The 57,671-nt window shown below is 52.3% G+C and carries 43 protein-coding genes and 1 riboswitch (1 of these 44 running past the window's edge); of the genes, 29 read left to right on the top strand and 14 right to left on the bottom strand.

Features of this window, described 5'->3' with window-relative positions; genetic code table 11:
• From IK012_RS02565 to IK012_RS02550, 4 genes are all read left to right on the top strand, one after another.
• On the top strand, positions 1-131 hold the end of the coding sequence (locus tag IK012_RS02565) for a glutamine synthetase III (protein ID WP_290950025.1). It extends 1,990 nt beyond the left edge of the window; 131 of the gene's 2,121 nt are visible here — the last part of the coding sequence; the start codon falls outside the window, past its left edge; the stop codon is at positions 129-131.
• 111 nt (positions 132-242) lie between these two features.
• On the top strand, positions 243-764 hold the full coding sequence (locus IK012_RS02560; protein ID WP_173384016.1) for a phospholipase D-like domain-containing protein: 522 nt from the start codon (positions 243-245) through the stop codon (positions 762-764).
• 26 nt (positions 765-790) lie between these two features.
• Positions 791-1,144, top strand: a complete 354-nt coding sequence (locus tag IK012_RS02555) for a DUF1232 domain-containing protein (protein WP_290950020.1) — start codon at positions 791-793, stop codon at positions 1,142-1,144.
• Between the two features lie 6 nt (positions 1,145-1,150).
• Positions 1,151-1,774 (top strand): hypothetical protein, encoded by a 624-nt coding sequence (locus IK012_RS02550; RefSeq protein WP_290950017.1) that lies wholly within the window; start codon positions 1,151-1,153, stop codon positions 1,772-1,774.
• Here the strand turns inward: IK012_RS02550 and IK012_RS02545 are convergent.
• Both IK012_RS02545 and IK012_RS02540 read right to left on the bottom strand, forming a co-directional pair.
• Positions 1,771-2,610 carry a tRNA threonylcarbamoyladenosine dehydratase gene (locus IK012_RS02545; RefSeq protein WP_290950014.1) on the bottom strand — a complete coding sequence of 280 codons (840 nt, stop codon included), beginning with the start codon at positions 2,608-2,610 and terminating at the stop codon, positions 1,771-1,773. The two genes, IK012_RS02550 and IK012_RS02545, sit on opposite strands and share 4 nt — an antisense overlap.
• A 26-nt stretch (positions 2,611-2,636) precedes the next feature.
• Complete coding sequence (locus tag IK012_RS02540; protein WP_290950011.1) at positions 2,637-3,878, bottom strand: SufS family cysteine desulfurase; 1,242 nt, start codon at positions 3,876-3,878, stop codon at positions 2,637-2,639.
• A gap of 85 nt (positions 3,879-3,963) precedes the next feature.
• On the opposite strand from IK012_RS02540, the gene IK012_RS02535 reads away from it, so the two are divergent.
• A complete protein-coding gene (locus IK012_RS02535) occupies positions 3,964-5,352 on the top strand; it encodes an FISUMP domain-containing protein (protein WP_290950008.1) in 1,389 nt (462 codons plus the stop codon).
• Positions 5,353-6,324 carry an EF-P lysine aminoacylase EpmA gene (gene epmA, locus IK012_RS02530; protein ID WP_290950005.1) on the top strand — a complete coding sequence of 324 codons (972 nt, stop codon included), beginning with the start codon at positions 5,353-5,355 and terminating at the stop codon, positions 6,322-6,324.
• A 71-nt stretch (positions 6,325-6,395) separates the two neighbouring features.
• On the opposite strand, the gene IK012_RS02525 is transcribed toward epmA, so the two are convergent.
• The gene (locus tag IK012_RS02525) at positions 6,396-6,911 is read right to left on the bottom strand and encodes a TlpA disulfide reductase family protein (protein WP_290950002.1); all 516 of its coding nucleotides are present in this window, start codon (positions 6,909-6,911) and stop codon (positions 6,396-6,398) included.
• 53 nt (positions 6,912-6,964) lie between these two features.
• On the opposite strand from IK012_RS02525, the gene IK012_RS02520 reads away from it, so the two are divergent.
• From IK012_RS02520 to IK012_RS02475, 10 genes are all read left to right on the top strand, one after another.
• On the top strand, positions 6,965-8,032 hold the full coding sequence (locus tag IK012_RS02520) for a type IV pilus twitching motility protein PilT (RefSeq protein ID WP_173379844.1): 1,068 nt from the start codon (positions 6,965-6,967) through the stop codon (positions 8,030-8,032).
• Positions 8,033-8,035: 3 nt separating this feature from the next.
• On the top strand, positions 8,036-9,238 hold the full coding sequence (locus IK012_RS02515; protein ID WP_290949997.1) for a type II secretion system F family protein: 1,203 nt from the start codon (positions 8,036-8,038) through the stop codon (positions 9,236-9,238).
• 894 nt (positions 9,239-10,132) lie between these two features.
• Entirely contained in the window at positions 10,133-12,601 is a 2,469-nt protein-coding gene (locus IK012_RS02510; protein WP_290949993.1) for a TonB-dependent siderophore receptor, read from the top strand.
• Positions 12,585-14,225, top strand: coding sequence for a hypothetical protein (locus IK012_RS02505; protein ID WP_290949991.1), 1,641 nt, complete (start codon positions 12,585-12,587; stop codon positions 14,223-14,225). The genes IK012_RS02510 and IK012_RS02505 overlap by 17 nt, the downstream gene beginning before the upstream one ends.
• 125 nt (positions 14,226-14,350) lie before the next feature.
• Positions 14,351-15,160, top strand: a complete 810-nt coding sequence (locus IK012_RS02500; protein ID WP_290949988.1) for a DUF3450 family protein — start codon at positions 14,351-14,353, stop codon at positions 15,158-15,160.
• Positions 15,157-16,782: a MotA/TolQ/ExbB proton channel family protein gene (locus tag IK012_RS02495; RefSeq protein ID WP_290949985.1), complete on the top strand. Its 1,626-nt coding sequence runs from the start codon at positions 15,157-15,159 to the stop codon at positions 16,780-16,782. Before IK012_RS02500 ends, IK012_RS02495 begins: the two co-directional genes overlap by 4 nt.
• 7 nt (positions 16,783-16,789) lie before the next feature.
• Entirely contained in the window at positions 16,790-17,470 is a 681-nt protein-coding gene (locus tag IK012_RS02490; protein WP_290949981.1) for a MotA/TolQ/ExbB proton channel family protein, read from the top strand.
• 3 nt (positions 17,471-17,473) lie between these two features.
• Complete coding sequence (locus tag IK012_RS02485) at positions 17,474-17,878, top strand: biopolymer transporter ExbD (RefSeq protein WP_173345026.1); 405 nt, start codon at positions 17,474-17,476, stop codon at positions 17,876-17,878.
• A gap of 67 nt (positions 17,879-17,945) precedes the next feature.
• Positions 17,946-18,596: an energy transducer TonB gene (locus IK012_RS02480; RefSeq protein WP_290949975.1), complete on the top strand. Its 651-nt coding sequence runs from the start codon at positions 17,946-17,948 to the stop codon at positions 18,594-18,596.
• 114 nt (positions 18,597-18,710) lie between these two features.
• The gene (locus IK012_RS02475) at positions 18,711-19,790 is read left to right on the top strand and encodes a tetratricopeptide repeat protein (RefSeq protein WP_290949972.1); all 1,080 of its coding nucleotides are present in this window, start codon (positions 18,711-18,713) and stop codon (positions 19,788-19,790) included.
• A gap of 48 nt (positions 19,791-19,838) precedes the next feature.
• Here IK012_RS02475 and IK012_RS02470 read toward each other — a convergent pair whose 3' ends face one another.
• The 5 genes from IK012_RS02470 to IK012_RS02450 all read right to left on the bottom strand — a co-directional run bounded on the left by IK012_RS02470 (position 19,839) and on the right by IK012_RS02450 (position 29,255).
• Positions 19,839-21,593 (bottom strand): FISUMP domain-containing protein, encoded by a 1,755-nt coding sequence (locus IK012_RS02470; RefSeq protein ID WP_290949969.1) that lies wholly within the window; start codon positions 21,591-21,593, stop codon positions 19,839-19,841.
• A 3-nt stretch (positions 21,594-21,596) separates the two neighbouring features.
• Positions 21,597-23,390 (bottom strand): FISUMP domain-containing protein, encoded by a 1,794-nt coding sequence (locus IK012_RS02465; RefSeq protein WP_290949965.1) that lies wholly within the window; start codon positions 23,388-23,390, stop codon positions 21,597-21,599.
• Between the two features lie 3 nt (positions 23,391-23,393).
• Complete coding sequence (locus tag IK012_RS02460) at positions 23,394-25,049, bottom strand: FISUMP domain-containing protein (protein ID WP_290949962.1); 1,656 nt, start codon at positions 25,047-25,049, stop codon at positions 23,394-23,396.
• Between the two features lie 117 nt (positions 25,050-25,166).
• Positions 25,167-26,093 carry a hypothetical protein gene (locus IK012_RS02455; RefSeq protein ID WP_290949959.1) on the bottom strand — a complete coding sequence of 309 codons (927 nt, stop codon included), beginning with the start codon at positions 26,091-26,093 and terminating at the stop codon, positions 25,167-25,169.
• An 18-nt stretch (positions 26,094-26,111) separates the two neighbouring features.
• Entirely contained in the window at positions 26,112-29,255 is a 3,144-nt protein-coding gene (locus IK012_RS02450) for a hypothetical protein (RefSeq protein ID WP_290949956.1), read from the bottom strand.
• Positions 29,256-29,682: 427 nt separating this feature from the next.
• On the opposite strand from IK012_RS02450, the gene IK012_RS02445 reads away from it, so the two are divergent.
• On the top strand, positions 29,683-30,750 hold the full coding sequence (locus tag IK012_RS02445; RefSeq protein WP_290949953.1) for a glucokinase: 1,068 nt from the start codon (positions 29,683-29,685) through the stop codon (positions 30,748-30,750).
• A gap of 100 nt (positions 30,751-30,850) precedes the next feature.
• Here IK012_RS02445 and IK012_RS02440 read toward each other — a convergent pair whose 3' ends face one another.
• Complete coding sequence (locus IK012_RS02440; protein ID WP_290949949.1) at positions 30,851-31,528, bottom strand: hypothetical protein; 678 nt, start codon at positions 31,526-31,528, stop codon at positions 30,851-30,853.
• A gap of 133 nt (positions 31,529-31,661) precedes the next feature.
• Between IK012_RS02440 and IK012_RS02435 the strand changes: the two genes are divergently transcribed.
• The gene (locus IK012_RS02435) at positions 31,662-33,164 is read left to right on the top strand and encodes a DEAD/DEAH box helicase (protein WP_290949946.1); all 1,503 of its coding nucleotides are present in this window, start codon (positions 31,662-31,664) and stop codon (positions 33,162-33,164) included.
• Positions 33,165-33,331: 167 nt separating this feature from the next.
• On the opposite strand, the gene IK012_RS02430 is transcribed toward IK012_RS02435, so the two are convergent.
• Complete coding sequence (locus tag IK012_RS02430) at positions 33,332-34,348, bottom strand: Fic family protein (protein ID WP_290949943.1); 1,017 nt, start codon at positions 34,346-34,348, stop codon at positions 33,332-33,334.
• A gap of 107 nt (positions 34,349-34,455) precedes the next feature.
• Positions 34,456-34,705: riboswitch (cobalamin riboswitch) on the top strand.
• Between the two features lie 111 nt (positions 34,706-34,816).
• On the opposite strand from IK012_RS02430, the gene IK012_RS02425 reads away from it, so the two are divergent.
• The 6 genes from IK012_RS02425 to IK012_RS02400 all read left to right on the top strand — a co-directional run bounded on the left by IK012_RS02425 (position 34,817) and on the right by IK012_RS02400 (position 46,079).
• Positions 34,817-36,748: a TonB-dependent receptor gene (locus IK012_RS02425; protein WP_290949940.1), complete on the top strand. Its 1,932-nt coding sequence runs from the start codon at positions 34,817-34,819 to the stop codon at positions 36,746-36,748.
• A 42-nt stretch (positions 36,749-36,790) separates the two neighbouring features.
• Positions 36,791-38,275 carry a hypothetical protein gene (locus IK012_RS02420; RefSeq protein WP_290949938.1) on the top strand — a complete coding sequence of 495 codons (1,485 nt, stop codon included), beginning with the start codon at positions 36,791-36,793 and terminating at the stop codon, positions 38,273-38,275.
• A gap of 243 nt (positions 38,276-38,518) precedes the next feature.
• On the top strand, positions 38,519-39,313 hold the full coding sequence (locus IK012_RS02415; RefSeq protein ID WP_290949936.1) for an Rpn family recombination-promoting nuclease/putative transposase: 795 nt from the start codon (positions 38,519-38,521) through the stop codon (positions 39,311-39,313).
• Positions 39,314-39,996: 683 nt separating this feature from the next.
• Positions 39,997-41,613 (top strand): N-6 DNA methylase, encoded by a 1,617-nt coding sequence (locus tag IK012_RS02410; protein ID WP_290949934.1) that lies wholly within the window; start codon positions 39,997-39,999, stop codon positions 41,611-41,613.
• A 12-nt stretch (positions 41,614-41,625) separates the two neighbouring features.
• A complete protein-coding gene (locus IK012_RS02405; protein ID WP_290949931.1) occupies positions 41,626-42,744 on the top strand; it encodes a restriction endonuclease subunit S in 1,119 nt (372 codons plus the stop codon).
• A 2-nt stretch (positions 42,745-42,746) separates the two neighbouring features.
• Positions 42,747-46,079 carry a type I restriction endonuclease subunit R gene (locus IK012_RS02400; RefSeq protein WP_290949928.1) on the top strand — a complete coding sequence of 1,111 codons (3,333 nt, stop codon included), beginning with the start codon at positions 42,747-42,749 and terminating at the stop codon, positions 46,077-46,079.
• Positions 46,080-46,100: 21 nt separating this feature from the next.
• Here the strand turns inward: IK012_RS02400 and IK012_RS02395 are convergent, their stop codons facing one another.
• Positions 46,101-47,570, bottom strand: coding sequence for a P-loop NTPase fold protein (locus tag IK012_RS02395; protein ID WP_290949925.1), 1,470 nt, complete (start codon positions 47,568-47,570; stop codon positions 46,101-46,103).
• Positions 47,571-47,890: 320 nt separating this feature from the next.
• Between IK012_RS02395 and IK012_RS02390 the strand changes: the two genes are divergently transcribed.
• The 4 genes from IK012_RS02390 to IK012_RS02380 are packed head-to-tail and all read left to right on the top strand — an operon-like array spanning position 47,891 to position 49,522.
• A complete protein-coding gene (locus IK012_RS02390; RefSeq protein ID WP_290949922.1) occupies positions 47,891-48,253 on the top strand; it encodes a hypothetical protein in 363 nt (120 codons plus the stop codon).
• Entirely contained in the window at positions 48,237-48,515 is a 279-nt protein-coding gene (locus IK012_RS13565) for a DUF4160 domain-containing protein (protein WP_367273760.1), read from the top strand. The genes IK012_RS02390 and IK012_RS13565 overlap by 17 nt, the downstream gene beginning before the upstream one ends.
• A complete protein-coding gene (locus tag IK012_RS02385) occupies positions 48,493-48,639 on the top strand; it encodes a hypothetical protein (protein WP_290949919.1) in 147 nt (48 codons plus the stop codon). The genes IK012_RS13565 and IK012_RS02385 overlap by 23 nt, the downstream gene beginning before the upstream one ends.
• A gap of 37 nt (positions 48,640-48,676) precedes the next feature.
• Positions 48,677-49,522: a 50S ribosomal protein L11 methyltransferase gene (locus tag IK012_RS02380; protein ID WP_290949916.1), complete on the top strand. Its 846-nt coding sequence runs from the start codon at positions 48,677-48,679 to the stop codon at positions 49,520-49,522.
• A 110-nt stretch (positions 49,523-49,632) separates the two neighbouring features.
• Here IK012_RS02380 and IK012_RS02375 read toward each other — a convergent pair whose 3' ends face one another.
• From IK012_RS02375 to IK012_RS02365, 3 genes are all read right to left on the bottom strand, one after another.
• Complete coding sequence (locus tag IK012_RS02375; RefSeq protein WP_290949913.1) at positions 49,633-50,916, bottom strand: replication-associated recombination protein A; 1,284 nt, start codon at positions 50,914-50,916, stop codon at positions 49,633-49,635.
• A gap of 3 nt (positions 50,917-50,919) precedes the next feature.
• Entirely contained in the window at positions 50,920-51,732 is an 813-nt protein-coding gene (locus tag IK012_RS02370; RefSeq protein ID WP_290949911.1) for a hypothetical protein, read from the bottom strand.
• Between the two features lie 68 nt (positions 51,733-51,800).
• Entirely contained in the window at positions 51,801-52,208 is a 408-nt protein-coding gene (locus IK012_RS02365; protein ID WP_173379906.1) for a thioesterase family protein, read from the bottom strand.
• 220 nt (positions 52,209-52,428) lie between these two features.
• Between IK012_RS02365 and IK012_RS02360 the strand changes: the two genes are divergently transcribed.
• Positions 52,429-57,480, top strand: a complete 5,052-nt coding sequence (locus IK012_RS02360; protein WP_290949907.1) for an InlB B-repeat-containing protein — start codon at positions 52,429-52,431, stop codon at positions 57,478-57,480.
• The last annotated feature ends 191 nt before the right edge of the window (positions 57,481-57,671 follow it).

Raw genomic sequence — 57,671 nt, 5'->3', positions numbered from 1 at the left:
TGAACGGTCTCCACGAAGGCATTCTCGATGCGATGGCCGGCCTCCGCAAGGTTGTCGACGGTCTCGAAAAGGTGGTGCCGGACGAGTTGTGGCCGCTGCCGAAGTATCGTGAGATGTTGTTTATTTATTAATAAACAACATCGGCTGCGTTTTTTCAACGAAGTGCCGTTTTTGAAAAAACGGCATTTTGTGTTTTATACGGGAAACGTTCGCTTTCCCGCTTTTATTGTATATTTCCTTATATGCCCACATTCACCAAGTACATCCAGAACGAGGAACATTACTCCGAGGTGATTTCCCGCATCGCGAAGGTGCGCGAGACGTTGTGGATTGGCACGGCCGATATCAAGGACGTGTACGTGAAGCAGGACGGCGATTCTATCCCGCTGCTCGGGCAACTTGCGACGCTTCTCAAGCGCGGGGTGGGTGTGCGGCTCATTCACGCGAAGGAGCCGGGCCCGAACTTCCGCGAGGATTTCGACCGGTACAAGATTCTCGCGACGGACCTGGAGCGCGTGATGTGCCCGCGGGTGCATTTCAAGATGATGATTTTTGACCTGGAGACGGCTTACATAGGGTCGGCGAACCTCACGGGTGCGGGTATCGGTATGAAGAGTTCCCTGCGCCGCAACTTCGAGGCGGGCATCCTCACCAACGACCCGGCGATTGTGGAACCCGCAATCGAGCAGTTCGATACGCTTTGGATGGGTTCTCACTGCAAAAAATGCGGTCGTCAGGAATTCTGCGGGGACAGGATTAAGTAGTTTTTATAAAAAACAAAGGTGGTAATATGGACAAGGAACCAGAAATTGTCGAAGCGGAAGTTGTCGAAACCAATGGCGCTTCTGATTTCAAGAAAGGCCTCGCGGTTTTCTTCGTCATCATGTCGATGCTCTATGCGGTTTCGCCGATTGACCTGGCTCCGGATACGATTCCCGTGGTGGGCTGGCTTGATGATGTCGGGTTCCTTGCTGCCGCGACGATGAATATTGTCCAGCAGTTTGCGAAAGACCAGAATTCCTCGATGGTGAAAATCCTTAAATACACAAAGTGGCTCTTGATTATTGCGACGGTTATTGCGGCGTTGCTACTGGGTGGTTTGCTGGTTGCTATTGGGTTGTTAATCGCCTACGCAGTGGGGTGATTTAAAATGAGTTGCACGTTGGATTCGAATCTGGTTTTTCTTGGCGAGGTCGAGCCGGATAATCTCGCTTACTTGGCGGGTATTTTGTTTGGCGGCGCGGCTAGTGGCAAGGCGAATGATTGGCAGGCGCTTGCTAGCGGGGTAACGCGGCTTGGCGCAAGCTACCAGGAGCTCGTTGACGGCGTCGTTGAAAAGGTGGGCCTGACCGCTGCCGTGAAGGGAAAAGATATTGCCGAAAAAGAGCAGGCGGTTGTGGAATTGTTGCGAAGGCCGATTTTGAGGCAGATGGCTATTTTCGATCTGGACAAAATGACGGCCGATATTCCCGAAGACATGAGCGACAAGGACGCCAATGAGCTTTGCAGCTACCGGATGTCTTCTAAGATGGAAAAAGATTCCAAGACGTTTTCGATGGAAGAATTCCAGCTTGTTCTAAAAGATGCGTTCGGCGACGACACTCGGATGGAAATGTTGCTGCAGATGGCCGAATCGGAGCAGAAGCAGTTGGGCAAAAAGAAGGGCGAACTTCCGGAACCGTTTATTCCGGCGCTTCGGATGCCCGACCCCAACATAGGGAAAATTGTCCAGGCGGTTGTGGAAATCGCTCGGTTGCGCAAGTTTGTTGCCTAGGCTTGCTCTTTACGGGCTAAAGCCTTCTGGTAAATATCCTGCATCACGAGGCCCGCGATCGTGAAACCGAAAATGGCGGTGGCATGCGCCATGGTGCCGTTGATTTGCGCTTTGCTGCTGCACCATTCGTGGCCGATGAGTTCGGCGTTCTTGAGTTCCGCTTCGCTGTGCTCGCTGCGGACCTTGGGGCACATGCAGGCTTCTGTTCCGCAGGAGGAATTCTTGCCGCGGTTTTTCAGGAGCTCGTCGCTGTAGACGCACAGGACCTTTTTCTTGAGGTTCTTCTTCTTACGTTTGAATTTGTCGCGGAGGGCGCGGGCGAGGGGGCAACCGGCTACTTTCCAGAATTCGGCGACCTTGATGCGCGTGGGGTCCATCTTGAGGGCGGCGCCCATCGAAGAGAATACGGTCGCCTTGGTGCGCGTGGCGTGCCAGAGCAACTGCATCTTGTTTTCGAGGCTGTCGATGGCATCGATGATGTAGTCGAAAGTGTCCAGCTGGAATTTGTCGGTATTCGCTTCCTCGTAGATGTCCTGCAGGGCGACAATATTGGCGTGCGGGTTGATTTCCAGGAGGCGGTTCTTGAGGACTTCGACCTTGACTTGCCCCACGGTCTTGGTGGTGGCCATCAGTTGCCTGTTCACGTTGGTGACGCACACGCGGTCCGAATCGACGAGGACGAGTTCCTTGATGCCGGAACGCACCAGGCTTTCGGCGCACCAGCTGCCGACTCCGCCGAGCCCGAAGATGATGACGCGCTTCTGGTAGATGCTGTCCATGACATCGTCACCGAGAAGGAGCGATGTGCGGTTGAAAATCCCTTTTTCGATACCCATGATGAACTCTGCGGCGAATCCGCGAATTAAGCGAACAGTCGGACGACTCTCTGAAGGCCCGCAACAAGGCGGTCGATGTCGCGCTTGAGCGTGTAGGCGCCAAAGCTCAGGCGGAGCGTGGCGTCGACGCCAAAGCGGTCCATCACGGGCTGGGCGCAGTGATGCCCGCTGCGGACGGCGATGTTCTCTTCGTCGAGAATCATCGCGGCGTCGCTCACGGCGATTCCATCCAGGGTGATGCTCACGAGGGCGCCGCGTTCCTTCGGGTTCCCGAGCACTTTCACCTGCGGGATTTTTGCGAGCTGTTCCAGCGCGTACTGCGTGATTTCAGCTTCGTGCCTGCGGATGTTCTCGATGCCTTTTTCGCTAATCCATTCGATGGCCTTGCCGAGCCCGATGACTTCGGCGATCATGGGCGTGCCTGCCTCGAAGCGGGCGGGAACGTCGGCGTAAGTCGTCTTCTCGAAGGTCACGTTCTTGATCATCTCGCCGCCGCCATGCCAGGGGGGCATGGAATCCAGAACGTCGTATTTGCCGTAGAGCACGCCGACCCCAGTGGGGCCGTACATTTTGTGCCCGCTGAAAGCGAGGAAATCGCAGTCGAGCGCCTGCACGTCAATCTTGATGTGGCTCGAACTCTGTGCACCGTCAATCAGGATTTTTGCCTGCGGGGCGGCGGCGCGGACCGTCTTGATGATTTCTGCAATCGGGTTCACTGTCCCGACGGCGTTGCTCACGTGCGTTACGGCCACCATCTTGGTGCGTGCATTCAAAAGCCCGGGTAGTTTGTCCAAATCCAGGTCGCCATCGTCCTTGACGGGAATGACCTTGATCTTGGCGCCCTTCATTTCGGCGACGAGCTGCCAGCTCACGATGTTCGCGTGGTGTTCGAGCCCGCTAATCAAAATTTCGTCGCCGGCTTCGAAGAACTTGCGGCCGTAGCTCCATGCCACCAGATTGATGCTCTCGGTGGTGCCGCGAGTGAATACGATTTCGTCTTCGCTCTTCGCGTTAATGAACTTCGCAACGTTCTTGCGTGTGGCTTCGAATGCTTCGGTGGTGCGGGCGCTCAGGCGGTACACTCCGCGTTTTACGGAGCTGTAGTGCTCGCGGTAAAAGTCGTCCATCGCGTCGATGACGCATGCGGGTTTTTGCGTGGTGGCGGTGCTGTCCAGGAAGGCGAGCGGTTTTGTATCGTTGTCGCCTGCGACGAGCATCGGAAACTCGCTACGGATGGCCTCTGTATCAAAAGAATTCACGTTATCCATGACCAAAATGTAGAAAAGTTGTATGTCTTGGCGGTTTTTTGCAAAATCACTTTGCTATATTGAAAATACAGAATGAGAGGATAGTATGAAATTATTCACTAAGTGTATGACTGCCGTCGCAGCTTCGATTCTTGCGACTGCTGCTTTTGCCCAAGAAGAACTCCGCGATGCCGTGGACGCCGGCGATATCATCGCCGCCCAGAAGATGGTCAAGAAGGGCAAGATTGAGGAAGTTTACTGCGGCAAGCTCACTCCGGACGATGCTGTTCGCGTGTACGAGAAGATTTTCAAGTCCAATCCCGAAGAATCCTTTGCGAACTGCCCGACGCAGTTTGCCTATGGTTACGGCGTGAAGGCTTGTTCGAATCCCAAGGCGGTCGACGCCTGTAACGAAGTCATTTCTCTCTTGCTCCTGGATGCGGAAACCGGCAATACGAAGGCGCTCGATGCCCTGGAAAATGTCGCGAAGGTCGCGGTCAAGACCAAGGGTTACGCCAAGCCGGTCAAGATGTATGCGGACACTTCCGTATGGATGCCGTGTCCGAAGAAGGGCAAGGCCCGCAATTCCTGCATGGAGGATTGCTTTATCCAGGCTCAGAGCATGAACGACACCCTGCGCCAGACGACTTGCGAAACCAAGCCTGAACGTTTCGTGGAAGATACGACCATTGCCGTGATGCGTCCGTCTCCCTTGTACGAGAACCTTCGCAAGGGCCTCGTCGAAGGCTACTGGAAGGCTCCGAAGCCCGCTGCCGTGAGGTACGCGGACATGCTCCAGGCGAACGCACGTGCGCTTTCTCTCCCGGATTCCGTCGTCATTAACCTGGATTACGTGAACCGTTGGGCCGACAAGCACATGGCCGATTCTACTCCGCTGCCGGGCAGCGAACTCTTCCGCTTCTGCGCGAGCTGGCAGCCGCAGGTGGACTCCATCCTCGCTTCCAAGGAACTGACGACGCGTTGCCCCGTGTTCGAGGAATTCGTCGACCCGCGCGACAACCAGAAGTACAAGGTCAGGGAAATCGGCGGTGTCAAGTGGTTCGTGCAGAACCTGAACTTCGTGGTGGAAGGCGGCTCCAACTGCTATGACCGCGACGAAGAAAACTGCGCGACGTACGGCCGCCTCTATACGCAGGTTGCAGCCCAGACCGCATGCCCCGAAGGCACGCACCTTTCTACCGACGAGGACTGGAAGGCGCTCGAAACGTTTGCCGGCGGTGTGGATGTGGCTGCTGAAAAGCTGCGCAGCAACGGTGGTGACGACTATGCGTTCACGGCTCTGTTCGGCGGCTATGCCAACAAGACCATGAACTCCGTTATTCAGGGCGAAGGCGCTTATTTCTGGACGGAAAGGCAGTTGAAGGATGGCCGTGGTCTGGCCCGCTCGATGTTCAACACGGACAACAACGTGACATCGATGCCTGTCGAAAAGGAATTCTGGCTTTCTGTCCGTTGTGTGGTGAACGGCAAGTAAATGCAATTCGAGGGTTTGGAGTTTTCGCCGACGTGTGACCGCGAGACATGGATCTTGCGGCAATCACTGATGAACAAGGTGCGCAAGTTCTTTGAACTGCGTGGCGTGCTCGAAGTGGAAACGCCCGTGCTTTCTAACGCAGGCGGTACGGATCCGCAGCTCGATTACTTCGAGGTGGACGGCGTTCCTAGGCACTTCCTCATGACGAGTCCCGAGTTCCACATGAAGCGCCTGCTTTCGGCGGGATTCGGCGACATATTCCAGATTACCAAGTCCTTCCGCAAGGATGAATTCGGTTCGCATCACAACAACGAGTTCAGCATGGTGGAATGGTACCGCGTGGGCATGCCGCAAGATAAGCTCATGGACGAGGTGGAAGCGCTCGTGAGCGAAATTGTCGGGAAGCCCTTGAAGGCGCGTCGCACCCGCTGGATGGACGCTTTCAAGAACTATGCCGGCGTGAATCCGTTCTGCAAGGACTTGAACAACTTTGTCGAGACTTGCGAGTACTACAACATTCCGATACCCGAGGGCAAGGAACGCATGAGCCGCGAGGACTGGTGGGACTACCTGATGGTATTCGTGGTCGAACCCGCTCTGGCGGCGAACGGCGCGGAATTCATTATGGATTACCCGCCCTCGCAGGCGGCCCTCGCGCAGACCTATACCGACAAGGAAGGCTTCGTGTGGGCGCGCAGGTTCGAACTGTTCGTGGACAAGGTGGAACTTTGCAACGGCTATACGGAACTGACCGACGCGGACGAACAGCGCCGCCGGTTTAATGCGGATCTGGAAATCCGCCGCCGCATGGGCAAGCCCCTTCCTCCGATAGACGAGAACTTCCTTTCGGCGCTCGAATCGGGTATGCCCGCCTGCTCGGGCGTGGCGCTCGGGCTGGACCGCCTGTTCATGCTCGCCCTGCACAAGGACGAGATCAAGGACGTCGTCCTTTTCCCGAGTCCGATTGCTTAACCATCGTTATCCCGCGCGTTACACCGTAGCCTTGCTCAACAAGGCAAGTGTGTCCATTAGCAGTATTTCGGTTATCTTACCAGCGATTTTATCGCGCGGCGCATCCTTTTTTCGTCGATGAGGCCAGCCTTTACGAAGTCGATTTTCCCGTCTTTGTCGATGAGGTAGCTTACGGGGATTACGCGCGGGTTGCCTAGCATGTTTATCAGGTCGTAGTTCCAGTGAAGCATGGTCCACGGCATCGAGTATTTTTTCTTGAACCGGGATGCGATTCTCACGTTGTCGTCTTCGCTAATCATGAGCACCTTGAAACCGTCGCCGGCGAATTCGCGGTAGAGCTTTTCGAGGGTCGGCAGTTCCGCGATGCACGCCGGGCACCAGCTTGCGCTCAGCACGATAAGCGTCACCTTCCCCTTATGTGTTTTAAAGTCCGTTTTTCCGCCGTCCACGTCTAGGGCTTCGAAGTTCTCGATCCTTTCGGGCAGGGCCTGGAACGGCCGAGACTTCTCGCGGTACACCTGGTACGCGATGAACAAAACGGCAATTAAAATTGTGATACCGATGACTTTGAACGATTTAAAGCGCATTTCTATAGAGAATTTATGTTTTTTTCGGGCGGTTTTAAGTTATATTCTTGAATATGGCATACAATATTCAAGACCTTCTCTCCGAAATGGTGAAACGTGGCGCGTCTGACCTGCACATTACTGCAGGTGCGCCCCCGCTGGTGCGTCTTTCCGGCAAGCTTACCCCCCTCGGCGACGACAAGCTCAAGCCCGACGAAACCATGCGCATGACGTACAGCCTTATGAACGAACTCCAGAAGAAGTCGTTCGAACAGAATAAGGAGTGCGACTTTTCTTTCGGTATCGCGAATCTTGCGCGTTTCCGTGCCAACGCCTACCTGCAGCGCGGCTGCGTGGCCCTGGCCCTGCGTATCATCCCGCTCGAAATCAAGACCTTCAAGGAACTCGGCCTTCCGAAAATTCTCGCCGAGTTCACGACCCGCCCCTCCGGCCTCGTGCTGGTGACGGGTGCTACCGGTTCGGGTAAGTCCACGACGCTTGCCGCCATGATCGACAAGATCAACAAGGAACGTCATGACCACATCTTGACGGTGGAAGACCCGATTGAATTCCTGCACAAGCACCAGGGATGCATGATCAACCAGCGCGAAGTCGGTAGCGATACCAACAGCTTCTCGCAGGCGCTCAAGATGGCGCTCCGTCAGGACCCGGACGTGGTGCTTATCGGCGAAATGCGTGACCTCGAGACCATCCGTGCGGCGCTTACGATTGCGGAAACCGGTCACTTGGCCTTCGCAACCTTGCATACCAACTCCTGCGTGCAGACCATCAACCGCGTGGTGGACGCGTTCCCGAAGGGCGAACAGCAGACGGTGCGTACCCAGCTTTCGTTCGTGCTCCAGGGCGTGATATGCCAGACGCTTATCCCGAAGATCGGTGGCGGCCGCGTGATGGCGTACGAAATCATGAACGTGACTCCGGGTATCCGCGCGCTTATCCGCGACGACAAGGTGCACCAGATTGAATCCATGATTGAAATTGGCCAGAAGTTCGGTATGAACACGATGAACATGTGCCTTTGCGAACTGGTCAAGAACCACAAGGTCGACCGCTTCGAGGCGCTCGCCCGTTCTCCGAGCCCGGACCAGTTGGAACAGCTGTTTGTGAAGGAAGGAGTTTAATCGATGGCAGAATTCCTATACAAGGCGCAAAATTCCCAGGGAAACAGTTTCGAGGGCACGCTTGATGCCAAGGACAAGGCCGAGGCGGAATCGCTCCTCCTGCGTCGCCGTCTCACTATCGTGAGCTTGAAGAAGAAGCCGAAGGAAATCAAGATTCCTATCGGTAACGGCATCAAGCACGAGGACCTGACCCGCTTTACGCGTATGTTCTCGTCCATGTGTTCTGCGGGCCTCCCGATGCTCCAGTGCTTGAACATTCTCGAGGAACAGTGCGAGAATCCGGCATTGAAAGACGTGGTGCACAAGGTGACGCAGTCCATCAATGGCGGTTCTTCGCTGGCCGATGCGCTCTCGCAGCACCCGAAGGTATTTGACGCCCTGTATTGCAACATGGTGGCGGCCGGTGAAGCGGGCGGTATTCTTGAAGGAATCCTCGCGCGTTTGGCCGAGACGATGGAAAACAGCATGCGCCTCAAGCGCAAGGTGAAGAAGGCCCTGACCTACCCGGTGATGGTTATCATTGTGGGTATCGTGGTGGTGATCGCCCTTATGACGTTCGTGGTGCCGACCTTCGCCGAACAGTTCGCTGCCTTGGATGCGGAACTCCCCGCTCCGACGCAGGTCGTGATGAACATCTCCGATTTCTTGGTAAACAACGGCGGTTTCCTTTTCCTTGCCCTGGTAGCGATTATTATCGCATGGAAGATGGTGATGAAGGTTCCCGCGGCCCAATTTGCTTTCGACAAGTTCCTCTTGAAGGTTCCGAAAATCGGTGACCTGCAGATAAAGTCGTCTACGGCTAGTTTTGCGCGTACGCTTGGAACCTTGTTGAACGCCGGTGTCAGCGTGATGGATGCCTTGAAGGTGGTGGCCTCGACCGCCGGCAACAAGGTGGTGGAAAAGGCGATTGGTAGAATTGCGGTAGGCATTGCGGGTGGTAAGTCCATTGCCGACCCCATGACGGAAGTAGGCATTTTCCCGCCCATGGTTATCCAGATGACCGGTGTGGGTGAGAAAACCGGTAACTTGGGCGGCATGCTTTTGAAGCTGGCAGATTTCTACGATGAAGAAGTGGACGCCGCAGTGGATAGCGTCGTGAGCATGATCGAACCGTTGATTATCGTGTTCTTGGGCGGTGCTGTCGGTGCGCTGTTGATCGCTATGTATATGCCTATGTTCTCCATGGGCGACGCAATCAAAGGGTGATCTTTCGTCCAAAACGCATCGCGATACTTCGTTGCAGGGCTCCTCGCGTACTTCTGTACGCCACGTCGCCCTGCGCCTCGTCTCGCTCGGTTTTGAACGAAAGCTCGTTTTAGGTTAAAATTCCGCAGTTGCGGAATTTTTTTTAGTTAGAAGAAACTTCCGTACGCCTTTAATCATCTGTGCGCTTTGCCTTGCTCGGTTCCGAGCGATTTTTTTATTTTGCTAGCAGAAGTTTTAAGGTAATGTGATATGGAATTCTATCTCTGGTTTCCGCTATACTTTTTCCTTGCGATTATTGTGATTCGATCAAAAAAGATTGAGATTGGTGAGTTTATTGTAATTCGCTGGAATGAGCAGCCAGTATTGTGTGCGGGCGTTTTTGTTGCGTTTCTTTTAAGTGGATTTGATGGACTCTTCAATATTTTGTCTTTTTTTAATAAGTCTTTATTTTCAGAAGAAGGCTTGAAAATTTTAGATAATGTTACATGTGTTTTTTGGGAATTTGAAGTTCTTCTTCTATCTGTATTGATAAAGAAATTCACGATAAAGAAAAAGAGTTATACGTGGAAAGAAACGCCCATAATTAGGTCTTGTGTCGTAGTTTTTCACATTTTTTGTTCGGCTATTCTCCTCAAGCAACTAATTTAATCCCCTAAGCGGGCCTTTCTCGCTCGGTTTTGACGCCTTCAGCGTCCGCGGCTGCAACTCGAAAATGCAGGTAAATAAATTTACCTGCGCTTTTGATTATTCTTGGATTTTTTGAGGGGAATTCAAAAAAAAAGTGACACTTTTGCGGTGCTCGGGTGTTTTAGTGGCAGATAGGGATTCCTATTTGTTATTTTTGTCGAAATACGGGATTTTTTGTTGAAACTATATACTGGCATTGTTGTTCTTTTGGCGGCTGCGTCCGCCTTGGCGCAGGAACCGGCTGCGGGGTCGGATGCTGTTGCCGGAGATTCCGCGCAGGTCGCGGGAATAGTCTTCAACGGCGTCGTGCAGGATCCGTCCTTTGCCGAGGGCGAAAAGCTGAATGTGGAAATCCTCGAGTCGGGGGAGGCCCTGCAGACGACGGTCGGCGAACCTTTTAGCATCGTGCTTCCGGAAGATACGCTCTGGAACGTTTGCGTCACCAATTCCGATACGGCGGGCGCCGAGAAGGAAAAGTGTTACGAACTCAAGTACGTGGGACCGGACCGCGCCTTTTCGCAGGCGCTGGGCGACAGTTTCGCGGAAGACTCCGCGGCGGTCGTGGCTGCGGATACGGCGGCACCCGCAGAGCCCAAGAATGACAGTGCTGGTGTTGCCGCGGCTCCGGCCGACAGTCCGGAAAAGGATGTCGATGTCGAAGCCCTCCTTGCCGGCGGCAACAACGAGAAGGTGACCGAGCTGAAGAAGGTCGTGGTGCAGTTGCGCAAGCGCCCCAAGCGCAAGCCGGGCGAATCGGTGGTTTCGGCGAAGTCCATCAAGCGCATGCCTGGCCTTGCCGAGGCCGACGTCATCAAGAGCATCCAGGCGCTTCCGGGCGTGGTGGCGAGCTCCGATTTTAGTTCCAAGATTTATGTGCGCGGCGGTGCCGCCGACCAGAATCTGTTCCTGTTTGATAACGCGGTGGTTTATTCCCCGGTGCATTTCTTCGGGTTGTTCAGCACGTTCCTTGTGGAAGGCATTGACGAGGTGCAGTTCTACAAGAGCGGGTTCCCTGCGCAGTACGGCAACCGCCTGAGTTCCGTCTTGAAGATGGACGGACGTGCGGGTGGCCAGGATACTGTCGAAGAATGGTTCAGCAAGACGAGCGTCAAGATAAGCACGTTTGCGGCACAGCTCCATACGGAGGGCCACAAGGGCCCGGCCCGCTGGGTTGTCGCCGGCCGTACCACCTACATCGGGTTCATGCTCGGCCTGATGAACGCGGTAGGCATGCTGGACCTGGATCTGGACTACGAGTTCACGGACTTGCAGGGTACCTTCATGTACAATTTCACCGAAGATACGCGCCTCAAGTTCAGTTTCTATGTGGGCAAGGACCGCCTGAGCTTTGACCCGCTCTACATGGACTGGGGCAACGTCGCGATTCCCGTGAATTTCATGCACCGCATCAATGGCAACTGGGATTACAACGCCACGTTCGCGTTTAGCGAGTTCTACCAGACGATGAAGGTCGGCGACCTCATGTCTATCGAGATGTACCTCTACACGTTCGCGGGCAAGCAGTGGCTCAACTACCGCGGTATCGACAACCACACGTTCACGATTGGCTACGAACTGGAATACGACTACGAGCGTTACCAGGAACAGATGTCTTCCATGATGATTGCCGATATCCAGAAGCCGTTCCACCACGTGGGCTACGTGCAGGATGCCTGGAAGCTTTCTCCCGATTGGTTGCTGCAATACGGTATGCGATTCAACTACCAGACTGCCGCGAAGCATTTCGGCGTGGAACCGCGCGCCTCCCTCACGGTGAATATCGACGACACGAAGACGCTTGAGTTGTACGGCGGTTATTACTTGCAGTACATGAACTCGATTGTCTATACCGACCAGGAGACTTTGAACGAGTTCTATTACCCGGCGACGACGACTACCAAGGGCAAGCATATCAAGCCGGCTTCTTCGTGGCTCATTGCCGCAGAATACAGCCAACGCGATATATTCGACGGCTACGATGCGACTGTTGGTCTGTATTACAAGACGCAGAGCGGCCTGAACACGTTCCAGACGGTCTTGGACAGCAACGAGGAAACGGCGTCGGATGAATTCGTGATTGCTGACGGGTTCGGCACGGCGGATGGCTATTCCTTCGGTTACGAACTTTCGCTCCGCAAGAATAACGGCTGGTGGTTTGGCGGTATCAACTGGAGCCAGAGCGTGAGCGTCGTGCGCACGGACGATGGAACCAATGCCTATTACCCGAGCTGGCATCAGCCTTATGCGCTCAAGCTGGATGCTGGTATCAACTGGAAGGGCGGTGATGAAGCCCTCGGGAAATACAAGGGAAAAGCGAAGGGTCGTTACCTGAGATCGTCCATCGCGCTCAAGTATTCCGCAGGTATGCCCATCAGCGAATACAAGGGTTATTACTACCCGCAGGAAATGGCCAACCAGCAGTATTCGGACAAGATTACGGTGCTGCCGGGAAGCCGCAATGCGGGCCGTCAGTCGGACTACTTCCGCATCGACGTGAAGGCTATCGACATGGGTCGCGAAGGCAAGTGGAATTTCAGCTGGACCATCATCAACCTGACCGACCACGAAAACATGTTCTATACATTCTACGATACGAGCAAGAACCCGCCCAAGAAGACAGAAATTACTCAGTTCCCCTTTATGCCTATCATGCTGAACTATGAATACTATTTCTAGAATCCTCTGCGCATTTGCGTTCGCGCTCCTTGTTGCTTGCGATTTCCACGGGCCATGGAGTTTCTATCCCGAGGACCGCGAAGTCTATACGGGTATCTATACCTACGGTTACGTCCTTAACGGTGGGGAAGCGAGCATCTGTTTTTCGAAGGTCTACGAACTGGACGAGACTTCGGCCGAGAATTTCGCGTTCTACGATAGCGCCTACGTGACGGTTTCGGGAAAATTCACCGACAGTCATGGCGCCGAAGTCGATACGACGGCGGTCCTCACGGTCACGGGCAGCAAGCCGAACTGTTTTTCCGAAGGCGAGTTCTCCGGAATAGCCGGCGAGACTTACTCGATGGAAGCCTTCTTCAAGTGGGACAGTGCGGGCAATACGGCGAAAACCACGTTCCGCGCGCAGGCGACCATCCCGAATCCCGTGAGTATCAAGGGACTGAGCGTGCCGCAGCAGGACGGCAGTTTCGAGTGGATCGAGTACGACGAGAACGAAGAAGTCCGCATCAAGTTCCTGGAATTCCCGCTGGACATGGAAACTGTGAAGTGCGCGCTCAACTACGACAAGTCCATCAAGGGCGTGATATCCATACTGCAATACGGGATGGAAAGCGAGGAAGCGCAGAACACGACCATCAACATGATGCTCTCGGGCCTTATCGAGCCTGATTCTATGGGTTATAGCGGGGTCTCCATGCACGACCCGCTGGAGCACGAGGCGAATCTCGGATACACGACGAAGCAGAGTATCGGTGGTATCCAGGCGCTCGACACGCTTTTCTTGCCGAACATGATGATGCCTCTCGGGCGTGTCACCGTCGTATTTTACACGACGGACGAGGCCTACATCGATTATGAAAGTAAGGTGAAGGGCTCTGTTTCCGATTCGCGCATCGTTCCGGAATCGAATATCGAGAACGGCATGGGCGTGTTTAGCGGAATGGCGAGATCTACGTTCACGTTCTATGTCGACGGCGAGAATGGCGTACCGATGAAACACATCGCCTTTGCCAACTGCGACGCAACCTCCGATGGCGATAACAAGAGTTGGGCCTCGCGCGGTTGCAGGCTTTACCAGGATGTGTTCTGTTCGGGAATGCCTGTCGACAGCATCGAACAATACGACTTGATGACGGCCAATGAAAAGGCTCCCGATTATTATACCAAGGGAGAATACCGGAGCGAAAAGACATGCTTTCCGTCGCTCGTGAAGGCGGCGATGATGAACAAGGAAGAAAAGTGGTCGGCATACCTGCCCGACTCTATCAGCGACAAGAACAAGTCGGACGCCTATGCCGACGGCCTCAAGCGTTACTGCGTGGCTAGCGGTTTCGAGAGCAATTCGATTGCGGATTGCAAAGAACTCGAGAATCAGTGCATGGAAAGTCCCGAGCAGAATAGCTGCAAGGAATACCTGTGGAACTGGTGTGCCGATAGGGGCCTGCCGAACAGGTCGTCCATGGATAACTTGACATGCGATGCAGCGCTTGTCAGCCGTTACTACCTCGAAGAACAGAAATCGAGCATTATCCATGATCAGGTGGAAAGCCTGTGCGATGCTTACCGTTTCCCGATTTGCAACAACTGGTGCAAGGAACGCAAAGGTCGTATGGAATGCGAATAAGTTACGAATCTCTTCTTTTTGCGTCGGGACGGTGACATTTTTTGTGGGTTCGGGTGTTTTAATAATGTAGTTTTGAAATCAAACCATTGCGGATATTTATGAAAAGATTGAATTTATTACCCATCATGCTTCTGGTCTTTGTGATGTCGGGATTGGCCTTTGCCGACCGCACTTCCGAAATTCAGGATCTCAAGCTCGAAAAGGAAAAACTGAATTCCGAGATTCAGAAACTGAACCGGCAGATTGTCGCTACGGATTCGATGCTCAAGGCGGACGATTCCCGCTACAAGACGCTCCAGCAGCGCTACAAGGCCGATAAGGACCGCCGTCGTGCCGAAATCGACAGCCTGAATATGAAAATCCATGCGGTTGCGGGCCAGTTGCAGGAAGAACGCAGCAAGCAGGCGCGTGCGAAGAACCGTACCGAGAATGTCGCCGCGAAGCGCAAGGCCCTCCGCTCGGCGCTTGCCGCCATCAGCAAGCAGCTTGAATCTCAGGTGTCGCAGACGGTTCCTTGGGAACGCGAAACGCGCCTCGATCGCGTAAAGTCCCTTACCCGCGATATCGAGAGCGGGAACGCCAGCGAAGAAGAAGCCTTTTCCCGTCTCAAGTCGCTTATTGCCGAAGAGACGAAGTTCGGCGACGAGGTCGCTATAATAAATAGTCCGCTTACGCGCAAGAACGGCGAACTCATCAATGCCTCGATTTTGCGTATCGGCAACCAGTGGATGGTCTATTCCGATGACAATGGTTCCGTGTACGGGTACCTGGTGCGCCGTATCGAGAACGGGAATGTGGTTTATGAATGGAACGAGGATTTGAATTTGGAAGAACGTAGTGCAGTCAAGCTCGCGATAGACGTGAAGCAGGCTAAAAAGCCGCCCCAGGTCGTGAAATTGCCGGTGAGCATTTCCGTGGTGGGAGGCGAAAAATGAATAAGAATGTCATTCTGAAAAATCGAAGCGCTGTGAGAATTTCTGGACGTTTTGTTGCCGTTGTTTGCCTGCTTGCGTCTTCCGCATTTGCGTGGCCGTGGTCGTCGGGCGAAAAGAAGCAGTCTGCCGAAGACCAGGAACGCATCAAGGATTCCCTGCAGCTCGAAGAAGTGCGCACGTTGCAGCGCGAGGTGGAAACGCTTACCCGCATTCGCCTGCAGAAGGCGGACTCGCTCGAAAAGCTGGAAGCGGAACACTGGAAGAAGCGCTATGCAGAATCGCAGTTGACCGAGGAACACCAGACGGAAACGCGCGAACTGGACGGACGCTATTCCAAGCTTTCGACGGATTTGGGCCGCGTTAACGAAGAAGTCATGGCAAGCCGCAACGTGACTAGCGAAGCCGAAGAAAACGCGAAGAGCGAGGAGAGCGCTTACGATGCGCTGAACACGCAGGTGAAGCTTTCCATCGACAAGACGCTCGGCGAAGTTACGGGCGACTATCCCGTAGGCATGAACGGTCGCCTTCTGCGCTTGAAGGAAGCCTCCGATGAGACCGAAAAGAAGGTCCCGAATACGCTGGGCGCTGCCCGCGGTTACTTGGCTGACTTGCTGCTGCGCCACGAACTGACCTACACGCAGTCGGTCGGCCGCGAAATTTCTCAGGTGGGCAACCGCCCCGACGTGACCGTAGAACGCTTGCGTCTCGGTACGGTGTTCCTGGGCGAAGTCGCAACGGACAACGGCGAAGTGCAGGCCCTCCTGCGCTCCGGCGCCTTGCAGGGAAAGGTTTTCGAATGGAACTCTACGCTCCCTCCCGAAATGGCTGCGGGCGTGAAGCAGGCGGTGAAACAGGCTTCCGCAAGCGTTGTCGCTCCGGCTGATTCCACGCAGGATTCCACCCGCGTATCTGCGGCGGCATCCGCGATGGTCGACATCCCGCTGGATGTTTTGCAGAACAAGGCCATCAAGAACGCGATTACGGACACGAAGGAACTGACCTGGACCGAGGAATTCCAGGCGTTCTTCAAGAAGGGTGGCATCGTGATGTACCCGCTGGCCCTTGTCGCGATATTTGCATTGCTGCTTTGCTTGGAACGCTTCCTCGTGCTCTCTTACCGCGGGCACCTGAGCCGCCGCTTTATCAAGAAGCTCGGCAAGCTTGTGAATGAAACCAAGTATGAGGATGCCGCGAATCTTTGCCTCAAGAAGGAAACGAGCCTCTCGATGGTGCTGTTTGCGGTGCTGAACCGCGCCCGCGAAACGCGCGAAGATGCGGAACGCTCCCTGCAGGAAGCCCTCCTCCGCGAGCAGCCTAAACTGGATCGCCGCATGGGGCTTTTGGCTGCCATGGGTACCATCGCCCCGCTTCTCGGCCTTCTGGGTACGGTGACGGGTATCATCACGCTCTTTACCGTGATTACCGAAGTGGGCACGAACGACGCCCGCGTGCTGGCCGGCGGTATTTCCGAAGCTCTCGTCACGACGGAGACTGGCCTTGTCATCGCTATTCCCGTGATGATTTTGCATGGGCTTCTGAGCGAAAAGATTGAAAAGGTCACCAGCGAAATGTATGTGCAGAGCATGGCGCTCATGAACAAAATTTTCGGGAAGGAGTCGTAGTTCGGGCATGTCCAACTCGTTCTACATATTTGTCGAATCCCTGAGGAACACGTACGAGGCGGGCGGCGTGGTTATGCTCCCGATCCTCCTTGCGGGTGTCATCGGATTCTACTTCCTGTTCTCCAGCTGGTTCCGCATCGGCCGCGATTTCTTCCGCAAGGATGTCCACAGGGTCATCAAGCGCATGCGCCTGGACCTGAACGGCGGAAACGAGGAATACGAGAAGAACGGCGAAGAGCCGAGCGTGGCGAAGGCTTTGAGGCGTTTGCGCAAGCGTGGCGGGCTCCTGTCCAGGGAACTCAGCTATGCGATTAGCGTTGCGCAGGAAAATCCCGAGGGTTTCCGCGACTATATGCAGGTGCGCCTCGCGAAGACGGTGCGCTACATGGAGCAGGGCAACCACGTGATTTCGGTGATGGCTTCTGCCGCCCCGCTGCTCGGGCTCCTCGGCACGGTGACGGGCATGGTCTCTACCTTCGAGGTGATTACCCTGTACGGCAACCAGAACCCGGTGCTCATGGCCGACGGCATTTCGGAAGCGTTGATTTCGACGCAGAGCGGACTCCTGGTGGCATTCCCGCTTACGCTTTTGAAACAGCGCCTGGATGAACGCGTAGAAGTTTTGCGCCAGAAGATGGAACTGGGCGCTACCGTAATCGAAAACTATTTTGTCGAGAAGAAGGCATAGTATATGGAATTCAACTTGCCGAAGAGAAAACAGAAGGATATGGGCATCGAAATGGGCCCGCTGATGGACATCGTGTTCATCCTGCTCATCTTTTTCGTGGTGACGTCTTCGTTTACCCGCGAGACGGGCGTCGACGTGACTAAGCCGCAGGCGCAGTCCGCAAGCCAGCTCGAAAAGGAAAACCTGCTCATCGCCATCACGCGCGAGGGGACGGTGCATATCAACGAACGCCAGGTGGACATGGCCAGCCTGCAGGATATCTTGAAGCAGTCGCTTGCCAAGGCGCCCGACAGGGAAGCCGTGGTGATTGCGGACAAGGGCGCCGAAACGGGCGTACTCGTCCAGGTGATAGATATGTGCAATTTGGCGGGCGTGAAGAAGGTCTCGATTGCGGCGCAGGCGGAATGACGCGGAGTGTCATCCTGAGCGAAACGAAGTGAAGTCGAAGGATTTCTATAAGAACTAGTTTGAATCTATGATTTTCAAGTATTTAAAAAAACTTGTGAAGCGTTTCACCATCCTCTTCGCGGCTATCCTTGCGAGCGCTGTCCTCGTGTTCTCCGTGACGATGGCGAACCTGTTCTTGACGGGAAAGGTTTTCCACGAAAAGAAGTACACGAAAACCGAAATCGCCGTCAAGAAGGTCGAAGAGGTCGAGAAAAAGATAGAGAAGAAGAAACCGGCGCGCAAGCCGAATCGCCAGAAGTCCAATTCGCGTTCGCCCAAGGCGGGCCCGAGGCTCGCGATGAACCTGGGGACGGCTTCGGGAACCGCGGGGGCAGCCATCAACGAGGAACTGGTGGCCGATTTCCGCGGCGGTGCGCTCTCTACTGAAAAGGGCGATGTCGACAAGAAGCCCGAAAGCCGCACGATGCCCAATTTCCAGGTGCCGGCAAAAATCAGGGATAGCGAAATGGACGCGATGCTTCGGCTTTCGTTCTGCGTGGACGTGAATGGCAAGGCGTACGATATCAAGGTGATCGAGGAATCTCCGGCTGGTTCCGGACTTGCCGCCGCCGGCCGCGAGGCCCTTGGCCGCATGACGTTCGCTCCGGCAGAAAAGGCGGGCAAGGCGGTTCCCTTCTGCGGAATGGAACAACCGTTCGAAGTGAAGTTCAGGGACTAGTGTAATGTGTAAGGCTGGCGCTACGGTTATTGGTCTATAGTTACTGGTTATTAGAATTGCAGGTTGATATTAAAAGTTATGGATTCTAGATATTTTATAAATATTTGTTATGGATTGCGGCGGAACGTCCGCGGGCGTGTTGCAGCCTGTTGTTCCCGTAGTCTCGTTTCCCGCTGTTCCCTGCTAGTCGCTTTTGTATTCATAGCATGCTCTTTTGCGGCGCAGTCCGCGTACGACCTGATGGAACGCGCGAACGTCCTCTACCGCGACGGCAAATTCAAGCAGGCCATCACGCTTTACCGCAAGGCGGAATCCCGCGGGGCGGACCCCGTCGCCACCAGTTTCAACATCGCGAACAGCTATTACCAGAGCGGCATGTTCCCCGAGGCGGCCGCCACGTACCGCAAGGCGGTCGACTATTCTGCGGGCAAGTTCTCCCCGGCGCTCTTCAACATGGCAAGCGTGTACTTCCGCCTGCGCCAATACCCGGAATGCGTGGCGGCGTACCACCGCGCGTTGAAACTGGAGCCGGAAAATGTTTCCGGCTGGCTTTACTTGGGCGAAGCCTACAGTAAAACCGGCGACGGGGTCGGCGCCCTCCGCGCCATCGAAAAGGCCTACCAGCTCGACAAGGAAGACATAAGCATTGTCTACCAGCTTTCGGAAGCGAACATCGCTCTGAACGATTTCGAGCGCGCCGTGGCCGTAGTCCGCGAGGGCTATGCCGCGCACCCTGACGAAGTGGACTTCTTGGTGTATCTCGGCGATGTCTACCGCCTGAACAAGCAGTTCGAAGAAAGCGCAGCCGCTTACCGCGAGGCGCTGGGCGTGCGCCCTGACGACACGGCGACCATGTATAAGCTGGCGGATGTCCTTGCCGAAGACAACAAGCCGTTCATCGCGATGGATGTGCTCAACAACCTGGTGCAAATCAAGCCCGACTTTAGCGATGCGGCCATATTCCTCGGGAACCTTGCCTACGATGCGAAGTTTTACGACCGTGCCGAGGCCGCCTACGAGCTCGCTGCCAAGCAGGGCAATGCCGAATCCGTTTTCGGTTTCAAGAACATGGCCTACGACGCTCACGCCGAAAAGCGCGATGACGAGGCGCTGCGCCTGTTGAAAGTCGCACAGAAGTATTTCCCCGACGACATCACCGTTCAGGCCGATATTTTGGAATTCGAGAAAAATTAAAAAGTCCGGCGTTATACCCGCCGGACCCATACTCTTAATTGATGTAAATTAGTCCTTCACGCAACGTACGCTGATGTGCATTTGTGTGCTGGTATACTGAAAGACCGCTGCATGGTTATCGGAGACTCGGATTAAAAAATAAGTCTGGCCGCCATCGCTATAAACCCATACGAAGGCATCTTCGCCGAGGTGCTCGAAATGCTTACTAGAGTCGTAGTCTCCGGCCCCGATCAGGGATAGCCCAAGATTGTTGCTTCCCGATGCTATAGACGATTTCCAGCTCTCCGCCGATATCAGTGGCAGGGCCTTATTGCCCGCGAGGCTTAACAGGTTTAACATTTCGGATTCTGACGGAATGTGCCAGCCGCTGGGGCATATGCCCTGTATAGGAGCATCGCCCAGGTCGCAACTGGTTTTGTCGCATTTGCTGTCGTTCATTGCCGCGTCGCGGCTGTACAGGCGCCCGTAAAGTTCGCAGTAGCGGTCTTCGTCGTTGAAGCAGAAGGATTCTCCTATTTCGTTGCCTGCGTAGTTCAGGTTTTCGGCCATCCAGGTCGCGCCCTCGACTTCTACGGTCTTGTAAGTCTTGCCGTCACGGGTATCGGTCAGGGTGCCGTATTCGATAGACGGATTGAACTGAGTGCCGGCCTCTTCTAGGAAGGGTTCGACGTCTTGTTTTTTTCTCGAAGAACTGCTGCGCAGTGATGAACTGGAATAGCTGCTCGATGAGTAACTACTCGATGAGTAACTGCTCGATGACAGGCTGGAAGAACTGGCTGGAACAACCCCGTCGCCCTTTATGCAGCGGACGGTGCTGTAGTATTTGTTCGAAGAGTGATCCCAGATTTCCGCATTGTCAGAAGAACCAGAAATCAAGAGGAAATACTGGAGGCTGCTAGGTATGTATATCCACATGACTTCGTATTTGTGGAGGTCCTCGAAATAGCTGTCGCTCCCGTTGCCTGCGCCCAGGAAGGAAAGTCCGTAGTCGTCTGTTCCCGGGTAGTTCCAGCTCGATCCGGCCGACCTCAATGCCGATGGGGAACTGATGTAATCCAGCAGGCTTTGCACTTCTGTTTTTGTCGGGATATGCCAACCGCTCGGGCAGACGCCCTGTATGGGACCTTCGCCTAAATCGCAATTCTTTTGGTATTCGCACGAGGCGCTGTTCATTGCCGCGTCGCGGCTGTACAGGCGACCGTATAGTTCGCAATTGCTGTCACTGTTGCTGTAACAACTGGATTCCCCTATTTCATGGTCGGCGTAGTTCAGGTTTTCAGCCATCCAGGTTACGCCGTCGACTACCACGGTCTTATAAGTCTTGCCGTCGCGCGAATCCTTCATTGTCCCGTAACTGATGATGGAACTCGAGGATAGGCTGCTCGAAGAACTATAGCTCGAGGAACTACTGCTCGACGATGAACTTGAATAACTACTCGAAGATCTAGAGCTGGAAGACTGCGAACTGCTGGACGCATCTTCGTCGTCGGAGCTGCTGGAACTTTCTGCTCGTTTGAAGTCCCTGCCCTCCGCGGTGAGCGTGTCTGTGTCGCCAATCCAGATATACGCGGAATCGCGGTAGTCGAACTTGCAGACGTAGCTGTCCTTGTCGCGACCGACTACAGCCTCGCGGCCTTCGCGCCTTTCGTTGCAGGGGATGTCCGCGAAATCCGATTTGGACTTGATCGAGTATTCGTACCCGCGGTCCTTTGAAATCGGGGCGAAACTGTCATCATCGCCGCAAGCATTAAAAATGATTGCGCTAAAAACAAGGGGGACTACGCCCAGTGCATTTTTATACATAGATTAATCCTTTATGCAGCGGACTGAGGTATAGAGTTCAGAGTCGCTGTAATTAAAGGTGATTGCGTTGTTTTCGTGTCCTCTTAACAAGAGGTAAGATTGCTTTGTGTTCGTGTAATACCAGAAGTATGAATAATCACCCAAGCTACTGAAACTATTGCCTCTGGAGGCATAACAACCGGCAGCCACAAAGGAAAGTCCGTATCTATCTGTCCCGGGCGTAATGTCTGATCTCCAGCCCTCTGCCGATATCAATGGGCTCAATACTCCTCCTGTAAGTTCTGTAATGGAATTCGCCTCGCTCTCTGACGGAATATGCCACCCGTCGGGGCAGATTCCTTGAATTGGAGCGTAACCTAAATTGCATGTTTCTCCAAAAGCGCATTTGCTGGAATTTAACGCTGCATCGCGGCTGTACAGGCGCCCATAAATTTCGCAGAAACGGTCTTCGTTGTTGAAACAGGTGGATACTCCAATTTCGTTGTCTGCGTAGTTCAGGTTTTCGGCCATCCAGGTTACGCCGTCGACTACCACGGTCTTGTAAGTCTTGCCGTCACGGGTATCGGTCAGGGTGCCGTAATCGATAGTCGGATTGAACTGGTCGCCTGCTTCCAGGAGGGGTTCGGTGATTTCCTGGTGTAGCGAGGAACTGGAATAGCTGCTCGATGACAGGCTGGAAGAACTGGCCGGAACAACTCCGTCACCCTTTATGCAACGGACGGTGCTGTAGTATTTGCTTGAAGAGTAATCCCAGATTTCCGCATCTCCGGAAGAACCAGAAATCAAGAGGAAATACTGGGCGATGCCAGGTGCGTACATCCACATGACTTCGTATTTGTGGATGTCCTCGAAAGTGCCGTTGTCCCAGTTACCGGCACCCACGAAGGAAAGTCCGTACGCGTCTGTTCCCGGATAGTTCCAATTCGATCCGGCCGACTTCAATGCCGATTCGGGGCTGATGTAATCCAGCAGGCTTTGCACTTCGGGTTTTGTCGGAATGTGCCAACCGTCCGGGCAGATTCCCTGGATGGGATCGGAGCCCAAATTGCATGAAACGCCATAGACGCAACTGGTGGAATTCATTACCGCATCGCGGCTGTACAGGCGACCGTATAGTTCGCAATACTCGTCATCTTTGGCGTAACAACTGGATTCCCCTATTTCGTGTCCGGCGTAGTTCAGGTTTTCGGCCATCCAGGTTACACCGTCAACTACCACGGTCCTGTAAGTCTTGCCGTCGCGCGGATCCTTCATTGTCCCGTAATCGATGTCCGGGTTGAAGTGCGATTCCTTGGTGTACGGGGTTAGGCTGCTTGAAGAGCTGTTGCTCGAAGAACTGTAACTCGAGGAACTGTAACTTGAGGAACTATAGCTCGAGGAACTACTGCTCGACGATGAACTTGAATAACTACTCGAAGATCTAGAGCTGGAAGACTGCGAACTGCTTGAATTGCGTGAGCTGCTGGATTCATCTTCGTCGTCGGAGCTGCTGGAACTTTCTGCTCGTTTGAACTCCCTGCCCTCAGCGGTGAGCGTGTCTGTGTCGCCAATCCAGATGTACGCGGAATCGCTGTAGTCGAACTTGCAGATGTAGCTGTCCTTGTCGCGACCGACGACCGCCTCGCGGCCTTCGCGCTTTTCGTTGCAGGGGATGTCTGCGAAATCCGATTTGGACTTGATTGAGTAATCGTACCCGCGGTCCTTTGAAATCGGGGCGAAACTGTCATCATCTCCGCACGCAGTAAATGCGATTGCGCTAAAAACAAAAGGGGCAATACTCAGTGCATTTTTATACATAGACTAATCCTTTATGCAGCGGACTGTGTTGTAAAGTTCGGTGCCGCTGTTGTCCCAAACTTCCGTATCGCCTCTTGATCCCCTTATTATAATGTAGTATTGGTCCGAAGATGCATAATAGGCCCATACAAAATCATATTCACCCAAATAAGTGAATTCTTCATTGACTCGATAAGCTCCGGCGCCCAGGAAGGAAAGTCCGTAGGTATCTAATCCGGATGTAAGGCTTGCTTTCCAGCCCTTGGCTGACCTCAGCGGGCGCGACTGACCACTTACAAAGTCCACGAGGTCCTGCGCCTCGCTTTTTGTCGGGATGTGCCAGCCGTCTGGGCAGACACCCTGAATTGGATCGGAGCCTAAATTGCATGATCCTTTAAAAGCGCAATCGCTGGAATTCATCGCTGCGTCACGGCTGTACAGGCGTCCATAAATTTTGCAGAAGTTGTCATCGTCGTTGAAGCAGACTGATTCTCCGACTTCGTTGCCTGCGTAGTTCAGATTTTCGGCCATCCAGGTTACGCCGTCGACTTCCACCGTCTTGTAAGTCTTGCCGTCACGGGTATCGGTCAGGGTGCCATATTCGATGTCCGGGTTGAACTGAGTGCCGGCTTCTTCCAGGAGGGGTTCGGTGATTTCCTGGTATTGCGAGGAACTGCTGCGCTGTGACGAACTGGAATAGCTGCTTGATGACAGGCTGGAAGAACTGGCCGGAGCAACTCCGTCGCCCTTTATGCAGCGGACGGTGCCGTAGTATTTGTTCGAAGAGTGATCCCAGATTTCCGCATTGTCAGAAGAACCAGAAATCAAGAGGAAATACTGGAGGCTGCTGGGTATGTATATCCACATGACTTCGTATTTGCGGATGTCCTCGAAAGTACCGTCGCTCCAGTTGCCGGCGCCCAGGAAGGAAAGTCCGTACTCGTCTGTTCCCGGGTAGCTCCAGCTCGATCCGGTCGACCTCAATGCCGATGGGGAACTGATGTAATCCAGCAGGCTTTGCACTTCTGCTTTTGTCGGGATATGCCAACCGCTCGGGCAGACTCCCTGTATGGGACCTTCGCCCAAATCGCAAGACATTTGGTATTCGCACGAGGTGCTGTTCATTGCCGCGTCGCGGCTGTACAGACGACCGTATGTTTCGCAATACTGGTCAATGTTGCTGTAACAACTGGATGCCCCTGTTTCGTGTTCGGCGTAGTTCAGGTTTTCGGCCATCCAGGTTACGCCGTCGACTACCACCGTCTTGTATGTCTGGCCGTCGCGTGAATCCTTCATTGTCCCATAACTGATGGTGGAACCCGAGGATTGGCTGCTTGAAGAACTGTAGCTTGAGGAGTAGCTGCTGGAACTTTCTGCTCGTTTGAAGTCCCTGCCCTCCGCGGTGAGCGTGTCTGTGTCACCAATCCAGATGTACGCGGAATCGCGGTAGTCGAATTTGCAGATATAGCTGTCCTTGTCGCGACCGACAACAGCCTCGCGGCCTTCGCGCTTTTCGTTGCAGGGGATGTCCGCGAAATCCGATTTGGACTTGATCGAGTATTCGTACCCGCGGTCCTTTGAAATCGGGGTGAACTCGTCATCTCCGCATGCAGTAAATGCGACTGCGCCCAAAGATAGACATGCGAAGTATTGAATTGTTCTGAAATCGCGGATTCTCATATTTCTCCTAAGTTTTTCTCACTAAAATATACCATTATTCACGGTTCGTATCATGCAGATAAAAGAAAACGCCTGCGCACAGGCAGGCGTTTGTTGAATACTGGTGTGTTCGGACCGCTATTTCAAGAACAGCGTCTCTTTCCCGTTGACTTGCAAGATGACGGGAATGGCCGGGGCCACGAATACGTTGCCTGTAAAGATTCCCTGTTCCAGCAACTGCCCGTTGGTACTGAACACCTTGTAGGACGTTCCCTTCAGAACGTTGCCGACATGGTAGTGCCTGGGCTTGATCTTCAGAAAGGACAGGCCCGGTGCGGCTTTGCCCATTCCCTGGAGAGACTCTGTTTTGGTCGTGTCGGGGACTTTAGTCGTATCGGGGGGCGTGACTTGGGTCGTGTCGGGCGCACCTGGATACTTGAGTTCCGTACAGACATTTATCGTGTCGAGAAGCGGCCTGAAATCTGCAGCGACTGCTAAGAATGCCAGCGGAACAGTAGCGTAGTCCATATCCTTTCCTCCATTTCTTCTTTCTCGGAGTTCAGGAGGATTGAATTCGCAACCGGTGTTGCCCATTTCCTTGAAATAATAGACTTTACACAAATTGAACACATGTTCGACGAGGGAATCAGCTTGTTCCGCCGTTCCTTTGAAAACGCCGGCCTTCTGAAGGCGAGAGAACTCGTCTTTGTATACATCGTAGTGATGTATGGAGAAGAGCGAGTCCACAGCGTCGTCCAAGTTGGAGGAGTAAGGAACACGCGCCACCTTTACCACTTTTTCAGTAACGATAACGATCATGGTGGAATCCAGTTCGGATCTGTACACCCATGCGGTATCATTGCCTGAAACGTTCACGACGGCAGGTTCCCTCTTATCCATCTTGGAAAGATCGAGGTAATCGCCTTCAAAAAGGTAGAGTGCAGTCGCCGGATAACCGGAATTGGCATCGGCACTGGAATTTCCGCCTTCGTAATTGATGGTGCAATCTGCCGCATATAAGTTCGCGGCAAGGATGCCTATCATTAAAGCTGGTGCGTAGTTCATAGTCACTCCTATTTTGAACTAGTTATTGCTTGCGTAAGGTATAACCTTAATGTTAGCAAAATTGCGGGCTTCTATGTTGAAAGCGGTGATGCTTCCATAGAAAGTAGCCCCCTGATTTGTCTCGATGTACACATTGGAGTACGGGGCAACAATGCGGCCAGCGAAGGTCTTATTGATAAAGTAGTCCCTGTTCTGGGTGCTGATAAGAACTTCGAAGCTGCTTGCGATGGTCTTGAGTTCCTGCTCGCTGTGATCCATCGGTGCGCGCCAGAAGAATTCGCCATCGATATGCAGGATGGTCTGCTGGCCGGGCTGAGAGAACTTGACCTTGCCGTAGTCCTGCAACTGGAGATTCTTGACGTAGAATTCGCCAGCCGGGATGATAAGCGTTCCGTTGTAACCGACGATGATGGTTCCGTACTTGACACCTGCTTCCAGCGTCAACGTTTGTCCGTTGCCGACGTAAATCGGCTGGCGTTCTTCCTGGAATCCGAACACGTCAATGACGGTCGGGAAGGTTTCGTTGAATTCGGCTACAGTACGGTTGACCACTTCACCGCCAACGAGGTACCAGAACATGGAGGAATTTTCAGCAACCTTCGCATCGGAGCCGTAGAGGTTGATGTCCCCGTGAACCTGGATGCCATGCTGGAAGTAAATGGTTCCAAGAGTATGGAGCGCACCGACATGGTTTTCATCACCGATAATCATATTGTTGTAGTAGTTGGACTGGATGCCGGCGGCGGCCAAATCGCAGTAGCCCCCGTTATCCTTGGTGCAGTTGGTCTGCTGCCTGAAGATGAGGGTCGAGATGGCGTAGATTTCCGGAAGATCAGACGGTTCCGGGGTACTGATGCCCGGATCGTCGCTTGCTTTGTACGGATCGGTTTCGCCTTCGTCGAAAATACCGTCGTGGTTCAGGTCTTCATCACCGTCCTTTGCGCCTCCGTTGTCGGAGTCGTAGTCCAGTTCGGCGCGGAATTCGTCGCCATCGACATTGGCGAGCGGATCGCTGGTGAGGAATGTCGATTCATATTCTTTCTTGTTGCGAAGCGTGTAAGAAAGGATTTCTTCGCGGTCATTGACCTCGTCGCCATCGGAGTCTTCCTTGTCGACCTTGGTATGGAAGCGGTTGATTTCGTCGTAGTCGTAGAGTCCGTCGCCATCCGAGTCGTTTTCGATTGCCGGGTCGGAATTCTGAGCGTTGGTGACGTCGGACGGAATCCAAGTGAAGCGGATGGAGGATTCTTTTTCAAAGACACGCCATTCATATCTACCATTGTTGTCAACGTTGATAAAGCGGAATTCGTAAACGCCCAATTCGGGATCCAGACGCACTGCGTCAATGGTCATGATATGGCTGTATTGCCAAATATAGATGGGACGGCCTTGGCTAAGGGCGTCAATCAAGTAGGTCTCATCCGGACGTCCCGGCAGGTAATGCAGTTTTTCCTGGGGAACATTCAACGCAATTTGCAGGGCTTCGTTTACGTCGGAAACATATCCGCCGCCTCTTGATCCGTGCGGGAAGGCGTCGAGGTACATATCGTTCGGATTGCCCTTGACGCGAACCTTGATTTCATCCTGGGTGATGGTGCCGCCGTAGTAGTGGTTCAGCATGACGGCGCTGACAATCCAGCATCTCCAGCTTTCTTCATAGTCGTACCCTTTTTCGTTCGGATCGGAGAACTGAAGCTGGTGATAATTGTCGTAGTACGCGGAAAGATTGTGCGGCATTCCGCCTCTCTTTTCGTTGAACATCTCACCCCACTGGAGGTCGAGAAGGTAGGAGTCCCTTCTGGCGGCGAGCGGGTCCACGTGGAGGTTGTAGACGATGTGATCGTCGGAGAACACGCGGGTTCTGATAGTGAGCTCGGTGAGATCGTCCTTGTGAGCGATGAGAGATTCGAGGGAGGTTTCGAAGTCGCCGGTCTGCGAGGCTTCGACAGTCCACCTATAGGTACCCGGCTGCAGGAACACGGAAACACTGGTGTATGCCGTGGTGACCTGGGCTGCAACTTCGTTTGTGACGTCGTTGATTACGGTGAGGATGTACTTCTTGGCGCCCTTGACGGCAATCCAGGAGAAGACCATCTCTTCGCCTTCAAACAGGGTGACGATAGAGCCGTCGGAGAGGGAAAGCGGCTTGGGGTCGGGAGTGGATTCAGCGTTCTTCTCGATTTCCTTGGCCGAGAAGAGCTTCCATTCCTTGACGGTGTTCTGGGTTTCGGAAACGATGGCGCGGTAGAAGTCGCCGGTTCCGTAGTAGTTGCTGCCCAGTTCGAATTCGTCGTAGTGGGTTTTCAGGTATTCGTTGGTGTTCAGGGCGCTGTTTGCAGAAGCGACTGCCGCAGCGTTCGGGCCAACCGTACCCCAGGCCACATAATCGACCGGTTCGTTGTTTGCGTTGTAGAGGGTAAGTTCACCATCCAGGCCGAAAGCGAGTTCGGTCGAGATGATTTGAATGTCTGCGGTGGGGCAGTACTTGCTGTCCGTGTTGCAGATGATCAACTTCTGGCCCTTGGGGAGTTCCTTGCCGTCAAGGGAGAGCGTGCTGCCGCTCGCATCCTTGATGTAGAACCCGTTCAGGGAGTTCTTGTTGTCGTTGTCGAAGTTGGAAATTTCGACCCATGCTGCACGGTAGGAGGAAATTTCAGGCTGCACACCGACGAAGCGGGGCTGGGCCGGATCCGTGAGCACGGGGCCTACCACTTGGTAGGGCTGGCCATCGATGAAGATGGCGATGTTGTTGTCGACGACAAAGCTGCTGGAGTTGGGGTAGCTCACGCTGGCGGTCTTGTCAAAGGCTTGCCAGTCGGTGTAATTGATACCGATGTTCATGCCGGAGGAGTTGGGGAACACACCCGGAGCGAGGGTCGGAATATCAATATTGATTTCAACCTGGTCGCCGTTTGTTTCGTGGTGAACAGTTGCCGAAGGCGTGTAGTAGGGATGAATTTCAATACCGCGGTTGGCCTCTTTATACAGATAGTATGTCAACCGGACGTTATTAAACGTCTGTTCGGTGCTGTTGACGACACGCAATCTGATTGTTGCCTGACGTGCGTTGGTTTGCTGCTCGTCGTACGCTTCGACGTGGATTCCCGCCTGAGCGAATACGAAGGAGCAGAGGAATAATAAGGATAGGATTATCTTTTTCATCTTTTTCCTAGGTAGGGGTTGAACGAAAGTATTCTCTGAATACAAACTTGCGAAAATATAACAAAAGAAAATTTTTAGAATAAATGTTTAAATTTATCATAATTTTACTAATAACGTAACAATGTTGTATAATATAGAACTGATATGTAATGCGGAATGAAGAACAAAGTAATACAATGTTTTGCTACCGTGAGGGGATTAGACTCTTTTGTCAATTTGAGATTTTTTCCCTAAACACCCGAAAATCGGCCGAAAAATTTTTCGAGAGTAATAAAAAAAACATTTTTCTGTATGTTTTGGAAGCGGGGGTGTTCGGGGGGCGTGGCGAACCATCTATCGGCTGTCATACGGGGTCGTAAAAAATGCTGTTTTGCCGCGCAGTGTCCAGAAATTTCCTATATTCGCAAGTCGAAAACCCGGAGTTTTTATGGAAATCAAATGGCTTAATCCCGATGCAAAGTTTGATCGCCTCGTTCTGGCGGGCGATATTGGCGGTACCAACACGAACCTTGGCCTTGTTGGCTACAAGGATGGCAAGTTCACGCTGATTCTCGAAACGGTTTGCCCCAGCAAGGATATCGACGGTCTCGAAGCCCCGATCTGCGAGACGCTGAAGCTCGCTACGGAATCCCGTGCCGACCTCAAGCCCAGCCACGTGTGCATCAGCGCCGCTGGCCCTGTGGCGAACAACAAGTGCGTGATGACGAACCTCCCGTGGAGCGTGGACGGTGAAGCGCTTACCGCGGCCATCGGCATCCCGACGCTTGTCATCAACGACTTCATGGCGATAAGCTACGGCATCCCGACGCTCGACGTGGACGATCCCAAGCAGATTTTCAAGCTCACGCATACCGACGGCAGCCAGCCCGCCCCGCAGAAGGCGACCAAGGCGGTTATTGGCCCGGGTACCGGCATGGGCGTGGGCTTCCTTGCCTTCGACGGCGAGAAGTACATCCCGGCCTGCTCCGAAGGTGGCCACTCCACGTTCGCCCCGTTCGACAAGGACTCGCAGGAATTCCATGACTACATGGAAAAGAAGATTGGTTGCGTCCCCGGCGTGGAACCGCTCGTGTCGGGCATGGGGCTGCGCAACATGTACGAATGGTGGAAGGAAACCCGCGGCGTTCCCGATAACGAGGCCTTCAAGAAGATCGAGGAGACCGAACCGAACGACCGTCCGAAGTACATCAGCCGCGCGAGCGATACCGACCCGGTCGCGGCCGAGATGATGCGCCTGTTCGTGAAGATGCTTGCCCGCTTTGCGAGCGACGCCTCTACGCTGTTCCTCCCGCTGGGCGGCCTTTACCTGGCCGGCGGTACCGTGCAGAAGGACTTGCGCTGGCTCGAACGCGATAGTTTGTTCATGAAGTATTTCGAAAAGAACTACAACCCGAACATCCGTCCGCTCCTGAACAAGATCCCGGTGTATATCATCAAGGATTACAGCATTAGTTTGTACGGAGCCGCGAATGCGAGCTTGAACCTGCAGAAATGACACGCAAGTGTCATCCTGAGCGGAACGTAGTGAAGTCGAAGGATCCAGACCTGAGCTATTATCGTTTGTCCGAATCTTTTTGATTATGAGAACTCGGTGTCTAGAACATCGAGTTCTTTATTTTTTTCATCTGCTCGTTGATTTTGTCCCACTCGTCATTCCAGAGCTTGCGGTAATAGTTGCAGTTCGAAATGATGGGCTGGATTTGCTTCTGCTGCCCGGGCATCATGGCGAACATGGTGCAGCGCATGGCGCAGTCCCTGTAGAGGAACATGAGGCGGAAGATTTTCTGGATGCCGTTCGCGAAAGTCGCGTCGAGCAAAAAGCCGTTTTGCTGCCACAGGAATTCGATTTTTTCGACGAGGGCGCCGAATTCGGTAACTTCCTTCTGCTTGTTCGGCTGGGTCATCTGCATTGCGATGAACACGGAGTTCTTGTCGGCTTCTAAAATCCTGTCGGAGAACTTTGAAAGCACCTGAAGCAGTTCTTTTGCGTTCTGGCGCTTGTCGCGCTTTTCTTCGAGTTGCTGCTGCAAATCTGCGCGCTGCCTTTCGAGTTCCATGGCGAGCCTGTTTCTGCGCTCGTCGTTTTCGAGCAGCATCCTTTCGTACCGTTTTCCCAGGAAATACGCCATGAGGGCCGATGCCAAACCCCCGCCCAGGGCCCCGAACAGGGCGATGAGGCATTGGGCTAACGCAGAGGTGCCCGAGTTGCCGCCCGCCGATACATGAAAGGCGACGACACTGTCTATGACAGATACTAGCAGCGAATCTTCCATGTTTTAGAGGGGGTTAAAGGAGATTTGCTTATGAAAATTAACACAAAAAATGTTATTTTTCAACTCCCCTATTCGCAAAAAATGGTTATTTAATTGTTGCGACCCCCCTTTTTTTCTACATTTGGCGCCAATTATGCTATTTTCCGACCTTCCCCTCGCAAATCCTCTGCAGCGTGCGGTGCGCGCTGTCGGCTACGAACAGCCCACTCCGATCCAGGAAAAATCGATTCCTAGCCTCCTGGAAGGGCGGGATTTGCTGGGAATTGCCCAAACGGGCACCGGCAAGACGGCGGCCTTCGCGCTCCCGATTCTGCAGCGCCTGCTCGATTCCGGGAAATTCCGCGCGCCGAAGACCTGCCGTGCGCTCATTTTGCTGCCGACACGCGAGCTCGCCATCCAGGTGGAAGACTGTTTCAAGCAGTATGCGCAGTTCACCGCGATTTCGACCGCCTGCATATTTGGCGGCGTGAACGATGCCCCGCAGAAGAGGAACCTCGTGCGCGGCGTGGACGTGCTGGTGGCGACTCCGGGCCGCCTGCTCGACCTTATCAACCAGAAGGCGGTCTCCCTGAAGGCCCTGGAATTCTTCGTGCTCGATGAAGCCGACCGCATGCTCGACATGGGGTTCATTCACGATATCCGCAAGGTGGTGGCGCTGCTCCCGCAGGTGCGCCAGAACCTGTTCTTTAGCGCGACGATGCCCGACGACATCACGAAACTCGCATCGACCATCCTCCGCCCGGACCCGGTGCACGTGGAAGTGGCCCCGCAGAGCACGCCGATAGAACGCATCCGCCAGGAACTCTACCGCATCGACAAGCGCCGCAAGGGAGCGCTTTTGAAGGAACTCCTGCTCGCTCACCCCGAAATGAAGAAGGTGCTCGTGTTCAGCCGCACCAAGCATGGTGCAGACAAAATAACGCGCGTGCTCGAAAAGGCGGGAATCAAGTGCGCGGCGATTCACGGGAACAAGAGCCAGAACAGGAGGCAGGAAGCCCTCGGGAACTTCAAGTGCGAACAAATTCGCGTGCTGGTTGCGACGGATATCGCCGCCCGCGGGATAGACGTGGACGACGTTTCGCACGTGTTCAACTACGATCTGCCCGACGTGCCCGAGACGTTCGTGCATCGCATCGGCCGTACCGCCCGCGCTGGCAAGGACGGCATAGCGATTTCGTTCTGCTCGCCCGACGAGGAACAGGACCTGCGCGCTATCGAGAAGCTGACCCGCATCCGCATCCCGGAAGGCGACCAGGCGATATACGAGAAGCTGCCGCCCCCGCAGAAGGAAACCGCGGAAAGCGAGATGCGCAATGCCCGCGGTCGCATGTCGCGCCGCGATGCGGAAAACCGCGCTGAAAAATCCCGCGAGAAGAAGCGTTTTGAAAAGCCGGCGAGCGGCAAGCCGGCCCGCGAAAAGCACCCGGGAGACGGCCGCGAGAAGCGTTTCGGCGGTCAGCCCGGCAACGCGCAACCCGGTAACGCGCAGGCTAATAATGCGCGGCCCGGCAACGTGGTTCCTGACGGTGCATCGTCCAATGGCGGTCAGCCCGAAAACGGCCACAGGCACCGTCGCCGCAACCGCCCGGGTTCCCGTGCCCGCAAACGCATGCGCGAGAACGGCGGCGCCGTTTAAGACCCGCGAAATACAATACGTCTCGCCGTTTAAAGCCTGCGAAATACGTCCCGCCGTTTAACAACTTCAATAAACGCGTCTTTGAGAAATGCTGCGCTGTTTAAGTTCGGCAAAAATTGCCCCGCCGTTTAAGGCCAGCAATACACATATATACAATATAGGCGGGATTACTCCACGACGCTGTAGGTCTGGCTGCGCCCGCCCTTCTTGTTGGCGGCAACGAGCCCTTTCCCTATAAGGCTTTGTATTTCGCGGAGCGCGGTATCGTGGCTTGTCCCGAACAGGGCCGCCACGTCCTTCGCCGTGAAGTCCCTCGGGAGTTCCCCCGTGAGGGCCGCGTTCAGGAGCCGCTGTTCCCTTTCGGTTGTCTGCACTCCCGAATGCCTCGCGAGGTAGCGGAAACGCCGCGTCTCGAATTCAATCGCCGATTCGCTCGTCTGTACCGCTTCCACGATTTGCGCGAGGAACCAGAGGATCCATTCCGTGAGGTCGCCGTTGCCGCATTGCGCCCTGTTCAGCGTGCGGAGGTATTCCTCGCGGTTCTTTAAAATCTGGCGGTTCAGGGCGTAGTGCATGCGTGCGGATTTCTGCGCGCGGCTCAGTTGCAGCGCGGTGATGGCCCTCGCGATTCGCCCGTTCGCCTTGTCGAAAGGCCGCAGCGTCAAGAACCAGAAATGCGCGATGGCCGCCTTGATGGTGCCGTCCATGGGGTAGTTCTCGAACCATCGCAAAAAGTGTTCCGTTTCGGCGGGCAGGCGTTCCGGCCCCGGTCCCGAGAAATTCAGGCCTTCGCCCTTGGCGTCGATACCGCTTGAACCGCCCCGCCACGAAGTCGTCCTGCCGCCGGTCATGGAACCGTGCCAGTTGAATAGGCGTTCCTGGGACAGGGGAGTCGTGTAGTTCTCTATGGCGCCGATGTAGTTCTGGATGTGGGCGCTGCTTCCCTGGGCGCGGAGCGCGACGTCCGCCCGGACGGAGTCGCTGTCGAGTTGGATTCCGTCGATGGCGAAGTTCGCGACGATGTCCTCGACGACGAGGTCCGTCTCGAAATCTTTTGTGCCCGCGAAGGTGAGGAGTCCCGAGAGCCTGCCTTCGCTGAAACGCGCCTTGCCGAGCGCGTCGAGCACGCGTGCGGAGTCGAACCTGAAATTCGTCCAGTCTGGAAATTGGTAAATAAAGAGCATGTAAGTAATATAATCTATTTTACGCAAAACGTGCGTTAAAAATGGCCGCGGCAGGCAAATTCCTTGCGGAATGTATTTTATTGAAAACATGGGCGCCTTTTTTTATATTTCTAGACAAATGGCCCTATGCCGTGAAAAGCTGCAGGTGGCGCGAAAGCGAAACCTGTAAGAGAATCCCGTGCTGCAAAACCGGCGGATGCCGGCGGCGCAAATCCGGGAACGGTCCCGCCGCTGTAAGGGAGGACGAAACCAGCAAGAACCAATGCGTGGAAACCGTGAAAGGGAGTACGCGTGTGAAGGTGCTGGAAGTAGAGCGATCCCCGAGTCAGAAGAACTGTAGGGTCCAATCGGCGCTTTGCGCCACTGGTTTGACCGATGCGAGTGACATCGTCCGAATTGCCCGCGCTGCTGTGCGGTGTTGTTTTTGCGTGTGCTTCGGCACATGGCGTGCATGCCCAGGAAGGGCCTGTGCAGGATTTGGGCGTTTCCCAGGTCGAATCTTACGCTATAGCCGAGACGGAAAATCCGGGAACGGATTACATGGAAATTTCGCCTTCCGCTTGGGAGGGCCTCGGACTTTCGGCTTCCGAAGTCATTTCGTCGCTTTCGGGCATCCAGGGTTACAAGCAGGGCGGCATGGGCAGTTTCCAGACGGTATCCATCCGCGGGATTGCCGCGCGTAACGTGCTGATTTGCATCGACGGCATTCCCCTGAACGATGCCGGCGGCGGCGCTGCCGACCTGGGGTCGATCGACCTCAACAACATCGAGAGGATAGAGGTTTACAAGGACAGGGTCCCGGCGAAGTTCGGCGGCTCGGGCATTGGCGGCGCGATAAACTTCGTGACCAAGGATGCGCTGCATAGCGGTTCGACCCCGAGGGGGCGCGTCATCGCGAGTTACGGTTCTCACAACACGTTCGAAGGTTCCGTACAGGTTTCCGCGGGTATCAAGGACAGCGTGCAGTTCTCCGCGACGGCATCCATGCGCCACAGCGATAACGACTACGAGTTCGATAACCGCAACGGCACCCTCTATAACGACGAGGATGATTTTAAGGACAGGCGCAGGAACGCGGAATTCACGGAATATTCCGGCAGCTTCCAGTACCGCATGCTCCACGGGAACGGATTCTTCTCTATTCTGTCTGCAAGCGCGATGCACACGCAGGCGGGGAACCCGGGCCTGGAAGACCTGCAGACGTATGTGGCGGAATTTACGGGCGACATGGCGCAGGTCGCGTACCGGCTGGAATTCCCGACTATTGCCGACGTGCTGCTCCTGACGGCGGGCGTTACCGGCAAGTTCGAGAAGAATTCGTCTTCGTCGTATTACCCGCTCGATAAAATCGGCTACCTCTCGAAGGATTTCAGGGAATACGGGCTTGCGGGCTACAGGGCGGTTCCCGAGGTTTCGGCGAACCTCTTGCTGGACAAGTTCGAGGCGTATTTGCGCCTTGCGGGTAGCGCGGAACTCTGGGAATCGCGCGGCACGCTGGAGAGCTTTGGCCTGGAACGCCTCGCGGGTTCCATTGCGGGCAATGCGGAATACAACTTTACGGATTGGTTCTCGTTGTTCGCCGAAGGCAACATCCTGAAGACGTACGACGATATCGGAGGCGGCCAGGTCCTGATGACTACGGGCGCTGCCGCTGTAAGCGAGGCTACGGATCGTGACCTGAGCCTTGCGGGAATGGTGCAGGCGAAGTTCGGGAAGAAAAATTCCTGGATTGGCGGCAACGTTTCGTTCGGGCGATTTTACAGGCAGCCGCAGTTGATGGAACTCTACGGCGTGTATCCGGGGATGCTTTCGAGCCCCACGCTCAAGGATGAATCGGCCTTGCGTTTTGCCGCTGGCCTCTCGCTTGCGACCCCGAAGAACCGCTCGGTATTGCGCGCCACCTATTTCGAAAATCATGTAAAAAATGGAATATACTGGGTTATAAGTACCAACCTGATGAAGGCCTTCAATATAGACAAGTCGCTTATTCGCGGGGTGGAACTCGAACTGGAAAGCCGTCCGGTGAAATTCTTCCAGGCGGTGTTGCGCGGGACTATCCAGAATCCGCGTGACGACGGCGTGAACAAGGCCTATAACGGGAACCTGCTGCCGGGCGAACCCGTGCACAGCTATTTTGCCGAGGGCACGTTCTTTTTGCCCTACAACTTGAGCGCCATGTTCCAGGCTACATACAGGACGCGGATTTTCAGCGACCGCATGAATTTTACGCGGCAGCCCCCCGTTGCCCGTTATAACGCCTCGCTCGCTTGGCAGCCGTGGAAAAAGACTAGGATCATGTTCGCCGTGGACAATATTTCGGATGAGACCTACCGCAATATCTACACGCCGTATCCGGCGCCCGGTCGGGAATACAGGTTTACACTCATACAGGGGTTCTAGCCCCCGCGCATAATATGCGTAAAGCCAGAAAAGGAAGCAACCATGAATAAAAAACTACTCACATTACTCGCTTCTATGTCGCTTGCGTTCTTCATGAGCGCTTGCGGTGACGACAACGGTTCGGGCGCCAGCGTGACCTGTCTTGAAGATGGGAAATGTCTGGAAGATGACATCGTCAGCAGCGATTCCGACGATGACGAAAGTTCCAGCTCTGTGAAGGCCAAGTCCTCCAGTTCTTCCAAGGCAAAGTCCAGCAGCTCGGGCAAGGCGACGTCCAGCTCCAGCGCGAAAGACGACAAGTCCAGCAGCTCGGAAAAGAAGGACTCCAGCAGCTCCGCCAAGTCGAGCTCTTCTGAAAAGGCTAACTCTAGCAGCTCCGCAAACTCCAGCTCCAGCGAAGCGAAGTCTTCTTCCAGCGAAGTGGTGAGCAGCTCTTCCGAAGAAGTGCAGTCCAGCAGCTCCGTCGAACTGAAAATTACTTACCTCTCTGAAACGCCGAACGCCGCCGACCTCGAAGTCTCTGGCGACACGCTGTTCGCCGTGTTCCAGCGCTCTTATTCGGATGGTTCGTCCTTGCTGAAGTACGAGAATGGTCTCGTGGCCCTGTTCAAACTGAGCGATGGCACTCTTCTTGATACGATTCCGCTTGTGACCAAGAACCCGCAGGCCATCAAGATGGTGAAGGGCTCGCTTTATGTGGGTACTCAGGGCGAATACAATCCTGTCACATGGGGTATTGATGCCGATGAAAACCGCGGTATCGAAAAGATTGACCTGAAGAACAAGAAGTCTGAACTTTGGGTGAGCGGTACGCTGCTTGGCGGTGGCGCGTATATGATGGATGTTGACAAGGTTTCTGGCACGGCATATGTTGCTGTTTACAGGGCCTACCAAGATGTCCCTGCTGTCGAAGTTGATTTGACCAGCAAGTCGGTGAAGAAAATTGATGGCATTGTCGATGCCAGCGGTTCTATTTACTATGACAGTAAAATGAAACTTGCCTATATCGGTGACCGCGGATCCCTCTTTGATTTGACCCCCATGGTGGCGTACGCGTATAATGGAAAGAAGCTCACCGCCCTTTATGATGATGAGATGGGCTATCAGCCCGCTGGTATTGTCGTTGCAGGCGGCGAGATATTTGTCTATATCAGCGATTTTGCTAACGCAGGCAAACTTTACTGGATTGAAGAAGATGAAGAAGAAGGTTCTTGCCTCAGTGACAATAACATTCCCTTCTCGACCGATACAAAAATCGTAGGGGTCAATGGTGGATTGTACGTGCTTGACCGCAAGGGTAAGGGTAGCATCTCGAAGGTAAATACAACCGCCAAGACTGTTGCTTGGCAGCAGGCCTTTGAAGACAAGGTCAATCCCTGGGACATCGTTGCCATTGACAACAACACTGCTTGGGTCGTTATGTATGACGTTGCCGAAATCCGCAAGATTTCCCTCACGGACGGTTCTACGATTTCTTCCATCGATACGAAGGAACTCAGCGCCAAGAAAGTCGAAATCGTGGAATAATTAGTCAAACGAAATTACACCTCTAGAAACAAGGCGCATCGGTTTTCCGGTGCGCCTTTCCTTTACCGATTTGGTTTTTCTTTCGATTCATTTGCTATATTAACATTGGCTAGCGAACAACTGGCCATTCGCTCACAAAAAGAGCCGTTTTCTATATCGTATTATTATATCGGTATAGGAACGGCTCTTTTTTTTGTTTAACGACTAAAGGTACGGACAGCCATGTACGTACAAAGGAGCATAATGGAACCGAACCACATTCCGTTCGAAGAACTGCCCATCACGAACCGCTTCATGTTCGCGCTGGTGTTCAGCCATAAGCACATCGCGAAGCCGTTCCTTGAAGCCCTCCTTGGCATCAAGATTTTTGACCTTCAGGAACCCGAACCGGAGAAATCCACCGAAAGTAGTCCTTTTAACAAGGGTGTTCGATACGATGTCTTCGTAAAGGAACAGGGACCCAAGGGCGAAACCGTCCGCACATTTGATATTGAAATGCAGATAGAGGACACACATGAACTGCCGAAACGCGCCCGCTACTACCAGGCCTTGTGCGACTCAGAGGCCTTGAACAAGGGTGAATCCTACCGCAACCTCAAGGAGCAGTACATAATCTTTATTTGCCCGGACGACATTTTCAGGCAGGGACGGCCCGTCTACAAGTTCAAGAATCTGGAAATCGGACGCTCGGAACACGAATTGGGCGATCAATGTTGGAAAAATTTTTATATATTCAGTAAGTACAGGGATGTTGCCGAGAAGTCGATCAAGGAGTATCTTGAATACTTCGCGACAAACAAGGCGACATCCGCGGGGACGCTGGCTGTTGAACGCCAGCGGCAATGGTATCTGTCTGACAACGAAACAAGGAAGCGCTATATGACTTGGCAACAGGAAATTGACGAGGCTGTGTATAACGAGCGCGAACGTGCTAATGCTGCCGAGAAACGAGCCGACGAGGCCGAGGCCCGTGCAGATGAGGCGAAATCACGTGCCGACAAGTACGAAAAGATTCTTAAGGAGCATGGACTTCTTTAAGGAGGTCCGAATATTCCTCTTTTTTGCCCCAGACTTGTTCTGGGGTTATTTTTTGTCAGCGGAATAATCTATATTATGGTTAAAATAGAGTTTTCTCTTGTCCTCTATCTGAAACTTCGACAATTTCTGCAACGAGGATAAGACGGACGCTCACGTCTGCGACGGGCTTAGGCCTGCCGCATCGTTTTGCTGCATGGTTTATTGTTTTTATTTGGCAATTGGCCTAGTTGCAAGCGGCCTTTTGGGGCGTGAGTTGTTTGCGTTTATTCGTTGCGGGCAGTCGAAGGCCTCAGATAGGTAGACGCATTCAACTCCACGCCTTTTTTATTTCCTAAAAAAGCTGGGTAGATGCCGAACAGGAGTGGACTCGCTGAGTTTTGCTCTTGTTCCTCTATCTGAAACTTCGACACTTTCTGCAACGAGAATAAGACAATTACTCGCAACCGCCCGTGAAGGCCACGGGTGTATTGTGTCCTGGGCGTACTGTATCCGCTCGGGATGGTGGCGCGTGGAGCGCCATCGCGGGTCGTTGTATTCTTTTTTGAAAATGTCGCGCTTTCGGGCGAGGAGTAGCAATGCTCCCCGCCTTTTCTTATGCCCGCTGAACGGCTCCTGAAACCAGGCCCGGCGCATGGCTCCTGCGAGAGTGAACTCGTTCACTTTCAACATGGAGTGCATCTGATATGGCAAAGAAGGCTGCGAAGAAGGCGACCGAGAAGGCTCTTAACATCGACAATATCCTTTTTAATTGTCGAGACATTCTGCGGGCAGCCCGCAATTCAGGTTCGTTTTTCGAAAAGCGCGACATGATGCTTACGCTTGTATTCTTGCGCTTCATTGGTGAAAAATACGATGATGGTGTTGCAAAATTGCGCGGGGCTTTACTTGAACAGGGACTTGATCCCGATGATGAAAATATCAGAACAGCCTTCTTTGAAGATGTTTCTTTTGCCGATGGAACTTACAATCTGCCCCCCGAAGCTCGTTGGTCGAATATCATCAATACTCCGGCTCCAAAACTGAACTCTGCGCTTGATGCTGCCCTGCATAGCATTGCGACCGACTCAAAAGACCTAAAAGGCTGCTTTGTTGAAGGAACGTTCTTGACTCGCAACCTTGCGGCTAACGACATTAAGAAACTAGTGGACGAGGTGAACAAGATTAGCCATAAGACCTTTGGCGAAGAAAAAGACCTCATCGGTCGTGTCTATGAATATTTCCTGAAAGAATTTGCGGTGAACGCCACCAAGGAAGAAGGCGAATTCTACACGCCGCACGATGTTGTTCAACTGATTGCATCGATGATTGAACCTTACGACGGTACACTTTACGACCCGTGCTGCGGTTCGGGCGGCATGTTTATCCAGAGTGCGGAACTGGTCAAGTCCAAGCAGGGGGATATCAACCGTATCAATATCTATGGTCAAGAAAAGGATGCTGCTACTTACCGCCTTGCAAAGATGAACCTTGCTTTGCGCGGTTTGAGCCACCATCTGGGTGACACGAATGACTCTACTTTTATAAATGATTTGCATAGGGGTGTTTATTTTGATTATATCATGGCGAATCCGCCGTTTAACCTTAAAGGTTGGTATAATGACAACTTGAAAGATGATGCTCGTTGGGCGGATTATGATACGCCGCCGGAGAGCAACGCCAACTATGCCTGGATTTTGCATATGCTATCGCACTTGAAGCCGTCTGATGGTGTGGCGGGGTTCTTGCTTGCAAACGGCGCCTTGAATGACGAAGATACGGTGGAAATCCGAAAAAAACTCATTCAGAATGATAAAGTTGAAGCGATTGTTGTTCTGCCGCGAGAATTATTCATTACCACGGATATCAGTGTGACGCTTTGGATCTTGAACCAGAACAAGAATGGTGGAAAATATAAAGGTCGAAAACTCCGTAACCGTAAACACGAAATTCTCTTTATGGATTTGCGGCAATGGACAGAAAATCCAGTCAAGAACGAAAACAAGAAGAAGGTAATCCTTGTTACAGAACAAATTGAAAAAGCAGCGAGTATTTACCATACCTGGCAAAATGAAGGAACCGATGACGCGAACTATGCTGTACCGGAACTTTATCGTAGTGTAGGGATTAAGGAAATTGAAGAAAAAGGCTGGGCGCTTACGCCAAGCAAGTATATCGAATTTATAGACCACGACTTGGATATTGACTACAAGAAAGAAATGAAGCGGATTCAAGGTGAGATGAAAACCTTGCTCGCTACGGAAAAACAGAGCCAGGAAATGCTAGTAAAGGCGTTTAAGAACATTGGTTTTGGCATTGAATAGTGGGGATGGGTTATGGCTCTGAAGAAGTATAAGCTAGGTGAATTGATTGAACGATCGACGATAAATAACAGAGATCAGAAATACGGAATGGATTTGATAGAAGGTGTAAATACTCAGGGCGTGTTTGCATCACCAAAGGGCAATCCAATTGAGGTCGATTTAAAGCCTTATAAAATTGTGAAAAATGGAGCTTTTGTTTATAATCCAACGCGATTAGAATTAGGTTCCATAGCGTATCGTACTAGTGGATTGTGCATAGTATCTCACTTATATCAAATATTTTATCTGAATGAAAAAGGAAAAAAACTTATTGATCCGACATATTTGTTCATTTATTTTCGTCGTAAAGAATTTTGCAGAGAAGTCACGTTTAGAAATTTTGGAAGTCAAAGGCCTGAATTTAGTATAAAAGACATGTGTGATATATCCATCACGCTTCCTGATATAACAGTACAGCAAAAGTATGTAGACATCTATGAGTCGATGGTTGCCAACCAGAAATCCTACGAACAAGGTCTTGATGATTTAAAACTTACCTGCGATGCCTTTTTAGATAAATTGAAAAAAGAATGTGACAAACAGGAAATTGGAAAATATCTTGAACCTAGTGATTTGCGGAATGATGATGAAAAACTGAATATTGAAAATTTACGAGGAATATCAACCGAAAAAAGTTTTATAGATACTAAAGCTGATATGCTAGGTGTTAGCTTGAAAAATTATAAAGTAGTAAAACAAAATGAATTTGTTTATGTTGCAGACACTTCTCGTCGAGGTGATAAAGTAGCTTTGGGTTTTAATGATTCAAATGAAAGTTGTTTAGTCTCGTCTATTTACACCGTTTTTAGAATTAAAGATGTGGATTTGCTTAATCCGCAATATCTAATGATGTTTTTTACTCGAAATGAATTTGATCGTTACGCTCGTTTTAATTCATGGGGTAGTGCTCGTGAAACATTTGATTGGTCGGAAATGTGTTCTGTTAAAATTCCCATTCCAGATATCAATGTTCAAAAATCAATCGCCAACATTTACAAAGTCTATAACGAACGCAAACGCATTAACGAACAGTTAAAACAACAGATAAAGGATATCTGCCCAATCCTTATCAAAGGTTCGCTGGAGGAATAGTCATGGCAAAATTGATTAACTTCAATGGGCATTTCTGCGAGTCCGACTATGAATACGCTTTTATCGCTTTCCTTGAAACGGAAGGCTGGCTGTATTTGCCAGGGAATAAACTTGCCAGAAAAGAAATCAAGGAAGTTCTCCATACCGATGATGTCAAGGAATACTTGAAAACGACAAATCCTGACTTGTCCAGTGAGGATGTCGAAAAACTATTCGATACGATTCGCCTTGTGGGTGCCGAAAGTGATTTTGCAACGCTTCATAAATTTTATGGTTGGCTCATTGATGGCGTTCAGTTTACCCCGCAAAATGGTGAACCAAGAGCTATTCCGCTAATTGATTTTGAACACCCTGAAAACAATATCTTCCGGGTGGTCAACCAACTTACGATTGAATACGTCAATAATGGCAAAAAGGAAAATCGTCGCCCCGATGTATTACTCTATGTAAATGGAATGCCCCTTTGCGTTATTGAACTCAAAAATCCTGCCGATGCAAACGCGACAATCGATGACGCATGGAAACAAATCAATATCCGCTACTGGCGCGACATCCCGCACCTTCTGCATTATTGCCCGTTGGCATGTATTTCTGACGGCGTAAAGACACGCCTTGGGACCGTCCGTACACCATACGAACACTTTTACGCTTGGCGACGCGTAAACGATGGCGACAAAGTTTCAACAATGCCCTTTGCCGAAACCGAAGCGATGATAAAAGGCGTTTATAGCCCAGTCCGTTTCCTTGAAATCTTCCGCGATTACATCTATTTCCAAGATAGCGAATACGACCACGATGAAAAAGAAATCGTTTGCCGTTATCCGCAGTTCTTTGCTTCGCGCTTGCTAAAACAGAGCATCGTCAAGTCTGTCGTTGAAAAAAGTGGCAGGGGCGGCACCTATTTCGGTGCTACAGGATGCGGCAAAACCTATACGATGGCGTTTTTGGCGCGTCAATTGGCTCTCCGTTGTTCCGATATCCCGGAAATCGGCTCTCCGACAATCGTAATGATTGTAGATCGCGAAGAATTGCAAAAACAGGGTGCAAAACTCTTTACCAAGAGTACAGAATTCTTGAATCTCGGTGCTGTTGAGGTGGTTAAGAACCGAGCAATGCTGCGTGAAGAATTGGGTGCACGTGAAAGCGGTGGTTTTTACATCTGCACTATCCAGAAATTTTGTGACCGCGAAGATGATAAAATCGGTTTGATTAATGACCGCGCAAATATCATCTGTTTTTCGGATGAGGCACACCGCACGCAACTGGAACATTCCAAGAAAATTCAGTTCAGCAAAGATGTTGACGAAAACATGAGGGCTATGCTTTCGAAGCCTTATGCAAAGGTTTTGCGCGAAGCGTTCCCGCATGCAACTTTCGTTGGCTTTACCGGTACGCCGATTGCAGAAACATATCAGACCTTTGGTGATGAAATTGACCGCTACACGATGGACCAAGCTGTTGCAGATGGGTTGACGGTTCCTATTAAGTATCATCCGCGAATAGCAAAGGTCCTGCTAGATGAGGCGAAAGCCAAGGAAATCGAAGATTACTACAAAAAATGCGCCGAAGATGGCGCTACAGCCGAAGATATTCAGGCAAGCAAAAAGGCGATGAGTTCCATGGAAGTGATTCTTGGTGATCCCGCCCGTTTGGAACGCCTTGCCGTTGATATTCACGACCATTATGTATCTAGTTGTGCTGGGGACCCCGAAAGGGTTCAGAAAGCGATGGTGGTTTGTTCTTCTCGCCCGATTGCCTATGCTTTGCTGACTCAATTCAAGGCGAAGTATCCGGAATGGTTTGTGGAAAAGAAAACGCCTGATGGCGTCGTGGCGACGGAAGAAGAACTGAAAAAATTGAAGCCTATGCCGTTTATGGCAATGGTTTCTAGTGTCGGGAGCAACGACCCCAAAGAAATGTATGATTATCTTGGGGGTGTCAAGAACGATTCCCGTTCCGAAGATATGGATGCCGCTTTTAAAGAGGAAAAGTCGAATTTCCATATTGTTATTGTTGTGGATATGTGGATTACAGGGTTTGATGTTCCCTGCCTTACATACATGTACAATGACAAGCCGCTGAAAAAGCATATGCTTATCCAGACCATAAGTCGCGTGAACCGTAAGAATCCGGGGAAAGACTTCGGGTTGATTGTGGATTATATCGGCATTCGCGACAATATGCGTGAAGCGATGAAAATCTATGGCGGTGATTCCTCTGTTGCCCCGACAGTTGACGATGTGGAGCAGGCGACGGTTGTTTTCAGGGAAGAACTTGAAATCTTGAAGAGATTGTTTGTCGATTACGACGTTTCACCGTTCTTAGATCCGAATTGTGACCCTGCAAAACGGTACATGTTGTTAGCAAAAGCGGCGGAATATGTATTTACCTCTACGCAGGAACTCAATTCTGAAAGCCAAAATGGGGCGCACAAGCCGCAAAAGGTTTCTTTCAAGAATTATTTCTTGCAGGTGGTAAAGCGTATGCGCATGGCGTTTGATGTCTGCTCTCCGTCAGGAAACTTGAGCGAAGAAGAATCTGCGCTGGCTCAATGCTTTATGGCTATTGCAGGCTTTGTTCGTAAAATGAGTGGAACGAGTGATATTGACACTGATACCATGAACCGAAATGTCGCCAAAATGGTGGAAGAGGCGCTTAAGTACAACAAGGTGGAAAGCATTCTTGATAATGGCGAAGAAGAGAATATCTTCGGTCCTGAATTCTATGAGAAACTGTCCGATGTCAAGATGCCTGCGACAAAGCTTGAACTTTTGGTGAAAATGCTTCGCAAGCAAATCAAGGAATTTGGAAAAATAAACCAAATTGCGGCACAGTCGTTCCAGGAAATGCTTGAACGGACTATCGCTGAATATCACGAACGGCGCAAAACTCTTTCTGCCGAAGAAGCTGGCGAAACGCAGGAACATGCATCTGATGAAATTATCAAGAACGCCACTGCGCAGGCTCTTGAAATTTTACGCCAGATGAATGAGAATCGCGAAAGTTTCCGCAAGATTGGGCTTACCTTTGAAGAAAAAGCTTTCTATGATATTTTGCTTGCCCTTCGTGACCAATACAATTTTGAATATGGCGAAGACAAGGAAATTGATGGCGTTGTTATAAATGAAAAATGCAAGGCTTTGGCAAAGAAGGTAAAAGAAATCATTGATACCAAGTCATCGTTTGCCGACTGGCTTAACAATCAGAATGTCCGCAATCAGTTAAAGCTTGACATCAAGATTTGCCTAGTGAAAAACGGCTACCCGCCACAATACAGCCCCGAAGTTTTCAGCAAAGTCATGGAACAAGTTGAAAACTTCGAGGAGAACAAGTAAATAGTATAAGCCTATTGCGGTTTATACTAGGGCATCAAGCGTTTTTCGGAAAGCTTTGATGAAAGTAACTTCGGATTCAAGAACATTTTTGCCGATAATTTTTGTTTCTAATCCACGTTGTGCGTGGTAAAATGGCTTTATATACGATTCTGGCATCAATAATTCGAATTCATAAACTTTTGTGAAATTTGTATTTCTTGCAGATCTATATAGTCTTTCATCGCAGTTGGATGTACTCCATTTAGCGAAAGATTGTTCAAATGCAAATGTATTGGTAATTCCTTCAATATGGGATAAATCAGGAATTTGCAAATACAATTTATGCGATTGATCTTGATTTCCGTGGTGTTTTATTAGAGGTAGTCCTTTCTTTAAAATCGATTTGCAAAGACAGTCTATTAACTCTATGCACAACGTGTTGTATTTTAGGTGCTTATCTAGAGAACTATCTAAGGCTGTTATCTCATGAGCGGTCTTTACCAGATGTATTAACTCTAATTTCGTTCTCATGGGGAAGAACGAAAGAACCTCTGTAAAAAAACTTTCGACATATTCTCTTCCATTGGTGTCACTTTGATCAAATTTTTCATCAAAACCTTCAAGAAGTGACAAGGGATTGTCTATTTGTTCTCCGTTAGAAACAGGGATGATCATTTGGAAGAATTTCTTGAAATAATAATTTCCAAACTGAATTTGAGTTTCCTCAAAATTGTCAAAAACAATTTTCCCGGGCTTGTATTGGTCTGGACTTGTATATTTTTGAATTAGGTTGAATTCGCGCCCAAAGGTTTTTGCAATGGAACCGAGTAATTCACTTTTATTAATTGCTGCTAACTGAATAAAGGTGTATTTATCCGATACGGTGTCAAAACATATATGATGCAGTCGCTGCATGACTTTTATTGCATATTCAGGTAGGCAACGGTCAAGTTCGTCAACTACAATAATAATATTGGCATACGTAGTTTCATTCTCTGATAAAACGTTTTTTAATTGTAGAAGATGTTCACGAACATTGTTTAAAGCTTCTTTTAAACTTTGATTGTTATCAAAAGTGGTAGATATGCTAGAATCTGAATCTTTTTTAATCGCTTTTTTCCCAGATTCTAGGATGTTGTCAAAACCTATACCAAATTTATTCGTCAGGATGGTCGAAATGACTTCTGCAAAAAAAGTTAATGCAATTTTTAGTCGATCTTTTTGATTTCTATCAGTTAGTGAACTCTGTAATTGTCTCAATTTTTCAATAATGACAGATAATAATGCGGCGAGAGGTTCTTCGTAGTATTCGTTTTCCCAGCAATTGTAATGAATCACTAAATAGTTCTGTGATTCTAGTTTCTGCTCAAGTTCCTTTAAAATCCAGGATTTCCCACAGCCCCATTTGCCGTCTATGGCGAAAGAAAAGCCTTCGTGAGCGTCTGTTTTCTGAGTGATGATATTGCTTAATAATTCAATGAATGGTCCGCGTCCAAGTCTATCCTGTTGCATATTAAATGTCCTTTTTCTTACAATATAGTTTGTTTTGAAAGAAATGCGTTAGGGATCGTCGCGCGGTGCGGCGAGACTCGCGCAGCGAGGCTCGATGAGCCGTAGGCGAGCAGAGCCCGACCCGGCGAGGTGATGTGAAACGGTGATGCCGGAACTGGGTCCGGCATGACAATCGGGTTGGCGAGCCGGGGAACGCCCTGCTCAAACTCAATAAATCAGTGATTTAAGCGATTAATCACCGGATGATATTTTTTGAAGTGCCGTTTTTCGTTTGGAAACGGCACTTTTTCTTTGGCACGGTTCTTGCAAATATATAGGGCATGAAACAAATGATAAACCAGGCCCGCAGGGAGCAACCGAAGAATACTAGCCAAACAGTACAAGAAAATATTATATTGCCTTTTAGCAATATGATGTACCCCTTTATGACACTTGATGATAACGCGGAAATTGTCCATTCTGAAATGGGCAAGGACGGTCGTGTCAAGGTGTATATCGAAAAGCCCGATGCAAAGGACGGCTTCCATCGGGCAACATGCTATTTACCCTCCTATACATGGGAAGATATATTCGGTTTTTCAGATGAGGAAATCGATCGCTATAAGAAAGTGATTGAGTCTACAGCTCATTTGATAATGGAATTTTCCCAGAAAGGCGGGTTTAGCAATGCCGCAAATCTTTAAAATAGGTTCCTTCTGGGTTTATTTCTGGTCCAACGAAAATATGCCGTTGGAACCGGTGCATGTTCATGTTTCAGAAGGCGCGCCCACTGCAAATGCGACAAAAATTTGGATAACGCAAGCGGGAAAATGTCTTTTAGCCAATAATAATTCCCGCATAAACCCGCATGTTTTACAGAACATTCTGAGGATTATTGAGGCGCGCAACGAAGAGATTGTTGAAAAGTGGAAGAAGTATTTCAGTGAAGTGCCATATTTCTGCTGAAAAACTGCTTGACAAGGACTTCGCGAAAGATGTCTCTTTAAAAGGGTATACCGACGAAATCTTTCTGAACGAGGTTGACGGCATGATGGACATACTTTACGAGAAGCAATCCGTTCACGCCTAAGAAGTGACGGCTTCATTTATTTATTAAATTTTCCCATATGCAGAAAATTGACACATGGTACAAGGCGGAGGGCTATTGCCCTATCGAAGATTTTGAACTCGCGAGCTACCTGCTTTTCGAGGCGGGGGTGGCGACGCTCGAGGAACTCGACCCCAAAGAAGAGGGCCGTACGGACTTTTGCTTTTATACGGGTGACAAGGCCGAACGCGACCGCATCGTGGCGGAGTTCCCGCAGTACCATTTCACGCTGAGCGACGAGCCCGCGAAGGATTGGGACAAGTGGTGGCGTGACCGCGCCCAGCCCGTCTCCGTGAGCCCGCACCTTTGGGTGCGCCCGCCTTGGGTGGAATTTACTCCCGACGACCCGCAGGCTGTCGTGCTGGAACTCGAGGCGAAGACTGCCTTCGGGACCGGCGAGCACGATACTACGAGCAGCTGCGCGACGCTCATGGAATCGGTTGATTTCAAGGGCAAGACTGTGCTCGACATCGGGACGGGAACCGGCATTTTGGCGATGTATGCCCGCCGCCGCGGCGCCCGCCTTGCGGTAGGTACCGAAATCGACCCGCTCACTATTCCCTGCATAGCGGAAAACTTCGAGCGTAACGGCTTCGGCGAGAGCGACTGCGTGCTCGGCTTTTTGGATGCGTTCAAGGACGGGACCAAGTTCGATGTCATCCTGTGCAACATGATTCGGAGTGAACTCTGGCCGTTGCGCGACGATATCGAGGACTTGTTGGCCGCCGGCGGCGAGCTCATCATCTCGGGCCAGCTGCTCACGGAAAAGGAATATATCCTGCGCTGGTTCGAAGAAGCCGGCTTCAAGGTGAAAGAAGAACGCGTCAGCGGCGAATGGTGGAGCGTGCTTGCCGTAAACGGCTAACCCGCTTGTCTCCCTTTCGTCACCCTGACGCTTGGTCATCCTGACGCAGGTCAGGACAGGGTCGGAATTTTATCCCTTTCGTCACCCTGACGAAGGTCAGGGTCAGAAGTTTATCCTTTCTTCTCTTTTTTAATTTGCTTTAGCTGCGCGAGTCTTTCGGCCAGCAGCTTTTCCTTGCCGTAATTTGTCGGGCGGTAAATTTCCGTGCCTTCGAGTTGCTTGGGCAGGTGTTCCTGCGCGGAATAGGCGCCCGGGCTGTCGTGGTCGTATTCGTACCCGTTCCCGTAACCGAGCTGCTTGCCCACGCGGGTCACGGAATTCCGGAATGCGCGCGGTACAGGCAACGTCCCTGTCCGCTGGATAATGCTGTCGGCCGCCATGCCCGCAAGTTCGAGGCTGTTGCTCTTCGGGGCGAGCGAGAGGTATATCGCCAGCTCGTCGAGCGCGATGAGGCCCTCGGGTATGCCCATGAAGTCGTACGCTTCTCTCGCGCTTGTCGCAAGCAGTAGCGCGTTCGGGTCTGCAAGGCCCACGTCTTCCATTGCCATGCGCATGAGCCTGCGCAGAATGAACCGCGGGTCTTCGCCGCCCTGCAGCATGCGGTGTAGCCAGTAGACGGCGGCGTCGGGGTCGCTTCCGCGCACCGACTTGTGCAGTGCCGAAATCAGGTTGTAGTGCTCCTCGCCGTTCTTGTCGTAGCGCAGGGGCTTCTTGTACTGGAATTCTTCCAGCAGTTTCTCGTCGATCTTCTTGCGGTCGCCGAGGCTCTTGCCAATCCATTCGAGCTGGTTCAGCAAGAAGCGCGCGTCGCCTTCGGACTGCGCGATGAGCTTGTCCACGACGGCGTCTTCGATTTCCACGTCCTTGAGCTGCAGGCCGCGCGGATGGTCGCGGAGTGCACTGAAGATAAGCGTGCGCAAGTCGTCGCTGCTGAGGGGCGCAAACAGAATAAGCTGGCAGCGGCTCAGCAATGCGCCGTTCACTTCGAATCCCGGGTTTTCGGTAGTCGCGCCGATAAGCGTCACGGTGCCGTCTTCCACGGCACCGAGCAACGCGTCTTGCTGGCCCTTGTTGAATCGGTGGATTTCGTCGATGAAGAGGATCGTGTCCAGGAAGGCCTTTTTCATCTGGCGCGCGTCAGCGAGGACTTCCTTCACTTCTTTCACGCCGCTCGCGACTGCGGAGAGCGCTACGAAGCGCTTCTTGGTCTTCTGGCGGATTACGTGGGCGAGGCTCGTCTTGCCGCAACCGGGAGGGCCCCAGAAAATCATGCTCGGGACGGTGTCGTTTTCCAGGCTTCGGCGCAATAGGCTCTGCTCGCCCAGAATCTTGTTCTGGCCTAGAAATTCATCCAGGTTCTGCGGTCGCAGTCTTTCGGCGAGCGGCTGTTCCATATCTTATTCCACGGGTTCCACTTCGATAGAGTAGCCGATTTTGCGACCGGTCTCGTTGACTTTTCGGTAGTGGATGTTTACCTTGAGTTCTTCGCCATCGGAAATCGTGGCGACTCCGTGATAAACATCGCCGTCGTTACCCGAAACTTTGACTTTTTGGCAAAAAACTTCGTGTTCCGATACGGCTTCGCTGATGGCTTCCTGTGCTTCACTCTCGATCCAGTGGTAACGTCCGGCAACGGGGCCGGGAATGACGATGGCCGCGATACCGAGAGCGATGACGGCGCCGGCAAACACGATTTTTTTGGATACCGGCAGGTAGGAGCCTACGTTCATCTTGTGGAGGTAGGTCAGTATGCGGAAACCGGCGACGAACCCCACCAGGAGCGCGATGTAGGCGAACCATGTCTTTACCAGCCGGAGGTCCACAAATGCGTAGCCGGAAACAATGTAGGAGCAGACGCCGAGGGCCGCAAGGCAGGCGAGGCAAATCAGGATTGTCTTTGCCGGTTTTTTCTGAAAGTCTTCGCAGAACTGGCGGGCTTCGAGAAAATCCTTGGTCTTGGCTTCGGAGATGGTCCCCATTCCCTTGCAGATGTTGCACTTGAGGCCGTTTTCGATTTGCATTGTGCCGTTGCAGCGAATGCAGTCCAGCATCTTGATCCATCCGGAGCCGCAGCAGGTCGGACACGGCTTCTTGTCCTTTGTCCCGGTGCCCTTGCAGGTATTGCAGAACTCGGAACTCCTGACGGGGAAGTCTATGGTCTTGTCTAGGGACTTGATGTGGATCTGGACGGTTTCTTCTTGTTCTGCCATAGATTTAGGCCTCTCCTTTGGTCAATTCAAACCTGTCAAAGCTCGCGGACAGTCTGCGTTCCTATCGGTTATCCTTCGGGGAAAAACTTTGTGAACGCCGCGGGGAAGTCCCTGGTGGGCTTGCCGTCCTTGAGCAGGCAGTGGATGGAGTACCCGATGGTGCAGAGCTTGCCTTCCACGAAAACTTTGTAGTTGAACTTGAAGCGCACGCTGCCGACTCTCTCGAGGGTCGTTTCGACATCCACAAATTCACCGTAATGCGTCGGGTTCTTGTATTGCACGTTGAGTTCGAGCACCGGGCTCATGTAGCCGTCGGCTTCCATCTGGGAGTAGCTCGCTCCCGCGACTCTGAAAAATTCTGTTCTGGCCTGTTCGAACCATACGGGGTAAACGGCGTGGTGCACGACCCCCATCTGGTCGGTTTCCGCGTAGCGGACTTCGATACGGGCGGTATAAGAGTTCTTTGCTGTTTCCATGCCACAAATATACAAATGAGTAGGGGGTAACGATATATTTACGGGTTAGTCTGCGCGTTTTTGCCTGTTCTCGCCGGCGGATTGCCTGAAATTCCCGTTTTTTGTCCAAATTTGTATTGCAATGTTTTACAACGCGAAATGGCGGGGACGTCTTCACAAAACTGCAATAAATAAGCAGTTTGTATAATTAGATATATATCTACTATCAGGAGTAACAAAGATGCTTAAAAGCAAAGGATTCCTCTTTTGCGCGTCGGTTGCGCTTTCTTGTGCGTTTGCGACTGCCGCGACGACCATCACCCCTGTACAGCCATCTTTGAAAAACGGCTGCTACGAGATTTCTAATGCTGCTGAACTGTACGGCTTCGCCGCCATCGTGAAGGGTACGGACGGCTTTAGCAAAGATTCTACCGCGTGCGGCAAGCTCACGAAAGACATCGTGGTGAACCAGAACGTACTCAAGTCCGACGGCTCGCTCAACGTGGCGGATACGGCAAATTTCGCGAAATGGCCCATGATTGGCCCCTACTACGGAAATTTTGACGGCCAGATGCATACGGTTTCGGGCCTCTATTACTCTAGCGAGACTGCGACCTACTCCGGGTTGTTCCATAGCGCGGTGTCGTCGTATTACCAGCCCGTTGCTGCCGAAATCAGGAATGTCGGCGTTATCGGTTCCTTCTTCCGTGCCGGTTACTCCGCGGGCGGCCTCGTTGGGAGTGTCTGGGCGCAAAAGCTCCCGGTCGTCATCGAGAACTGCTTCAATGCTTCGAGAGTCGAGTCGACGACGAATAATGCCGGCGGCATTGCGGGGGCGGTCTCCAACTACACTGGCGTGCGCACCGAATTCCACAACGTGTACAATACGGGAACTATCGTCGGCTCCAAGAATGTCGGCGGGTTGTTCGGCAACCAGAATTCTAACACGTTTACTTTGATCAACGCCTACAATTCGGGTGCAATTGTCGGTACGGCAACGGCCAACACCATAAAGTCCCTGTTCGGTAACTACACTAAAAACGCGAATAATATCATCGAGAACGTGTTCTATGTGGAACCGGGCCACAACGAGCATGTCGGTACGTCCGTGAGCGAAGCCGAGATGGCTAGCGGCGCCATTACGCAGGTGATGCGCCATTACGACCTAGGCGGGGTCGATGGTACCGTGTGGGGGCAAAAGGTGGGGACTGACCCGCTTCCGACTTTCAGCGGTTCTCTGACGGGCGCAACCCTCCAGACGATAAAGATGAACATCTATCACGGCAGCACCAAGCTCAAGACGAAGGACATGGTTGTCGGTTACAGCTACAGGATTCCTGACGTAGATATCGACGGGTATGAATTCTTCGGCTGGTACGCGAACAGCGGCCTAACGGGAGATACGGTTGTCCATACGCCTAAGACGCTGACGGCAGATGTCAGTTACTGGGGCAAGTACGAAAAGCGCTTCAGCATCACCTACAATACGAACGGCGGTACGATTGATTCCGGCCTGGTCGAGACCTATACGGAAACCGTGGGGGCCATGCTCCCGAAAAAGGTTTCCCGTAGCGGTTACGTGTTTGCGGGCTGGTACGAGAACAGTGACTTCACCGGCAACAGGGTGAAGGCTATCGGCAAGACGGAGAACGGCGACAAGACCTTCTACGCCAAGTGGTACCAGATCAAGAAGCCGGCCAAGGTTACCGACGGCTGCTACCTCATCGCGACGGCTCAGGAACTTTACGGCTTTGCCTCCATCGTGAACGGAACCGACGGCTATACCAAGGAAAGGGATGCCTGTGCGAACCTCGCGGGCGATATCTATGTGAACCAGAACGTGCTGAAGGATGACGGAACGCTCAGGGACCCCGAAGCGGCTCTGAACTATATCCCGTGGAACCCGATTGACAGTTTTGCCGGCGTGTTCAACGGAAACGGCTACGTGATTTCGGGCCTGTTCTATGACGATTCTACTTTTTTTGATAAGTTCGGTTTGTTTGGTGGCATTGGAGGATCGGAGGACAAGTACGCCGTATTGAAGGACTTCGGCCTCGTGGATTCCTATTTCGCAGTCAAGGCGAATTATTTCGGAACGGTTGTCGGCCAGGTGGTTCCCGCCAAGTCTGGAAATCCCCCTTCTCCCGGTTTCTATGCCAAGATTTCCGGTGTGTATACCGAATCGACTCTCTATTCTTATATGAGCGCGCAGGGAGCCGGTGGCCTCGTGGGTAGCGTCGGTTACAAGGGCGTTCTCGATATCGAGAACTGCTATAACCGTGGTCTCGTTTTGGGGAGCAGCTTCAATTATGCGGGCATCGTGGCCCACTGGGCTTCGAATACCACGGCTACCGTTTCCAATTGCTATAGCGTATGGAAGACGAAGAGCCTTATGCCCACGGGCAGCAGGGCCCTTTTTGGCGGAAGTTTGACTTCTTCGACGTTGATTGCTTCCAACACCTATTACCTGAACGCCCAGGGCAACAAGGAATTGGCGGGTCTCCCGGCGACCGAGTTGCAGTTTAACAACGGCACGGTGGCGCTCGCCCTGCACGAAGGCGAGAATGGCGCTGTGTGGGGCCAGAACGTGGGTATGGAATATTATCCGGTTCTTTCGGGCAAACTCGAAAATTCGCTTGGCGAAAAGTACAAGGTCACGTTTCACACCTTCGAGGGCGACACGGCAAGGTATTTTGACCACTATGTTTCGGGCTTCAAGAAGGTCCTCCCTGCAAACGTAGTCCAGGATGGCGCAACCTTTATGGGCTGGTACGCCAATGCTCAATATGAAGGCGCTACGGTAACGGCGATTGATTCGCTGGCCACGGGCGACAAGGAATTCTGGGCAAAGCTCCAGAAGACGTTCAAGGTGACGCTCAATACGAATGGCGGCAAGGTCGATTCCGGCAATGTCACGCTCTATACGGAAGGCGTTGGCGCGATTTTGCCGACCAAGCTTTCGCTCGATACCAACATCTTTGTCGGCTGGTACGATAATGCGGAACTTTCAGGTAAACCCGTTACGGCGATTACGGCCACGGATACCGGCGACAAGACTTATTATGCGGCCTGGTTCAAGCTGAAGATGCCGAAACTCGATTCGGCGGATATGTGCTACGAGATTACGGATGTCGCGGAGCTGTTCGGCTATGCCGCCTACGTGAACGGAACGCATAGAATGTTCTATAACCTCAACTATCCTAGTGCTTGCGGCAAGCTTGCCAAGGATATCGTGGTGAACGAACATGTGCTGAACGAAGACGGTACGCTGGATAGCGCGAACGTGACGACGTTCCTGTCTTGGGAAACGATCAAGAAGTTCGGTGGAGTCTTTGATGGCCAGGGCCATACGATTTCGGGCCTCTATGGCGATGCGAAGACTGGCGGCATGGCCATGTTCGGTGAAATCATTGCTGATAGGTACGATTGGGAGCAGAATGTTTACCTCCCGGCCGTCATCAAGAATCTCACCATCGAAGATGCATTCCTTGCTGCCGATAAAGGTAATGTCGCTGGCTTTGCCTTGAGTCTTAAAGGAAAGTCCGGTTCGACACCTGCGGCGGAACTCGTGATTGAAAATTGCCATTTCAAGGGAGTCGCACACGCTCGTAATCAGTCGGCCGGCGGCTTGGTCGCACACTCCAATGGAACGCTCTCGATTACCGATTCCCATAGTGAAGGCTTAATTCTAGCCAGGAATGGCGCAGGGGGCATGGCTGCTGAGGCTTATGCAACGACAAGTGTCTTGAATAGCTACAACTTGGCAAAGATTACTGGCGGCTTTGATGGGACGGGGGGCTTGATTGGCTATGCCTCGGGTACGACCAGCATCATGAACTGCTTTAACCGCGGTGATGTATCGGCCGAAAATGTCACTGGCAGTGTCGGTATCTGTGGAGGCCTTGTCGGACAGGCCTACAATACGTTCACGCTGTTGCGGAGCTACAACGAGGGTACTGTCGGCGGTATCACGTCTTATGCTGCCGGCCTTGTTGGAGACATCTCTAGCGGTGACGATTACGAAGTCTTGATTGCGAACAACTACAATACAGGCAAGGTTTATAGTGAAGCGGATGGCACGAACAAGTTCACGTATGTTTCCGGCATCGTGGTTCGTATCAATTCGAACGTCAACTTTAAACTCCTGAACAACTACAGCATTGGCGAACTTTCCAAGGTGAGCGTCAAGGGCAACATGGACTATGTGCTTGCGGATAGCGGCTACAACAAGAAGATTGTCTCCGAGAACAACTTCTACCTTGAAACGGTCGAAGGCCTTGCGGAGAGCAAGTTTGGAACGGCCGCTTCTGCGGAAAAATTCAAGAATGGCGCGGTTGCCGAACTGCTGCATGCCTACGTGCAGAAGGACGGTGAGGGCGCTGCTATCGAGAATGGCGTGAACGGCTCTCCATGGGCCCAGGGCGACAAGTACCCGATTCTCGTGACGAAGTCTGAATTTGCCATCGTATTCAATGTGAACGGTGGCAAGCTCGAGAACGCGCCTACGACCTATACGTACGGGGAAGGCGTTGTCCTGCCTGTTCCTACGCGTGAGGGCCATTCCTTCCATGGCTGGTACACTTCTGCATCGTTCCAGGGCGACTCTATCGCCGTGATTTCACCGAAGGACGCCGGCGACAAGATCTTCTTCGCCAAGTGGGAAGCCAACCGGTACCATGTGACGGCCAAGGTGAACGATTCCAGGTGGGGCGTCGTGGAAGGCCTGAACAAGAGCGGTATATATAGTTACGGCGAAGAAGTCAAGGTGACGGCTGTCCCGGACAATGGCTTCAAGTTCAGCTACTGGGAAGACGATATCCGTAATTCTAGCGCGTCCAGGCGCTTCACGGTCGTAAGCGATACGACCATCACGGCGCACTTCGACCCGATCAACCCGGAAAGCTCCAGCAGCGTGACGAGCAGCTCTTCTGTGAACCCGCCGAAGTCCTCTTCGTCCAGCGCAAAATCGAGCTCTAGCAGCGCGAAGTCTTCTTCCAGCTCGGCCAAGTCCAGCTCCAGCGGCAAGTCTAGCAGCTCCGAATGCAAGGGCAAGGATTGCAAGGATGCCCTGCCGGCAATCGCTTCTGCCCCCACGTTCCGCGTGGAAGCGGTCTCCCGCATGGTCCGCATCTCCGGTGCCCGCGAAGGGGCTGCCTATGCCCTCTTCGACATGCAGGGCCGCGTGCTCGCCTTCGGGCGCGTCTCCGGGGCCAACTTCTCCCTGCCGGTCCCGACCGCTGGGATGTACCTCGTCCGGATTGGAGGGCAGTCTCTCCGCGTGAACGTGAAGTAGCTCCCTCGGGAATTTTGAATCAAGCCGTCCGTCCCCTCGGGCGGCTTTTTTTGTATAAAGAAAACCACCAGCTAGGCTGGTGGTTCCGTAAAAGCCTTCTGGCGGTCATGAGAAAAAAATCCTTTGACTACTATTGAGATGCGGTCTGCCAACTGCATAACAATAATTTCAAAGGATTTAAAATGAATGAT

Source organism: Fibrobacter sp. (genome assembly GCF_017551775.1).
Taxonomy (GTDB): Bacteria; Fibrobacterota; Fibrobacteria; order Fibrobacterales; family Fibrobacteraceae; genus Fibrobacter.
Note: the sequence above shows the minus strand (reverse complement) of the source record. Positions and strands in the feature narration are given on the sequence as shown.

Bases quoted from the DNA above. Each gene is read 5' to 3' on its own strand.
- IK012_RS02390 (WP_290949922.1), top strand. From the start codon at position 47,891: ATGAAACAAATGATAAACCAGGCCCGCAGGGAGCAACCGAAGAATACT.
- IK012_RS02395 (WP_290949925.1), bottom strand. From the start codon at position 47,570: ATGCAACAGGATAGACTTGGACGCGGACCATTCATTGAATTATTAAGC.
- IK012_RS02460 (WP_290949962.1), bottom strand. From the start codon at position 25,049: ATGAGAATCCGCGATTTCAGAACAATTCAATACTTCGCATGTCTATCT.
- IK012_RS02505 (WP_290949991.1), top strand. From the start codon at position 12,585: ATGAATACTATTTCTAGAATCCTCTGCGCATTTGCGTTCGCGCTCCTT.
- IK012_RS13565 (WP_367273760.1), top strand. From the start codon at position 48,237: ATGCCGCAAATCTTTAAAATAGGTTCCTTCTGGGTTTATTTCTGGTCC.
- IK012_RS02485 (WP_173345026.1), top strand. From the start codon at position 17,474: ATGGAATTCAACTTGCCGAAGAGAAAACAGAAGGATATGGGCATCGAA.
- IK012_RS02415 (WP_290949936.1), top strand. From the start codon at position 38,519: ATGGAACCGAACCACATTCCGTTCGAAGAACTGCCCATCACGAACCGC.
- IK012_RS02400 (WP_290949928.1), top strand. From the start codon at position 42,747: ATGGCAAAATTGATTAACTTCAATGGGCATTTCTGCGAGTCCGACTAT.
- IK012_RS02535 (WP_290950008.1), top strand. From the start codon at position 3,964: ATGAAATTATTCACTAAGTGTATGACTGCCGTCGCAGCTTCGATTCTT.
- IK012_RS02560 (WP_173384016.1), top strand. From the start codon at position 243: ATGCCCACATTCACCAAGTACATCCAGAACGAGGAACATTACTCCGAG.
- IK012_RS02435 (WP_290949946.1), top strand. From the start codon at position 31,662: ATGCTATTTTCCGACCTTCCCCTCGCAAATCCTCTGCAGCGTGCGGTG.
- IK012_RS02440 (WP_290949949.1), bottom strand. From the start codon at position 31,528: ATGGAAGATTCGCTGCTAGTATCTGTCATAGACAGTGTCGTCGCCTTT.
- IK012_RS02365 (WP_173379906.1), bottom strand. From the start codon at position 52,208: ATGGAAACAGCAAAGAACTCTTATACCGCCCGTATCGAAGTCCGCTAC.
- IK012_RS02445 (WP_290949953.1), top strand. From the start codon at position 29,683: ATGGAAATCAAATGGCTTAATCCCGATGCAAAGTTTGATCGCCTCGTT.
- IK012_RS02405 (WP_290949931.1), top strand. From the start codon at position 41,626: ATGGCTCTGAAGAAGTATAAGCTAGGTGAATTGATTGAACGATCGACG.
- IK012_RS02525 (WP_290950002.1), bottom strand. From the start codon at position 6,911: ATGCGCTTTAAATCGTTCAAAGTCATCGGTATCACAATTTTAATTGCC.
- IK012_RS02480 (WP_290949975.1), top strand. From the start codon at position 17,946: ATGATTTTCAAGTATTTAAAAAAACTTGTGAAGCGTTTCACCATCCTC.
- IK012_RS02430 (WP_290949943.1), bottom strand. From the start codon at position 34,348: ATGCTCTTTATTTACCAATTTCCAGACTGGACGAATTTCAGGTTCGAC.
- IK012_RS02550 (WP_290950017.1), top strand. From the start codon at position 1,151: ATGAGTTGCACGTTGGATTCGAATCTGGTTTTTCTTGGCGAGGTCGAG.
- IK012_RS02520 (WP_173379844.1), top strand. From the start codon at position 6,965: ATGGCATACAATATTCAAGACCTTCTCTCCGAAATGGTGAAACGTGGC.
- IK012_RS02470 (WP_290949969.1), bottom strand. From the start codon at position 21,593: ATGTATAAAAATGCACTGGGCGTAGTCCCCCTTGTTTTTAGCGCAATC.
- IK012_RS02495 (WP_290949985.1), top strand. From the start codon at position 15,157: ATGAATAAGAATGTCATTCTGAAAAATCGAAGCGCTGTGAGAATTTCT.
- IK012_RS02370 (WP_290949911.1), bottom strand. From the start codon at position 51,732: ATGGCAGAACAAGAAGAAACCGTCCAGATCCACATCAAGTCCCTAGAC.
- IK012_RS02545 (WP_290950014.1), bottom strand. From the start codon at position 2,610: ATGGGTATCGAAAAAGGGATTTTCAACCGCACATCGCTCCTTCTCGGT.
- IK012_RS02555 (WP_290950020.1), top strand. From the start codon at position 791: ATGGACAAGGAACCAGAAATTGTCGAAGCGGAAGTTGTCGAAACCAAT.
- IK012_RS02455 (WP_290949959.1), bottom strand. From the start codon at position 26,093: ATGAACTACGCACCAGCTTTAATGATAGGCATCCTTGCCGCGAACTTA.
- IK012_RS02465 (WP_290949965.1), bottom strand. From the start codon at position 23,390: ATGTATAAAAATGCACTGAGTATTGCCCCTTTTGTTTTTAGCGCAATC.
- IK012_RS02410 (WP_290949934.1), top strand. From the start codon at position 39,997: ATGGCAAAGAAGGCTGCGAAGAAGGCGACCGAGAAGGCTCTTAACATC.
- IK012_RS02490 (WP_290949981.1), top strand. From the start codon at position 16,790: ATGTCCAACTCGTTCTACATATTTGTCGAATCCCTGAGGAACACGTAC.
- IK012_RS02360 (WP_290949907.1), top strand. From the start codon at position 52,429: ATGCTTAAAAGCAAAGGATTCCTCTTTTGCGCGTCGGTTGCGCTTTCT.
- IK012_RS02420 (WP_290949938.1), top strand. From the start codon at position 36,791: ATGAATAAAAAACTACTCACATTACTCGCTTCTATGTCGCTTGCGTTC.
- IK012_RS02540 (WP_290950011.1), bottom strand. From the start codon at position 3,878: ATGGATAACGTGAATTCTTTTGATACAGAGGCCATCCGTAGCGAGTTT.
- IK012_RS02515 (WP_290949997.1), top strand. From the start codon at position 8,036: ATGGCAGAATTCCTATACAAGGCGCAAAATTCCCAGGGAAACAGTTTC.
- IK012_RS02375 (WP_290949913.1), bottom strand. From the start codon at position 50,916: ATGGAACAGCCGCTCGCCGAAAGACTGCGACCGCAGAACCTGGATGAA.
- epmA (WP_290950005.1), top strand. From the start codon at position 5,353: ATGCAATTCGAGGGTTTGGAGTTTTCGCCGACGTGTGACCGCGAGACA.
- IK012_RS02450 (WP_290949956.1), bottom strand. From the start codon at position 29,255: ATGAAAAAGATAATCCTATCCTTATTATTCCTCTGCTCCTTCGTATTC.
- IK012_RS02380 (WP_290949916.1), top strand. From the start codon at position 48,677: ATGCAGAAAATTGACACATGGTACAAGGCGGAGGGCTATTGCCCTATC.
- IK012_RS02500 (WP_290949988.1), top strand. From the start codon at position 14,351: ATGCTTCTGGTCTTTGTGATGTCGGGATTGGCCTTTGCCGACCGCACT.